Origin of the sequence: Brevibacterium sp. CS2 (assembly GCF_005280295.1) — a bacterium.
GTDB classification, from domain to species: domain Bacteria; phylum Actinomycetota; class Actinomycetes; order Actinomycetales; family Brevibacteriaceae; genus Brevibacterium; species Brevibacterium pityocampae.
This window is the reverse complement of record NZ_CP040020.1, coordinates 2,341,904-2,397,591: the sequence shown is the minus strand read 5'-3', so window position 1 is coordinate 2,397,591 and position 55,688 is coordinate 2,341,904. Positions and strand designations below refer to the sequence as shown.

At 68.1% G+C, this 55,688-nt stretch carries 52 protein-coding genes, 2 tRNA genes, 1 other RNA gene, 4 pseudogenes and 1 other annotated feature (2 of these 60 running past the window's edge); of the genes and pseudogenes, 28 read left to right on the top strand and 31 right to left on the bottom strand.

The window, feature by feature from the left end; genetic code table 11:
- A protein-coding gene (locus tag FDF13_RS10805; RefSeq protein WP_137319636.1) for a hypothetical protein crosses the window boundary here: on the bottom strand, window positions 1-1,694 show its 5' portion. 61 nt of this gene lie to the left of the window's left edge; only the first 1,694 of its 1,755 coding nucleotides appear in the window; its start codon is at window positions 1,692-1,694; the stop codon falls past the left edge of the window.
- 239 nt (window positions 1,695-1,933) lie between these two features.
- Between FDF13_RS10805 and FDF13_RS10800 the strand changes: the two genes are divergently transcribed.
- Window positions 1,934-2,668: a DUF4191 domain-containing protein gene (locus FDF13_RS10800; protein ID WP_137319635.1), complete on the top strand. Its 735-nt coding sequence runs from the start codon at window positions 1,934-1,936 to the stop codon at window positions 2,666-2,668.
- A gap of 162 nt (window positions 2,669-2,830) precedes the next feature.
- On the opposite strand, the gene FDF13_RS10795 is transcribed toward FDF13_RS10800, so the two are convergent.
- Window positions 2,831-3,271: an RDD family protein gene (locus FDF13_RS10795; RefSeq protein ID WP_137319634.1), complete on the bottom strand. Its 441-nt coding sequence runs from the start codon at window positions 3,269-3,271 to the stop codon at window positions 2,831-2,833.
- Between the two features lie 142 nt (window positions 3,272-3,413).
- On the opposite strand from FDF13_RS10795, the gene glnA reads away from it, so the two are divergent.
- Complete coding sequence (gene glnA / locus FDF13_RS10790; protein WP_137319633.1) at window positions 3,414-4,838, top strand: type I glutamate--ammonia ligase; 1,425 nt, start codon at window positions 3,414-3,416, stop codon at window positions 4,836-4,838.
- Between the two features lie 63 nt (window positions 4,839-4,901).
- On the top strand, window positions 4,902-6,362 hold the full coding sequence (locus FDF13_RS10785; protein WP_137319632.1) for a mycothione reductase: 1,461 nt from the start codon (window positions 4,902-4,904) through the stop codon (window positions 6,360-6,362).
- A 5-nt stretch (window positions 6,363-6,367) separates the two neighbouring features.
- On the opposite strand, the gene FDF13_RS10780 is transcribed toward FDF13_RS10785, so the two are convergent.
- The 4 genes from FDF13_RS10780 to glgA form a co-directional block, all read right to left on the bottom strand.
- Window positions 6,368-6,838 carry a hypothetical protein gene (locus FDF13_RS10780; protein WP_137319631.1) on the bottom strand — a complete coding sequence of 157 codons (471 nt, stop codon included), beginning with the start codon at window positions 6,836-6,838 and terminating at the stop codon, window positions 6,368-6,370.
- Window positions 6,839-6,968: 130 nt separating this feature from the next.
- A complete protein-coding gene (locus FDF13_RS10775) occupies window positions 6,969-7,667 on the bottom strand; it encodes a response regulator transcription factor (protein WP_137319630.1) in 699 nt (232 codons plus the stop codon).
- Complete coding sequence (locus tag FDF13_RS10770) at window positions 7,652-9,127, bottom strand: ATP-binding protein (RefSeq protein ID WP_137319629.1); 1,476 nt, start codon at window positions 9,125-9,127, stop codon at window positions 7,652-7,654. The genes FDF13_RS10775 and FDF13_RS10770 overlap by 16 nt, the downstream gene beginning before the upstream one ends.
- 2 nt (window positions 9,128-9,129) lie before the next feature.
- Window positions 9,130-10,314, bottom strand: coding sequence for a glycogen synthase (glgA, locus tag FDF13_RS10765; RefSeq protein ID WP_137319628.1), 1,185 nt, complete (start codon window positions 10,312-10,314; stop codon window positions 9,130-9,132).
- A gap of 172 nt (window positions 10,315-10,486) precedes the next feature.
- On the opposite strand from glgA, the gene glgC reads away from it, so the two are divergent.
- Window positions 10,487-11,761, top strand: coding sequence for a glucose-1-phosphate adenylyltransferase (glgC, locus tag FDF13_RS10760; protein WP_137319627.1), 1,275 nt, complete (start codon window positions 10,487-10,489; stop codon window positions 11,759-11,761).
- 48 nt (window positions 11,762-11,809) lie between these two features.
- Here glgC and FDF13_RS10755 read toward each other — a convergent pair whose 3' ends face one another.
- Genes FDF13_RS10755 through FDF13_RS10745 form a run of 3 tightly spaced genes read right to left on the bottom strand, consistent with a single transcriptional unit; the run spans window position 11,810 to window position 16,385 of the window.
- On the bottom strand, window positions 11,810-14,839 hold the full coding sequence (locus FDF13_RS10755) for a bifunctional [glutamine synthetase] adenylyltransferase/[glutamine synthetase]-adenylyl-L-tyrosine phosphorylase (protein ID WP_137319626.1): 3,030 nt from the start codon (window positions 14,837-14,839) through the stop codon (window positions 11,810-11,812).
- Complete coding sequence (locus tag FDF13_RS10750) at window positions 14,839-16,176, bottom strand: glutamine synthetase family protein (protein WP_137320473.1); 1,338 nt, start codon at window positions 16,174-16,176, stop codon at window positions 14,839-14,841. Before FDF13_RS10750 ends, FDF13_RS10755 begins: the two co-directional genes overlap by 1 nt.
- A gap of 8 nt (window positions 16,177-16,184) precedes the next feature.
- Window positions 16,185-16,385: a hypothetical protein gene (locus FDF13_RS10745; RefSeq protein ID WP_137319625.1), complete on the bottom strand. Its 201-nt coding sequence runs from the start codon at window positions 16,383-16,385 to the stop codon at window positions 16,185-16,187.
- Between the two features lie 210 nt (window positions 16,386-16,595).
- Here FDF13_RS10745 and ald point away from each other — a divergent pair, with 210 nt between their 5' ends.
- Complete coding sequence (ald, locus tag FDF13_RS10740) at window positions 16,596-17,714, top strand: alanine dehydrogenase (protein WP_137319624.1); 1,119 nt, start codon at window positions 16,596-16,598, stop codon at window positions 17,712-17,714.
- Between the two features lie 131 nt (window positions 17,715-17,845).
- On the opposite strand, the gene FDF13_RS10735 is transcribed toward ald, so the two are convergent.
- Complete coding sequence (locus FDF13_RS10735; protein WP_137319623.1) at window positions 17,846-18,559, bottom strand: FadR/GntR family transcriptional regulator; 714 nt, start codon at window positions 18,557-18,559, stop codon at window positions 17,846-17,848.
- Between the two features lie 81 nt (window positions 18,560-18,640).
- Here FDF13_RS10735 and map point away from each other — a divergent pair, with 81 nt between their 5' ends.
- Window positions 18,641-19,546 carry a type I methionyl aminopeptidase gene (map, locus tag FDF13_RS10730; protein ID WP_137319622.1) on the top strand — a complete coding sequence of 302 codons (906 nt, stop codon included), beginning with the start codon at window positions 18,641-18,643 and terminating at the stop codon, window positions 19,544-19,546.
- 41 nt (window positions 19,547-19,587) lie between these two features.
- Complete coding sequence (gene ppgK, locus FDF13_RS10725) at window positions 19,588-20,427, top strand: polyphosphate--glucose phosphotransferase (protein WP_137319621.1); 840 nt, start codon at window positions 19,588-19,590, stop codon at window positions 20,425-20,427.
- Here the strand turns inward: ppgK and rnpB are convergent.
- Window positions 20,426-20,803, bottom strand: an RNA gene (gene rnpB, locus FDF13_RS10720) — RNase P RNA component class A. The two genes, ppgK and rnpB, sit on opposite strands and share 2 nt — an antisense overlap.
- A 109-nt stretch (window positions 20,804-20,912) precedes the next feature.
- Between rnpB and yaaA the strand changes: the two genes are divergently transcribed.
- On the top strand, window positions 20,913-21,665 hold the full coding sequence (gene yaaA / locus FDF13_RS10715) for a YaaA family protein (protein WP_137319620.1): 753 nt from the start codon (window positions 20,913-20,915) through the stop codon (window positions 21,663-21,665).
- A 166-nt stretch (window positions 21,666-21,831) separates the two neighbouring features.
- On the opposite strand, the gene FDF13_RS10710 is transcribed toward yaaA, so the two are convergent.
- Both FDF13_RS10710 and FDF13_RS10705 read right to left on the bottom strand, forming a co-directional pair.
- The gene (locus FDF13_RS10710) at window positions 21,832-22,563 is read right to left on the bottom strand and encodes a hypothetical protein (RefSeq protein ID WP_137319619.1); all 732 of its coding nucleotides are present in this window, start codon (window positions 22,561-22,563) and stop codon (window positions 21,832-21,834) included.
- A gap of 2 nt (window positions 22,564-22,565) precedes the next feature.
- A complete protein-coding gene (locus FDF13_RS10705; RefSeq protein ID WP_175406956.1) occupies window positions 22,566-23,480 on the bottom strand; it encodes a Nif3-like dinuclear metal center hexameric protein in 915 nt (304 codons plus the stop codon).
- Between the two features lie 109 nt (window positions 23,481-23,589).
- Between FDF13_RS10705 and FDF13_RS10700 the strand changes: the two genes are divergently transcribed.
- From FDF13_RS10700 to FDF13_RS14845, 4 genes are all read left to right on the top strand, one after another.
- Complete coding sequence (locus tag FDF13_RS10700; protein WP_137319618.1) at window positions 23,590-25,104, top strand: fatty acyl-CoA synthetase; 1,515 nt, start codon at window positions 23,590-23,592, stop codon at window positions 25,102-25,104.
- Window positions 25,105-25,190: 86 nt separating this feature from the next.
- Entirely contained in the window at window positions 25,191-26,573 is a 1,383-nt protein-coding gene (locus tag FDF13_RS10695) for a uracil-xanthine permease family protein (RefSeq protein WP_137319617.1), read from the top strand.
- A 61-nt stretch (window positions 26,574-26,634) separates the two neighbouring features.
- Window positions 26,635-26,711: transfer RNA gene (locus FDF13_RS10690), tRNA-Val, on the top strand.
- A gap of 223 nt (window positions 26,712-26,934) precedes the next feature.
- Window positions 26,935-27,315 (top strand): hypothetical protein, encoded by a 381-nt coding sequence (locus FDF13_RS14845; protein WP_217494855.1) that lies wholly within the window; start codon window positions 26,935-26,937, stop codon window positions 27,313-27,315.
- 88 nt (window positions 27,316-27,403) lie between these two features.
- Here FDF13_RS14845 and FDF13_RS10680 read toward each other — a convergent pair.
- Window positions 27,404-28,518: pseudogene (locus FDF13_RS10680) on the bottom strand (IS3 family transposase); the annotation flags it as partial.
- A gap of 129 nt (window positions 28,519-28,647) precedes the next feature.
- Window positions 28,648-29,067 (bottom strand): annotated as a pseudogene (locus FDF13_RS10675) (DDE-type integrase/transposase/recombinase); the annotation flags it as partial.
- Between the two features lie 215 nt (window positions 29,068-29,282).
- Here FDF13_RS10675 and FDF13_RS10670 point away from each other — a divergent pair.
- From FDF13_RS10670 to FDF13_RS10660, 3 genes are read left to right on the top strand one after another with little or no spacing between them, the layout of a single operon-like run.
- Window positions 29,283-29,768 carry an SRPBCC family protein gene (locus tag FDF13_RS10670; protein ID WP_217494854.1) on the top strand — a complete coding sequence of 162 codons (486 nt, stop codon included), beginning with the start codon at window positions 29,283-29,285 and terminating at the stop codon, window positions 29,766-29,768.
- A complete protein-coding gene (locus FDF13_RS10665; protein WP_083545934.1) occupies window positions 29,765-30,151 on the top strand; it encodes a helix-turn-helix transcriptional regulator in 387 nt (128 codons plus the stop codon). The genes FDF13_RS10670 and FDF13_RS10665 overlap by 4 nt, the downstream gene beginning before the upstream one ends.
- A gap of 47 nt (window positions 30,152-30,198) precedes the next feature.
- Window positions 30,199-30,651, top strand: coding sequence for an SRPBCC domain-containing protein (locus FDF13_RS10660; protein ID WP_164513548.1), 453 nt, complete (start codon window positions 30,199-30,201; stop codon window positions 30,649-30,651).
- Between the two features lie 197 nt (window positions 30,652-30,848).
- Here FDF13_RS10660 and FDF13_RS10655 read toward each other — a convergent pair whose 3' ends face one another.
- A complete protein-coding gene (locus tag FDF13_RS10655) occupies window positions 30,849-31,451 on the bottom strand; it encodes a cadmium resistance transporter (protein WP_016997609.1) in 603 nt (200 codons plus the stop codon).
- Window positions 31,448-31,807, bottom strand: coding sequence for a helix-turn-helix transcriptional regulator (locus FDF13_RS10650; protein ID WP_006590980.1), 360 nt, complete (start codon window positions 31,805-31,807; stop codon window positions 31,448-31,450). The genes FDF13_RS10655 and FDF13_RS10650 overlap by 4 nt, the downstream gene beginning before the upstream one ends.
- 193 nt (window positions 31,808-32,000) lie before the next feature.
- Between FDF13_RS10650 and FDF13_RS10645 the strand changes: the two genes are divergently transcribed.
- From FDF13_RS10645 to FDF13_RS10635, 3 genes are read left to right on the top strand one after another with little or no spacing between them, the layout of a single operon-like run.
- Complete coding sequence (locus FDF13_RS10645) at window positions 32,001-32,597, top strand: recombinase family protein (protein WP_101652514.1); 597 nt, start codon at window positions 32,001-32,003, stop codon at window positions 32,595-32,597.
- A 10-nt stretch (window positions 32,598-32,607) separates the two neighbouring features.
- Entirely contained in the window at window positions 32,608-34,014 is a 1,407-nt protein-coding gene (locus tag FDF13_RS10640) for a Mu transposase C-terminal domain-containing protein (RefSeq protein ID WP_101652516.1), read from the top strand.
- The gene (locus tag FDF13_RS10635) at window positions 34,011-34,829 is read left to right on the top strand and encodes an AAA family ATPase (protein ID WP_101652518.1); all 819 of its coding nucleotides are present in this window, start codon (window positions 34,011-34,013) and stop codon (window positions 34,827-34,829) included. The genes FDF13_RS10640 and FDF13_RS10635 overlap by 4 nt, the downstream gene beginning before the upstream one ends.
- Window positions 34,830-34,886: 57 nt before the next feature.
- Here FDF13_RS10635 and FDF13_RS10630 read toward each other — a convergent pair.
- Window positions 34,887-35,638 (bottom strand): annotated as a pseudogene (locus tag FDF13_RS10630) (IS3 family transposase); the annotation flags it as partial.
- Window positions 35,205-35,339 (bottom strand) — a sequence feature (AL1L pseudoknot). It overlaps the preceding pseudogene by 135 nt.
- Window positions 35,639-35,679: 41 nt before the next feature.
- Complete coding sequence (locus FDF13_RS10625; protein ID WP_245873472.1) at window positions 35,680-35,844, bottom strand: zinc ribbon domain-containing protein; 165 nt, start codon at window positions 35,842-35,844, stop codon at window positions 35,680-35,682.
- A 258-nt stretch (window positions 35,845-36,102) separates the two neighbouring features.
- Between FDF13_RS10625 and FDF13_RS10620 the strand changes: the two genes are divergently transcribed.
- Window positions 36,103-37,446: an IS256 family transposase gene (locus FDF13_RS10620; RefSeq protein WP_254668976.1), complete on the top strand. Its 1,344-nt coding sequence runs from the start codon at window positions 36,103-36,105 to the stop codon at window positions 37,444-37,446.
- Window positions 37,447-37,490: 44 nt separating this feature from the next.
- Here FDF13_RS10620 and FDF13_RS10615 read toward each other — a convergent pair whose 3' ends face one another.
- A complete protein-coding gene (locus tag FDF13_RS10615; RefSeq protein ID WP_137319614.1) occupies window positions 37,491-37,742 on the bottom strand; it encodes a hypothetical protein in 252 nt (83 codons plus the stop codon).
- A gap of 470 nt (window positions 37,743-38,212) precedes the next feature.
- On the opposite strand from FDF13_RS10615, the gene FDF13_RS10610 reads away from it, so the two are divergent.
- Both FDF13_RS10610 and FDF13_RS10605 read left to right on the top strand, forming a co-directional pair.
- Complete coding sequence (locus FDF13_RS10610; RefSeq protein WP_254668782.1) at window positions 38,213-39,058, top strand: ATP-binding cassette domain-containing protein; 846 nt, start codon at window positions 38,213-38,215, stop codon at window positions 39,056-39,058.
- Window positions 39,059-39,097: 39 nt separating this feature from the next.
- Window positions 39,098-41,275: a YhgE/Pip domain-containing protein gene (locus FDF13_RS10605; protein WP_137319613.1), complete on the top strand. Its 2,178-nt coding sequence runs from the start codon at window positions 39,098-39,100 to the stop codon at window positions 41,273-41,275.
- Window positions 41,276-41,454: 179 nt separating this feature from the next.
- Here the strand turns inward: FDF13_RS10605 and FDF13_RS10600 are convergent, their stop codons facing one another.
- The 7 genes and pseudogenes from FDF13_RS10600 to FDF13_RS10575 form a co-directional block, all read right to left on the bottom strand.
- Window positions 41,455-42,804, bottom strand: coding sequence for an IS256 family transposase (locus FDF13_RS10600; RefSeq protein ID WP_137318492.1), 1,350 nt, complete (start codon window positions 42,802-42,804; stop codon window positions 41,455-41,457).
- Window positions 42,805-42,810: 6 nt separating this feature from the next.
- Window positions 42,811-44,016 (bottom strand): annotated as a pseudogene (locus FDF13_RS10595) (IS3 family transposase).
- Window positions 44,017-44,224: 208 nt separating this feature from the next.
- Window positions 44,225-44,986 carry an ATP-binding protein gene (locus FDF13_RS10590; RefSeq protein ID WP_137319612.1) on the bottom strand — a complete coding sequence of 254 codons (762 nt, stop codon included), beginning with the start codon at window positions 44,984-44,986 and terminating at the stop codon, window positions 44,225-44,227.
- Window positions 44,979-45,839: a hypothetical protein gene (locus FDF13_RS10585; protein ID WP_254668781.1), complete on the bottom strand. Its 861-nt coding sequence runs from the start codon at window positions 45,837-45,839 to the stop codon at window positions 44,979-44,981. Before FDF13_RS10585 ends, FDF13_RS10590 begins: the two co-directional genes overlap by 8 nt.
- Window positions 45,836-46,639 (bottom strand): hypothetical protein, encoded by an 804-nt coding sequence (locus FDF13_RS15340; protein WP_254668780.1) that lies wholly within the window; start codon window positions 46,637-46,639, stop codon window positions 45,836-45,838. The genes FDF13_RS10585 and FDF13_RS15340 overlap by 4 nt, the downstream gene beginning before the upstream one ends.
- A 137-nt stretch (window positions 46,640-46,776) precedes the next feature.
- Window positions 46,777-47,520 carry a hypothetical protein gene (locus tag FDF13_RS10580; RefSeq protein WP_137319611.1) on the bottom strand — a complete coding sequence of 248 codons (744 nt, stop codon included), beginning with the start codon at window positions 47,518-47,520 and terminating at the stop codon, window positions 46,777-46,779.
- A gap of 441 nt (window positions 47,521-47,961) precedes the next feature.
- Window positions 47,962-48,156 carry a hypothetical protein gene (locus FDF13_RS10575; protein WP_254668779.1) on the bottom strand — a complete coding sequence of 65 codons (195 nt, stop codon included), beginning with the start codon at window positions 48,154-48,156 and terminating at the stop codon, window positions 47,962-47,964.
- A 229-nt stretch (window positions 48,157-48,385) separates the two neighbouring features.
- On the opposite strand from FDF13_RS10575, the gene FDF13_RS10570 reads away from it, so the two are divergent.
- The 5 genes from FDF13_RS10570 (at window position 48,386) to FDF13_RS10550 (ending at window position 51,527) form a co-directional block, all read left to right on the top strand.
- Window positions 48,386-49,063, top strand: a complete 678-nt coding sequence (locus FDF13_RS10570; protein WP_137319610.1) for a YoaK family protein — start codon at window positions 48,386-48,388, stop codon at window positions 49,061-49,063.
- Window positions 49,064-49,167: 104 nt separating this feature from the next.
- Window positions 49,168-50,283, top strand: a complete 1,116-nt coding sequence (locus tag FDF13_RS10565) for an alcohol dehydrogenase catalytic domain-containing protein (RefSeq protein ID WP_137319609.1) — start codon at window positions 49,168-49,170, stop codon at window positions 50,281-50,283.
- 11 nt (window positions 50,284-50,294) lie between these two features.
- Window positions 50,295-50,735 (top strand): pyrimidine dimer DNA glycosylase/endonuclease V, encoded by a 441-nt coding sequence (locus FDF13_RS10560; protein ID WP_137320470.1) that lies wholly within the window; start codon window positions 50,295-50,297, stop codon window positions 50,733-50,735.
- A gap of 88 nt (window positions 50,736-50,823) precedes the next feature.
- Window positions 50,824-51,162: a hypothetical protein gene (locus FDF13_RS10555; RefSeq protein WP_137319608.1), complete on the top strand. Its 339-nt coding sequence runs from the start codon at window positions 50,824-50,826 to the stop codon at window positions 51,160-51,162.
- A 14-nt stretch (window positions 51,163-51,176) separates the two neighbouring features.
- Window positions 51,177-51,527: a transcriptional regulator gene (locus FDF13_RS10550; protein WP_101651502.1), complete on the top strand. Its 351-nt coding sequence runs from the start codon at window positions 51,177-51,179 to the stop codon at window positions 51,525-51,527.
- Window positions 51,528-51,612: 85 nt separating this feature from the next.
- On the opposite strand, the gene FDF13_RS10545 is transcribed toward FDF13_RS10550, so the two are convergent.
- A complete protein-coding gene (locus FDF13_RS10545; protein ID WP_101650439.1) occupies window positions 51,613-52,098 on the bottom strand; it encodes a TetR family transcriptional regulator in 486 nt (161 codons plus the stop codon).
- A gap of 89 nt (window positions 52,099-52,187) precedes the next feature.
- Here FDF13_RS10545 and FDF13_RS10540 point away from each other — a divergent pair.
- Window positions 52,188-52,264 (top strand) — tRNA-Pro (locus tag FDF13_RS10540).
- Between the two features lie 200 nt (window positions 52,265-52,464).
- Here FDF13_RS10540 and FDF13_RS10535 read toward each other — a convergent pair.
- The 3 genes from FDF13_RS10535 to FDF13_RS10525 all read right to left on the bottom strand — a co-directional run bounded on the left by FDF13_RS10535 (window position 52,465) and on the right by FDF13_RS10525 (window position 53,931).
- Entirely contained in the window at window positions 52,465-52,857 is a 393-nt protein-coding gene (locus tag FDF13_RS10535) for an HIT family protein (protein WP_137319607.1), read from the bottom strand.
- 153 nt (window positions 52,858-53,010) lie between these two features.
- Window positions 53,011-53,478: a redoxin domain-containing protein gene (locus FDF13_RS10530; RefSeq protein WP_137319606.1), complete on the bottom strand. Its 468-nt coding sequence runs from the start codon at window positions 53,476-53,478 to the stop codon at window positions 53,011-53,013.
- 6 nt (window positions 53,479-53,484) lie between these two features.
- Entirely contained in the window at window positions 53,485-53,931 is a 447-nt protein-coding gene (locus tag FDF13_RS10525; RefSeq protein WP_137319605.1) for a DUF3052 domain-containing protein, read from the bottom strand.
- 338 nt (window positions 53,932-54,269) lie between these two features.
- Between FDF13_RS10525 and aceE the strand changes: the two genes are divergently transcribed.
- Window positions 54,270-55,688: the 5' portion of a pyruvate dehydrogenase (acetyl-transferring), homodimeric type gene (gene aceE, locus FDF13_RS10520; protein ID WP_254668778.1), read on the top strand. It continues 1,341 nt past the right edge of the window; the window shows 1,419 of its 2,760 coding nt (coding positions 1-1,419); it begins with the start codon at window positions 54,270-54,272; the stop codon falls past the right edge of the window.

The window sequence follows — 55,688 nt, the reverse complement described above, 5'->3', positions numbered from 1 at the left end:
TAGCGCAGCTCCACCCGGATGCTCACCCGGCCGTGGTCCTCGGCTGTGCCGTCGGGCGCGCTGGTCGTCGTGTGCATGCGCACCGCGAGCCGTGCCGAATCCCCGTCGGCCTCGGGCTCCCCGAGCAGCTCGAGCATGATGGTCACCGTCGTACCGCTGTTCTCCTCGACGGGCGCACGGGCGTCCGCCCGGGCCGCCGGCGAACCGGGCACCGTGAGGGTGGACAGGGCTTCGGCGTCACCGGCTTCATAGGCTGCGGCCCGGGCCTCGGTGAGGACCCGGAACGCCGTGAACGGGTCGTCCCGGTCGAACAGCTCCGGAGCGGCCGTCGTCGCGGGCCCGGGCGGGGCGGAGGCCGCCGGCGGAGAGGACTCCGGCGTCGCTGCCTCCGCACCGGCGCTGCCGGACGGTCCGGATGCGGTCGGCCCGGGCACAGCGCTCGGCCCCGCGGTCGTCCGCTGCTCGGTCTGGAGAGCGGGCAGGAGAACGAGGACCCCGATGACGACGGCGAGCATCGCACCGACCGCCGCGAGCGGGCGCAGTCCGAGCCGACGCAACCGGGCCGCGACCCGCGCGAGGCGCTCCCCCGGGGCGAGGGCACCGAAGTGCCCCGGCCACCGGCGAGGCCTCCCGCTCCTCCGGTTCCCCGCCGTGCTCCGGTGCCGAGCCCTCCTCCGACGTGTGCTCCCGTCTCGCCCCGCATTCCCGTCTCGACCCGTTGCTCCGCGCCGACCGGCCGCCCGACGGAGTCGACCCACCCCGGACGGGGCCGGTGCCTGCACGGTCCCCGCACTGCCGACTCCCCCGCATCCCGCGGCGCTGCGCGCTCTCCTTGCGCTCCCGGCACCTCCGCGGGTCGGCTCCGCGGTCCCGGTGTCCTCAGCGGCTCCGGGGTCATCAGCGACGCCGCCGTCTGCGGGACCGGTGCGGCCGCGTGCGCCCCGTCCGTTCGCCGCAGCCGCGAGCCGCTCCGCGTACCCGGCATCGATCCGGATCTGAGCGGTCACCGCATCGGCGACCGGAACTGCGGCCTCCGCGGGGAGGAACGGGAACGGCTCAGCGTCGCCGGCGGCGGTGAGTCGAGCGGAGAGCGATCTCGGCAGCCCGTGGATGTCGAGGTCGAGCTCCGCGGCGGCTTCGAGCAGTTCGATGACGATGACCGCGAGCGGCTCCGCCGGCGCGTGGCGCAGCGATCGCACCGGGATCGCGGCCTCGGTCCAGGTCCGTCCGGTCAGGCACAGGTACCCGATCTCCCCGAGCTCGACCTGCGGCTCCACCGCACCGGCCGCCGCCGTGTGGCACGGGACGGTCCGGATCGCCCCCTCGGCATCGAGGGCGAACACGTGCCGGTGCAGGCGGGTCCGGCCCGGCGGCGCTGCAGGGGTCTCCGCCAGGGCGGTCAAGCACTCCTGCAGGACACCGATCGTCTGTGCGCTCGACAAGCCGCCGCAGGAGCGCAGGACATCGACGAGCAGCCCGCCGGCGAACCGCGGGACCCGGACCCCGGTGGCCTCGTCGCCGCCCGGCCCGAGGACCGTGATGTGCCGGATCCCGGTGGCGCCCCCTCGTGCTTCCTGCAGAATCGCCTCGGTTGCCGCCGGTTCGCCTGGGAGGAACCACGCGGTGTCCTCCCCCGCACGGATCCGGGCGATCCCCGGTGCCACCTCGGCCTCGACGTGCCATTGCCGGTCCACGCTCGGCTCCTTCGCTCGCGGTGATGGTGGAGCACCGATCCGGCGCCCGTCAGTATCACTCTGTTGATCTAGCTCAGTGTCGTTTGATGTCCTTTGCGGTCGTTCGCATCATTTCACCAGGTGTCGACGCGGAGCACAAGAGCGTTGTCGGCCCTGTGGACGACGGCGTCCCACGGCGCCGCGCGGGAGAGGGTAAACTTGCTGAGCGAGGAATCATCCGCCATCGATCGAGCGAGAGAATGTCAACAGACTCAGAGAAGCGCCGCGGGCTGTTCAAGCGCAGGCCCAAGGATCCCAACAAGACCGGCCGCCTGGCCCAGATGAAGCAGGTCGTGCAGCTCGCCCGACGCCACAACCCGGCGTCCGTGTGGCTCATGGCTGCGGCGATCGTCGGCTGCATCGGCCTCGGCGTCATCGCCGGGTTCGTGTTCGGTGCGATGTGGCTGTGGGTGATCTTCGGTCTGCTCCTCGGCGTGTTCCTCGCCCTGTTCATGCTCGGTCGCTTCGCGGAGACCGCCGCGTTCGAGGAGATGCGCGGCCAGCCGGGTTCGATCGGCGCGGTCCTCAACACCGCCCGGCGCGGCTGGCTCATGGACGAGCAGCCGATCGCTGTCGACCCGCGGACCCGGGACCTCGTCTACCGCTCGACCGGCAAGGGCGGAGTGATCCTGTTCAGCGAGGGCCCGAAGAACCGCTCGGCCAAGATGCTCGCCAAGGAGAAGAAGCGCCACGAGCGCGTGCTGCCCAATGTGCCGATCCATACCTTCCAGGGCGGCGAGGGCGATGAGCAGATCCCGATGAGCCGCATCGTCAAGACCGTCCACCAGGTGCCGCGGCCGCTCAACAAGGCCGAGGTGCTCGCCGTGCGCAAGCGGCTCACCGCACTCGGCTCGATGACCACGCGCCCGCCGATCCCCAAGGGCATCGACCCGATGCGGGCCCGGCCGGACCGCAAGGCGCTGCGCGGCCGCTGAGGCCGGGCCGCAGGCGCCCACCCGCGCAACGGAGGCCGGGGTACGACGGGGACGTCGGCCCCGGCCTCCGGCGTGGATGCTGCAGGTGAGGGTGAGCCGCGGGGCCACGGATCAGCACCCGGATCGATCGCACCGGCCGCCGGTGGTCGCCGGTGCCACGGCTCAGCGGCGGACGATCACCGTGCGCGCCGCGACGTCGTGGAAGCCGCGGTTGTCGACGTTGCTGATGAGTGCGGGGACGACGGGCAGCAGCAGCGCGGTCCGGATGAGACCGGCGAGCAGTCCAGGTGCGCGGCCGGCGAGATTCATCACGCGCACGCCGAACGCCCAGTGCCCCACCGTCATGCCGAGGGTGGAGACGAGGACGAGGTTCTCGACCGCGAAGATCGCGAGGATCGCCAGCGGGTGCGCGTCGAAGAGGAACGCGGCGATCGCGTAGCACATCGCCCAGTCGAGGAGGACTCCGAGGAGGCGTCGGCCGAGCGGGGCGATGGAGCCCGGGCCCGCTTCCGGCAGGCCGAGATTCTTCCCCGGCCAGTAGTCGGCGGGGGCACTGAACTGGGGGCCGTCGAGCCAGGAGCCGAGGTCGTCGCGATCGATCACACCTACCAGGGTACCGGCCCACGGCGTGTAACACGCCCGAAACACGGGCGATACCGCGGATTCACGCCGCCCACTAGACTGAGGGTATGACGTCGCGGCAATCCTGCCGCAGCGTCCTCCCAGCCCGACACCAGGAGTGAGCTTGTTCTCCACATCTTCCGAACTCGTGTCCTATCTCAAGGACAACGACGTCCAGTTCGTCGACATCCGGTTCTGCGATCTCCCCGGAGTGGTCCAGCACTTCAACCTCCCGGCCTCCGCCTACGGCGAGGACGAGATCAACGACGGCCTGCTGTTCGACGGTTCGTCGATCACCGGATTCCAGGGGATCCACGAGTCGGACATGAAGCTCCTCGCCGACGTCTCCTCGGCCTTCATCGATCCGTACCGCGATGCGAAGACCCTCGTAGTCAACCACTCCATCGTCGACCCGTTCACCGATGAGCCGTACTCGCGCGATCCGCGCCAGGTCGCCGCCAAGGCCGAGGCCTACCTCAAGAGCACCGGCATCGCCGACACCGTCAACGTCGGCGCCGAAGCGGAGTTCTACCTCTTCGACAGCATCCAGTACCAGAACGACCCGGGTCACGGCTTCTTCAAGATCGACTCCGAGGAGGCGGCCTGGAACACCGGTCGCGAGGAGCTCGGGGGCAACCTCGGCTACAAGACCCCCTACAAGGGCGGCTACTTCCCGGTGTCCCCCTCCGACCACTTCGCCGATGTGCGCGACGCCATCTCGCTCACCCTGCAGGAGCTCGGCTTCGAGGTCGAGCGCGCCCACCATGAGGTCGGCACCGCGGGCCAGCAGGAGATCAACTACAAGTTCGACTCCCTCAAGAAGGCCGGCGACCAGCTGCTCGACTTCAAGTACGTCGTGAAGAACACCGCCTGGGAGTTCGGCAAGTCGGCGACCTTCATGCCGAAGCCGCTGTTCGGCGACAACGGCTCGGGCATGCACTGCCACCAGTCGCTGTGGAAGGACGGCGAGCCGCTGTTCTACGACGAGAACGGCTACGCGGGTCTGTCCGACCTCGCCCGCTGGTACATCGGCGGTCTGATCGAGCACGCCGGTGCGGTCCTCGCGTTCACCAACCCGACGATCAACTCCTACCGCCGCCTGGTCCCCGGCTACGAGGCGCCCGTCAACCTCGTGTACTCGGCCCGCAACCGCTCGGCCGCGATCCGCATCCCGGTCACCGGCTCCTCGCCCAAGGCCAAGCGCCTCGAGTTCCGCGTGCCGGACCCGTCGTGCAACCCGTACCTCGCCTTCTCCGCCCAGCTCATGGCCGGACTCGACGGGATCAAGAACCGGATCGAGCCGCCGGAGCCGATCGACAAGGACCTCTACGAGCTGCCGCCGGAGGAGCTCGGCGACATCAAGCTCGTGCCGAACTCGCTCGACGAGGCGCTCGACGAGCTCGAGGCCGATCACGACTTCCTCACCGCCGGGGACGTCTTCACCGATGACCTCATCGAGACCTGGATCCGGATCAAGCGCGAGGAGGAGATCGAGGTCGCCCGCCTCCGTCCGACCCCGACCGAGTTCGAGCTCTACTACTCGATCTGATCGACCGCACCGAGGGGGAGCATCCGCACGGATGCTCCCCTCGGTGCGTCCTAGACTGGGGCCATGACCCACTACGACCTCCTCATCATCGGCACCGGCTCCGGGAGCTCGATCGTCGACGAGCGCTTCGACGGCCTCCGGGTGGCGATCGCAGAGGCCGGCCTGTTCGGCGGCACCTGCCTCAACGTCGGCTGCATCCCGACGAAGATGTTCGTCCACACCGCCGACCTCGCCGCGGCCGCCGCGGACTCCTCGGCCTTCGGGATCCGCACCTCCTTCGACGGTGCCGACTGGCCGGCGATCCGCGACCGCGTCTTCGGCCGGATCGACCCGATCGAGGCCGGCGGCCGGGAGTACCGGACCAACCGGCAGCCGAACGTCACCGTCTACCCCGAACACGTCCGGTTCACCGGCCCGAAGTCCTTCACCACGGCGTCCGGCACGGAGTTCACCGCCGACCGGGTGGTCCTCGCCGCCGGCTCCCGCGCCCAGATCCCGGCGCTACCGGGCATCGACGCGAAGCGCGTCGACACGCCGGGATTCCCCGTCATGACGAACGACACCGTCATGCGGATGCCCCAGCTCCCGGGATCGATGACGATCGTCGGCGGCGGGTTCATCGCCGCCGAGTTCGCCCATGTCTTCGCGGCCCTCGGGGTCGAGGTCACCGTGCTCGTGCGCGGCGAGGGTCTGCTCACCGCCGCCGACGCCACCGTCTCCGAACGCTTCACCCGCGCCTTCTCCGCTCACCACCGCGTGCACCTCGGGACCCAGATCCGGGAGGCCGAGGTCACCGCGGACGGGGTCCGCCTGCGCCTCGAGGCCTCGGGCTGGGTGGCCGGCTCCCCCGTCCCCGACGACCTCACCACGGATGTCGTGCTGCTCGCCACCGGCCGGGTGCCGAACATCGACGGCCTCGGCCTCGATGCGGCCGGCATCGACGTCGTCGCCGGACGCGTGGCCGTCGACGGGCACCAGCGCGTCCTCTCCGGCGGCACTCCCCTGCCCGGCGTGTTCGCACTCGGGGACATCAGCTCCCCGCACCTGCTCAAACACGTCGCCAACCACGAGGCGCGAATCGTGCAGGCGAACCTCCTCGCCGACCTCGCCGCCGGGGCTCCGGGCGCAGCGCCGGATTCCGCGCTGGAGACGACCAGCCACCGCGCGGTGCCCGCCGCGGTGTTCTCCCGCCCGCAGGTCGCCTCCGTGGGCGCGACCGAGGATGCCGTCCGGGCCTCGGGTGCGGAGTACACGGTGAAGATCCAGGAGTACGCCGACGTCGCCTACGGCTGGGCGCTCGAGGACACCACCGGGTTCGTCAAGATCATCGCCGACCGCAGCACCCGACAGATCCTCGGCGCGCACCTCATGGGCGATGAGGCGTCGATGATCGTGCAGCCGCTCATCCAGGCGATGGCCTTCGGCCTGCCGGCGGACCGGATGGCCCGGGAGCAGTACTGGATCCACCCCGCCCTGCCGGAGGCGGTGGAGAACGCCCTGCTCGGCCTCGAGTTCACCGACTGACGGGCTCAGTCGTCGTCATCATCGTCATCGTCGTCGTCATCGTTGTCGTCCCAGTCGTCATCGTCCCAGTCGTCGTCATCGTCATCCCCTCCGCCGCCGGGCGCGCGCGGGGGCGGAGCGACCTCCTGCGGGGCGGATCCGCCTCCGCCGCCGCTGCTCGATCCCCCGCCGGAGCCGCCGCTGCCGGAACCTCCGCCCCCGGAGCTCTCGCGCTCGGGTGCGGGCTGCCTGCGCTCGACCTGGAACTCCGGCCGCTCGGCCTCGCCCGCCGGGGGTGCCGCGGATTCCGAGGGGTCGAGACCGGCCTCCCCCTCCGCGCCCTCGGCGGCCTCGGTCTCCCCTGCACCGGCGTCCTGCGAGTTGCCGACGATCGGTTCGCTCTGGGAATCCGTCGGGGACATCGAATCCGTCACCCACAGCCCGATCCCGGCCATGAGGGCGAGCATCAGGGCGCCGATGGTGATCAGGGTGCGCACGGGTTCCGCCTTCCTCCTACGAATGTCTCCATGGTCCCGGCCGGGGATGAGCCGCGGATGAGTCGCGTATGAGAAATCTCTCATCCGCCCCGGTGCGGCCCGGGGCCGGTGTCCGGGTCACGCGGGCTCCTCAGCCGACCGGCGGATCCTGAAGCATCCGGTAGCCCAGGCCGCGCACCGTCTCGATCGATTCCGCGCCGAACTTCTGGCGCAGGTACCGCACGTAGACCTCGACGACGTTCGACCGGCCGTCGGAGTCGAGCCCCCACACCCGCTCGAGGATCTGGTCGCGCGAGAGCACCGTGCCGGCATGGGTGACGAAGAGCTCCGCGAGCATGAACTCCCGGGCCGACAGGTCCACCCGTCGATCCCCGACCATTGCGGTGCGGGCGTGCGCATCGAGCTCGATCGCCCCGGCACGCAGGGGGAGCGCCTCCGTCGCCGGCGCCGCCTCCGCCCGGTGCTGCTGGTGGTCGCGCAGGCGGAGCTCCACCCGTGCGACGAGCTCGGAGACCTGGAACGGCTTCGCCAGGTAGTCGTCGGCTCCCCCGGTGAGACCGTGCACGGTGTCCTCGCTCGAGGTCCGTGCGGTGCACATGATGACCGGCGTGGTGTTCTTCGACTCCCGCAGCGCGGCGAGGATCGCGAAGCCATCGATCGTCGGCAGCCCGACGTCGAGCACGATGAGATCGTACGCCCCGTGGAGCGCGGACTGGAGGGCGAACATGCCGTCTGCGGCGACGTCGGAGGTGTGCCCGGCCTTCGTCAGGCCCTTGGCGATGAAGCGGGCGATGTTCGCCTCGTCCTCGGCGATCAGGATGTGTGCCATGGTGCCGGCTCCGTTCTCCAGGGGGTGCGGGGGACGACGATGGTGAATGCGGCGCCGTGTCCGGGCCGGGACTCGAGGTCGACCCAGCCGCCGTGCGCGTGGGCGATCGCGGCGACGATCGCGAGCCCGAGGCCGGAGCCTTCGGTGCCGCCGCTGCCGGATCCGCGGCGGAACCGGTCGAAGATGTGCGGCTGCTCCTCGTACGGGATGCCGGGGCCGTCGTCGGCCACGCGGAACAGCACCGCCGGCCCGGCCTCGGGGTGGGTGGCCGGGGACGAGGTGGCCGCAGCCGAGATCACCACGCTCGATTCCGGCGGGGTGTGGTTCACCGCGTTGCGGCACAGCTGGAGCAGGGCCTGCGCGATCCGCTGCCGGTCGATGACCATCTCCTGATCGACGGAGGTGGCGACGGTGAATCGCTGCGGGCCCAGGCTCGAGGCCTTCGCGGCGACCTCGCTGACGATCGATGCCGCGGACTCCGGGCCGATCCGGATGAAGTCGGCGTGCCCGGCTGCGGCGAGGAGCGAGAGGTCGGCGACGATGCGGCTCATCCGGTCGACCTCGTCGAGCACGAGGTCACGGGTCTCGACGACGTCGGCCGGATCGGTCTCGTCGACGACCTCGAGGTTGCCGCGGATGATCGTCAGCGGCGTCTTGAGCTCGTGCCCGGCATCGGAGAGGAAGCGGCGCTGCTCCTCCACCCCGTCCTGGACCCGGTCGAGCATGGAGTTGAAGCTCGCGCCGAGCCGGTCGATCTCGTCGCCGGTGCCGGTCACCGCGACGCGCGCGCTGAGATCGTTCGCGTCGGCCCTCCCGGCGACCTCGTTGATCTCGTGCACCGGACGCAGCATCCGCGCCATCACCCCGGCGCCGAGCACCCCGACGAGGACGAGCGTGAACAGACTGACCCCGGCGTAGATCCAGGCGCCCTGTGCGACCTCGTCGTAGAACCGTCCGAGGTCGTAGGCGATGATGAAGTAGCCCTGCGACTCGTCGCCGGGCACGGTGACCGGGACGATCGCCACCCGCATGAGCTCGGACTCGTAGGACACGTCGGTGGTGACGGTCCGGTCAGGGGTCCTGCGGCTCTCGATCTCTGCCAGCAGCGCCGGATGGGTGATGTCGACGGTGCGTTCGCCGGCCGGCACGTACACGATCTCGCCGTCGATCATCGCGGCGAAGGATTCGTGCGCGCCCGGCACGTCGGCGGTCATCGCGGCGTAGAGCAGCTCGGTGAGCGATTCGAAGGGCACGCCCTCGGCGTCGCCGGCCGCGGAGAGGGTGCGGAGGTCGGCGATCTCGTCGTCGAGCTCGTTGTTCGCCCGGTCGGAGGCGCTCTTGGCCTGGAACGCGAAGCTCAGGCCGCCGGCGATGAGCAGGCCGGCGAAGATCGTGGAGAGCACGACGAGGAGGGTGCGGCCCCGGAACGAGCTCGCCGATTCCCGCAGCCGCGCCCGCATCGTCAGCGCAGCAGGGACTCGTACACCTGCACGGTCTCACGGCCGATCTGCTCCCAGGAGAAGGTGTCGACGGCACGCTGCCGACCCCGCCTGCCCATCTCGCGGGCGCGGTCGGGGTCGGAGACCATGCGGGTGAGGCCCTCGGCGAGGTCCCGGACGAACGCCTCGGGATCCTTCGGGGTGCCGGTCCCGTCGTCGAGCTGATCGATGGGCACGATGATCCCGGTGTCGCCGTCGAGCACGACCTCGGGGATCCCTCCGGTCGCGGTGCCGACGACCGGCGCGCCGCAGGCCATCGCCTCGAGGTTGACGATGCCGAGCGGCTCGTAGACGCTCGGGCACACGAAGGTCGTCGCGTGGGTGAGGAGCTGGGTGAGCTTCTCCCGCGGCAGCACGGTGTCGATGAGGACGACGCCGGAGCGGGTCTCCTGCAGCTCGGCGACGAGCCCGGCCACCTCCTGTGCGATCTCCGGGGTGTCCGGTGCGCCTGCGCAGAGCACCACCTGGACGTCCTCGGGCAGCAGGGCGACGGCGCGCAGCAGGTAGGGCAGACCCTTCTGCCGGGTCACCCGGCCGACGAACACGACGCTCGGACGCCGCGGGTCGATGCCGTACTCGTCGAGCACCGCGGTGTCCTCGTTCGGCTGCCAGGCGCTCGAGTCGATGCCGTTGTAGACGACGCGCACCTTCCCGGGGTCGATCTGCGGGTAGACGCGCAGGATGTCGCGCTTCATGCCCTCGGACACGGCGATGACGCCGGCGGAGTGCTCGTAGGCGGTGCGCTCGGCCCACGAGGAGATCGCGTAGCCGCCGCCGAGCTGCTCGGCCTTCCACGGCCGCAGGGGCTCGAGGGAGTGCGCGGACAGCACGTGCGGGATGTCGTACATGAGGGAGGCGAGGTGGCCGGCCATGTTCGCGTACCAGGTGTGGGAGTGCACGAGGTCGGCCCCGGCGATCCCGGCGATCATCGACAGGTCGACGCCGAGCGTGCGGATCGCGGCATTCTGGTCGGCCAGCGCCGACAGCTCTGGGTAGCCGGTGGCATAAGGGATGTCGCGACGGTCGCCGAAGGCGTGGACGCGCACGTCGATGAGCTTCGCGAGGACGGCGCTGAGCTCGGCGACGTGGACGCCGGCACCGCCGTAGACCTCGGGCGGGAATTCCTTGGACACGATGTCTGTACGCACGCCCCAATCTAATCACGGACCCCCTGCGGGCGTGAGCGGCGCCGGAGCGCAGGGCGTTCGCTGTCGGGTGCGCTTGCGGGCGAACCGCAGGTCACAGGGAGTGTTGGCGTGGGTGGGGCGAGCGAATAGAGTGAGAAGTGCCCCCTCGACCTCCATCGGAGAAGGACTGCGAATGTCGGATCCCCGCGTACTGTCCATCGTCCTCGCCGGTGGCGAGGGCAAGCGACTGCAGCCGCTGACCTATGACCGCGCCAAGCCCGCAGTCCCGTTCGCCGGCAGCTACCGGCTCATCGACTTCGTCCTGTCGAACCTCGTGAACTCCGGCCTGCGCGAGGTCGTCGTGCTCACGCAGTACAAGTCGCACTCGCTCGACCGGCACATCTCCGAGACCTGGCGGTTCTCCTCCCTGCTCGGCAACTACATCGCCTCCGTGCCCGCCCAGCAGCGGGTGGGCAAGCGCTGGTTCCAGGGCAGCGCCGACGCGATCTTCCAGAGCCTCAACCTGATCTTCGACGCCAAGCCCGACATCGTCGCGGTGCTCGGCGCTGACCACGTGTACCGGATGGACTTCCGGCAGATGATCGACGCCCACCTGGAATCCGGCCTGCCCGCGACCGTCGCCGGCGTCCGGCAGCCGGTGGCCCTGTCCAAGCAGTTCGGGGTCATCGAGACCGTCGAGGACGACCCGAGCCGGATCTCCGCCTTCGTCGAGAAGCCGGCCTCGACCCCCGGCCTGCCCGACTCCCCCGGCGAGTTCCTCGCCTCGATGGGCAACTACGTGTTCGATGCGCAGGCGCTCATCGACGCGGTCGTCTCCGATTCCAAGGACGACTCCTCCTCCCACGACATGGGCGGGGACATCATCCCCTCGTTCGTGTCCCGCGGCGAGGCCGGCGTGTACGACTTCGCGAACAACGTCATCCCCGGGTCCGGGAGCAAGGATCACGGCTACTGGCGGGACGTCGGGACGATCGACTCGTTCTACGACGCCCACATGGACCTCATCGCCCCGGTCCCGTCGTTCGACCTGTACAACATGCGCTGGCCGATCTACACCCGCCACACGGTGCTGCCGCCGGCGAAGTTCGTCCACGACATCGACCACCAGCCCGGTCGCGCCGTCGATTCGATCGTCTCCCCCGGCGTCGTGATCTCCGGCGGCTACGTCGAGGGTTCGGTGATCTCCCAGGGGGTGACCGTCGACTCGCTCGCGGCGGTGTCCGCCTCGGTCGCCATGGACAATGTGCGGATCGACCGCGGCGCGCGGGTGCACCGGGCGATCCTCGACAAGAACTCGGTGGTGCCGCCCGGCGAGACCGTGGGGCTGTTCCCCGAGGTCGACCGGCGACGCGGCTTCACCGTCACCGACAGCGGGCTCACGGTCGTGCCGAAGAACCACACCGTCAACGACGACCCGTTCGACGACGCCCCGCGACTCCATCCCTGAGTGCGGCCCTTCCCCTGAGTGTGGTGCGGCCCCACCCCTGAGTGCGGCTCAGTCGAACTCGTAGAACAGCCGCTCCATGACCTTGCGCGCACGCCGGGTCGCCCCGAGGTACTCCTCCGCGAGCCGCTGCGCGCTGCCCGGCCGGTAGCCCATGAGTCGGGCGGCGGCCTCGAGCTCGGTGTGGTCGGCGGGCAGCGCAGCGGCGGTGCGGCCGCGGAACAGCATCACCGCCGACCGCAGCGCGGTCGCCATCGACCAGGCGGTCTCGAGCGTCCGCGCATCGTCCTCCCCCGCGAGCCCGGCCTCCACCGCGGCGTGGAGCGCCCCGAGCGTCGAGGTGGTCCGCAGGCCGGGATGATCCGCCGCATGGCGGAGCTGCAGGAGCTGCACCGTCCATTCGACGTCGGACAGCCCGCCGCGGCCGAGCTTGATGTGCCGCTTGGGGTCCGCCCCGCGCGGCAGCCGCTCGCTCTCCATCCGGGCCTTGAGCCGGCGCATCTGCCGCAGCGATGAGACCGGGACCTCGCCGGGATAGCGCAGGGGGTCGATGAGCGCGTCGAACGCCTCGCGCAGCTCTCCCGAACCGGCGATCGGGCGGGCGCGCAGGAGCGCCTGCGCCTCCCAGGGCTCCGACCACTTGGCATAGTAGCGGCGGTACGACTCGAGTCCGCGGACGAGCGGGCCGGACTTGCCCTCGGGCCGGAGGTCGGCGTCGATGTCGATCTCGAGGCTCGCGGATCCGGTGCCGCCGAGCGCGGAGGTCAGCGCCAGCGCCACCTTCTTCACGTGCGCCGTCAGACGCCCCGAGGCCTCGGAGTCGAGGTCGTCCACCAGCGGACGGTGGACGAACATCACGTCGGCATCGGAGAAGTAGCCGATCTCCGCCCCGCCGAGCCGGCCCATCGCGATCACCGCGAACTCGTAGTCGGGGACATCGGCCTCGGCGTCGAGCCCGGCGCGCACGGCGGACAGCGCGGCGTCGATCGTGATCTCCATGAGCTGGGAGAGGATGCCGGGGATCGCGGGGAGCTCGACGGCGTCGAGCACGTCGCCCAGCGCCGTGCGGAGCACCTCGCGGCTGTAGAGCGCACGGATCGGCTCGACCGCCTCGGCGCCGTGCCGCTCGAGGAGACCGGCGGCCTCCTGGCGCAGCGAGTCCACGCTGCGCGGCTGCAGGCGCTCCTGATCGTCGAGCCAGGCGGCGGCCGCGGGATTGTGGAGCAGGAGGCCGGTGGCGAACTCCGACAGGGAGAGCACCTGTGCCATGGACCGCGCGGCGACCCCGGAGTCGCGGAGCAGCTTGAGGTACCAGTTCGACCCGGACAGGGACTCCGAGAGCCGCCGGAACGCGAGCAGGCCGGCATCGGGGTCGACGCCCTCGGAGAACCAGTCGAGGAGCGCGGGCAGCACCTGGCGGTGCACGACGGCGGCGCGGCTCACCCCGGAGGTCAGGGCGGCGATGTGGCCCATCGCGGCCTTCGTGCCCCGGTACCCGAACGCGGCCAGGCGGGCTCGAGCGGCCTCGGCGGACATCGCGGTGAGCGCGTCCTGCCCCGCGGCGGCCTCGAGGATCGGGCGGTAGAAGATCTGTTCGTGCAGGCCGCGCACCCGCTTGCTGTGGGCGGTGCGGTCGTCGGCCAGACGCCCCTCCGAGCGGTCGCCGAGCGCGTACACGCTGCGCGCGAGCGTGCGCAGCTTCGACTCCTGGTCGGGCAGCAGGGCGGTGCGCTGCATGCGGGGGATCTGCAGCCGGTGCTCGACGACCCGCATGAAGCGGTAGGCCTCGGCGAGATCGGCGGCATCGGCGGAGGCGATGTACCCGGTCTCGCCGAGCGCGGCGAGCACCCGCAGGGTGGTGGGGACGCGGATCCGGTCGTCGGCGAGACCGTGGACGAGCTGGAGGAGCTGGGCGGAGAACTCGACATCGCGCAGCCCGCCGGGGCCGAGCTTGATCTGCCGCTCGGTCTCCTTCTTGGGGATGAGGTCGACGACCCGCACCCGCATCGCGCGGACCTGTTCGATGAACCCATCGCGGCCGGAGGCGGTCCACACGTAGGGGTTGAGGGTGTCGTACCAGGCGGCGCCGAGTGAGGCGTCGCCGGCGATCGGGCGGGCCTTGAGCAGGGCCTGGAACTCCCAGTTGTGGGCGACCTCGGCGTAGTAGTGGTCGAACTCCTCGAGCTTGCGCACGAGCGGTCCGGCCTTGCCCTCCGGGCGGAGCGCGGCATCGAGCTCCCACAGCGCGGGCTCGGCCGCGGAGCCGCTGATGATCTCGACGAGCCGCAGCGCCAGGCGGGTCGCGGCCCGGGCTGCGGTGTCGTCGGGGGCCTCGCCGCGCGCGGCGTAGCAGAACACGACGTCGACGTCGCTGACGTAGTTGAGCTCGCGCGCCCCGCACTTGCCCATCCCGATGACGGCGAGCGAGGCGGTGTCGGCGTCCTCGGTCTCCGCGCGGGCGATCGTCAGACCGGCGTCGATCACCCCGGCGGCGAGGTCGCTCAGCAGCGCCGTGACGGATTCGACGATCGATGTCGGCTCGAGGGCGGCGAGGTCGTCGACAGTGACCTGGACGAGCAGGTCGCGGTAGCGGCGGCGCAGCGCGGCCACGGCCTCCTCCCCCGTCATCGTCGCGGTCGGGAGCTCGGCATCCGGATCAGCGCCGACGGCGGTGAACAGCGTCCGCCGCAGCGCGTCCGGTGCGGCGTCCTCGGAGCCGACGATGAGGTGGGTGTCCTCGCCGTTGAGCACGAACACCGAGTCCGGCCAGCGCACGAGGTGATCGATGCTCGCCTCCGAGGCGCCGGCGAGCAGGATGAGACGGGACAGGAAGGCCGGGGACCCCGCGAGGGCGGCACGCAGCCGATCCCCCTCCCCCTCGCGGGCCACCGCCTCGACGACCCGGAGGACGCCGAGCGCGGCGGCGTCGGGATCCGCCGCCGCACTGAGCAGGCCGGCGACGGCGGGGCCGGCGAGCACCTCGGCCCCGAGGAGCTCGTCCGCCTCGCCCATGAACCGCTGGGCCCGGGCGGACGTCCCCGCCCCGCCCGAGCGCGCCGGGTCGCCGCGTCGCGTGCGCATCAGGGTGCGGTGAAGTGCCGGCCGAGCTCGTACTCGGTGACCTGCGCACGGTAGTCGTTCCACTCCTCGCGCTTGTTGCGGAGGAAGAAGTCGAACACCTCCTCGCCCAGGGTCTCGGCGACGAGTTCGCTGTCCTCCATCCGTGCCAGCGCCTCGTCGAGGCTCGCCGGCAGCGCCTCGATGCCCATGGCGCGGCGCTCGTTGTCGCTGAGCGTCCACACGTTGTCCTCCGCCTCCTCGGGGAGCTCGTAGCCCTCCTCGATCCCCTTGAGCCCGGCGGCGAGCATGACGGAGTAGGCGAGGTACGGGTTGGCGGAGGAGTCGATGCCGCGATACTCGATGCGCGCCGACGAGGACTTCCCGGACTTGTACTGCGGCACCCGGATCAGCGCAGAGCGGTTCCGGTGGCCCCAGCAGATGTAGCTCGGCGCCTCGTGGCCGGTCCAGATCCGCTTGTAGGAGTTGACGTACTGGTTGGTCACGGCACTGATCTCCGCGGCGTGGCGGAGCAGGCCGGCGACGAACCGGCGGCCGGTCTGCGAGAGCTGGTACTCCCCTGCCGGCTCGTAGAAGGCGTTGCTCTCCCCCTCGAACAGCGACATGTGCGTGTGCATGCCGTTGCCGGGCCGGTCGGCGAGCGGCTTGGGCATGAAGGATGCGTAGACGCCCTGCTGCAGCGCCACCTCCTTGACGAGGGCCCGGAAGGTCATGACGTTGTCGGCCATGGTGAGGCCGTCGGCATAGCGCAGATCGATCTCGTTCTGGCCGGGGCCGGCCTCGTGGTGGGAGAACTCGACGGAGATCCCCATCGCCTCGAGCGTCTGCACGGCGGTCCGGCGGAAGTCGTTGGCGGTCCCGCCGTTGACGTGGTCGAAGTAGCCGGCGGTGTCGACGGGCACCGGCGGGCGGCCGCCGAGCTCCCCGGATTCGAAGAGGTAGAACTCGATCTCAGGGTGGACGTAGAAGGTGAAGCCGCGCTCACCCGCCCGATCCATGGTCCGGCGCAGCACGTTGCGGGCATCGGATGCCGCGGGATGGCCGTCGGGCGAGTAGATGTCGCAGAACATGCGGCCGGTGGGCTCCGACTCCCCGCGCCACGGCAGGAGCGAGAAGGTCGAGGGGTCGGGGCGCAGGACCATGTCGGACTCGAACACCCGGGAGAAGCCCTCGACGGAGCTGCCGTCGAACCCGATGCCCTCGCCGAATGCGCCCTCGAGCTCCGCCGGGACGATGGCGACGGACTTGAGCTGGCCGAGCACGTCGGAGAACCACAGCCGGATGAACCGGACGTCGCGGTCCTCGACGGTGCGGAGCACGAACTCCTGCTGGCGGTTCATGGATCCCATCAGGACTTCCAGTCCCGGTCCTCGGACTCCCAGTCCGCGGTGTTCTCCGCGGCCCGGGACAGCGCGTTCTGCGCCTCCTCGGCGGTGTCGTAGGGGCCCATCCGGTTCTCCCACGCGCTCGCGCGCCCCTTCTCCACCTGGTTCGTCTTGGTGTTGTACCAGAACTTCTCTGCACCGGCATCGGTGTTCGCGTCCGACATCTCGGGTCTCCTTCAGCTGCGGGGGTGCGGTGGGGCGGCTGCGCCCCCGGTCCGCACGCGGTTGGCGAGTTCCGCTCCCACCTTACCGCCGTGCCGGGCCGCGTCCCCGTCCCACCGTCTAAAGGTTTGCTCGGCCGACCTTTAGGGGCGTACAGTGTGGTGACCCGATACCCCGGCGGCGTACGCCGCCACCCCCGAGGGAGAGAATCGATGAAGATCGCCGTCCCGACAGAGATCAAGAACAACGAGAACCGCGTGGCCATCACCCCCGCAGGCGTCCACACGCTCGTCGAGGGCGGCAACACCGTCGTCGTCCAGGCCGGCGCCGGCATCGGCTCCTCGATCAGCGACGAGGAGTACCGGGAGGCCGGCGCGGAGATCATCGAGGATCCCGCCGAGGTCTGGCAGGCCGGTGAGATGGTGCTCAAGGTCAAGGAGCCCATCGCCGAGGAGTACGGCCGCCTGCGCGAGGACCTCATCCTCTTCACCTACCTCCACCTCGCCGCCGACGAGCCGCTCACCACTGCTCTGCGCGAGGCCGGCACCACGGCGATCGCCTATGAGACGGTGCAGCCCGAGGGCGGCGGTCTGCCGCTGCTCGCCCCGATGTCGGAGATCGCCGGCCGGCTGTCGACCCAGGTCGGAGCCCACACGCTCCTCAAGGCCAACGGCGGTCGCGGCATCCTGCTCGCCGGCGTGCCCGGGGTCCGCCGCGGCCGCGTCACCGTGATCGGCGCCGGAGTCGCCGGCACGAACGCCGCCCGCATCGCCATGGGGATGGGCGCCGAGGTCGAGATCATCGACATCAACGCCCAGCGGCTGCGTCACCTCGACGAGATCTACGGTGCGAGCCTGCAGACCACGGTGTCGAACCCCTACGAGATCGCCCGTGCCCTCGAGACCTCCGACCTCGTCATCGGCTCCGTGCTCATCCCCGGCAAGCGCGCCCCCAAGCTCGTCACCGATGAGATGGTGCAGGGCATGCGGCGCGGTTCCGTGCTCGTCGACATCGCGATCGACCAGGGCGGCTGCTTCGAGAACTCGAAGCCCACGACCCACGACGATCCGACGTTCCCGGTGCACGACTCGGTCTACTACTGCGTGGCGAACATGCCCGGCGCGGTGCCGAACACCGCGACCAAGGCCCTGACGAACGCGGTCATGCCCTACGCCGCCCGGATCGCGAGGTCCGGCTGGCGCGAGGCGCTGGTGGCCGACCCGGCGCTCGCCCGCGGCCTCAACGTCCAGGCCGGGAAGGTGACGAACGAGAACGTCGCCGAGGCGTTCGGTCTCGAGCACATCACGCCGGCCGAGGCGATCGACGCCTGAGCACGGCCCTCTGGCTGCGCCCAGCGGCGGCCCGGAGAGCTTCGGCTCCCGGGCCGCCGGCGTGCGCGGGCGTCCCCTGTGAGCAGCCGGGAGCGGGCGGGCCGCCGGCGTGCTCGCGCGGGAGCGGGCCGTCAGCCGGCCATCATCGTCGTCGCCCGGAAGTGCTCCTCGCACAGCCGGCCGGCGGCAGGGCCGTCGCCGTCGCGGATCGCCTCGACGATCGCCGAGTGGTCGGCGCAGGCGCGGGCGAAGAGCTCCGGCGAGAACGGATCGTGGCGGAAGCCGGTGTTGATCCGCCGGTCGAGATCGGTGACGATCCGCACGATCTCCGGGTTGTGCCCGGCGAGGGCCACGGCGTGGTGGAAGCGGGCGTCGGCGAGCCGGGCCCCGGCGGCATCGGCCTGGGCGGCGTAGGCCTCGGCGAGCCCGGCGATCTCCTCGGCCTCGGCCGCGGTGCGCCGCTGCGCGGCGAGCAGCGCGGCCCGGTTCTGGACCACGGCGCGCGCATCGAGCAGGTCGATGCGGGTGCGGTGGAACTCCTGCAGGCGGTCCTCGATCCCGGCCAGTGCCCGGGAGTCCCATTCCGCGACGAAGGTGCCGCCGCCCCGCCCGCGCCGGCGCACGATGAAGCCGCCGCGCTCGAGCCGGTCGAGGGCCGCGCGGACGGAGGACCGTGACACCTGCATCGCCGCGGCGAGCTCACGCTCCGGCGGCAGCGCCGAACCCACCGGGAGGGCGCCGACGGCGATCGAGGACATGATGTGGTCGGCGATCTGCTGGGGCGCGCTCGTCATCACGACGACGTCCCCCAGACCGTCGCCCAGACCGGACAGCGGTGTGCTCATGCGACCTCCTCGGGAACCTCCATCCTAGTCCCGCACCGCGGACTGCGGACCGGGCCGGACGCCGATTAGACTGGCCGCATCATGACATCACACGCGCCGCTGGGCACCCTCACACCAGGAACCGTCTCCCCCGTCCGCAGCGTCCCCGCCGACATCCCGCGTCCGGAGTACGTGGGCCGTGCGGTGCCGGACGAGGGACGCGGCGGGGACCACTACACGCCGGAGGAGATCGAGCGCATCCGGGCGGCCGGCCGGATCGCCGGCAACGCGCTCGCCGAAGCCGGTCGCGCCATCGTCCCCGGCGTCACCACCGACGAGCTCGACCGGATCGCCCACGAGTACCTCTGCGACCACGGCGCCTACCCGTCCTGCCTCGACTACCGCGGCTTCCCCAAGTCGATCTGCACCTCGATCAACGAGGTGATCTGCCACGGCATCCCGGATTCCACCGTCCTGCAGGACGGGGACATCATCAATCTCGACATCACCGCGTACAAGGACGGGATGCACGGGGACACGAACTACACCTTCTGCGTCGGCGAGGTCGACGAGGAGTCCCGGCTGCTCGTCGAGCGCACGTACGAGGCCACGATGCGCGGGATCAAGGCGGTGAAGCCGGGACGCGAGATCAACGTCATCGGCCGCGTCATCGAGAAGTACGCCGGACGGTTCGGATACGGCGTCGTGCGCGACTACACCGGGCACGGGGTGGGCCGCGAGTTCCACTCCGGCCTCATCGTCCCCCACTACGACGCCGCGCCGGCCCACAACGAGGTCATGGAGCCGGGCATGGTGTTCACCATCGAGCCGATGCTCAATCTCGGCACCGAGAAGTGGGAGTCCTGGGACGACGACTGGACCATCGTCACCGCCGACCGGAAGCGCTCCGCACAGTTCGAGCACACCCTCGTCGTCACCGAATCCGGTGCCGACATCCTCACCCTGCCCGACGAGTCCACCGGGATCTTCCACGGCCCGGCGGCCTGACGCCGCCCCACGAGCCCGACCCGTTCCCCGAAAGGCGGATCATGACCGACTTCCTCCACTCCGACACCCCCTACGGCATCGGCATCGACATCGGCGGCACCGGGATCAAGGTCGGCCTCGTGTCCCTCGTCGACGGCACCCTGCCGTTCAAGCGCGTGCGCGTGCTCACCCCCAAGCCCGCCACCCCGGAGGCGGTCGTGGGTGCGGTGGCCGATGCCGTCGACCAGGTGGTCGACAAGGCCGTGCGCAAGAAGGTCGTGCCCGACGCCGCGGCGCTCGCCCGGCTGCCGCTCGGCGTCGCCTTCCCCGGCGTCGTCAAGGAGGGCACGGTGCTGTTCTGCCCGAACCTCGACCAGAGCTGGATCGGCGAGCACCTGCCCGAGGCGATCACCCGGGCCACCGGCCGCAGCTGCTTCGTCATGAACGACGCCGATGCCGCCGGATTGGCTGAGATGACCTTCGGCGCCGGGCGGGGCCACCGCAAGCAGACGGTGATCATGACGACGCTCGGCACGGGGATCGGCACCGCGCTGTTCCACGATGCGGTGCTCGTGCCGTTCACCGAGCTCGGTCACCTCGAGATGAACGGGGCGGATGCGGAGACGCAGGCGGCGGAATCCGTCAAGGTCCGCGAGGGGCTCGAGTACGCCGAGTGGGCGCAGCGTCTGCAGCAGTACTACTCGATGCTCGAGATGCTCTTCACCCCGGACCTGTTCATCGTCGGCGGTGGGATCTCGAAGAGCCACGAGCAGTTCCTGCCGCTGCTTCGGCTGCGCGCGGAGATCGTGCCGGCCGAGCTCCGCAACGACGCCGGCACGGTGGGTGCGGCGTATCTCGCGGCCAACGGGGGCCGGGCGAAGGTGCGCAAGCACAAGGGGTGAGGACAGGCCGCCTGTACGCCGGGTTCTGTCCACGGGCCGGTTGCCCGGACACCGTTCGACGGTCATCTGTCTAGGGCCGCCGTCACCGACGGCCTCGAGCGATCCACCCGACAGCTCGGGCGAGCAGCCCTCGGACGCTGTCTGTCTGATCTTGCTCCCAGCGGGGTTTACCCAGCGATTCCGGTCACCCGGAACCCTGGTGGTCTCTTACACCACCGTTTCACCCTTACCGGCCTGCACCAGGCAGGCAGGCGGTCTGCTCTCTGTTGCACGTGCCCGCGGGTCGCCCCGGGTGGGTGTTACCCACCGCTGTGCTCTGCGGAGCCCGGACGTTCCTCGTCAGCGTTCCCGCTGCCGCGACCGTCCGGCGACCTGTCCTCGATCACCCAGTGTAGTCGCAGGCCGCCCGAGCCCGGGCCACGCCGTCCTCGCTGAGCATAACCCCGGGTCAGGGGGCGGTTGGGCGGCCTCTAGGATGGTGGACCGTGATCATCCTCCTCCCACCCTCCGAGGGCAAGACGCCCGCCGCGACCGGACCGCGCCTCGACCTCGACGCGCTCAGCCTGCCGGAGCTCACCGGCGCCCGCGCCGAGGTGCTCGATGCACTCGCCGAGGTGTCCGCCGCCCCGGATGCGCTCGACCGGCTGGGCGTCGGGGCGGGCATCGCCGAGGACGTCGCCCGCAACACGCGGCTCACCGAGATCCCCTGCGCGCCGGCGCTCGACACCTACTCCGGAGTGCTCTACTCGGCGCTCGGCCGGCTCACCCCGACGGCGCGTGCCCGGCTCGAGCACGTCTGGGTGTCCTCGGCGCTGTTCGGGATCGTCGCCGCACTCGACCCGATCCCCGCCTACCGCCTGTCGATGAAGACCCGGCTCTCCGGCCAGGTGCTCTCCACCTGGTGGCGCACCCGCCTCACGCCGGTGTTGGATGACGAGTTCGCCGGGCAGCTCGTCCTCGACTGCCGATCGACGGAGTACCGGAAGTCGTGGCCGGGCCCGCCGGAGCGCACCGCCGTCGTCGACGTGTACACCGAGTCCCGGGGCCGGCGCACCGTGGTCTCGCACAACGCCAAGCACACGCGCGGAGAGCTCGTCGGCCGCCTGCTGCGCTCCCGGGCCACGCTGCCGGAGGACTTCCGCGGCCTCGTCACGGCGGCGAAGCGGTACCACGCGGTCGAGTTCACTCCCCCGCAGGGCCGGCAGCCGGCCCGGCTCGACATCATCCTGCCCGGCTGAGGCGCCGGAGCGGGTCCGGGTTCCAGTCGCCAGCGGGGTTCCGGGTGCAGTCCGGTGCGGATACCAGCGAGTAACCGCACTGCAGTGGCTGTTGAGTGCCAGAACCGCACTGAGGTGGCTCCGGAACCGGCGCTTCGCACCGCGGCCGTCCAGCTGGTCCGTGCCGTCAGCCCAGCGGCGTGACGAGGAGCGTCTCGCAGGAGTCGCATTCGACGACCGTGCCGGGCTCGGAACCGGAGAGCGCATCGCGGGCGACGCCGCTGAGCTCGTCGCCGCAGGCGCCGCAGGTGCCGTGAGCGAGCACTGCGGCACCGATCTGGCCCGCGGTCTCCTTCGCGCTCAGCCGCTGCCGGATGTCGGTCGGGAGCTTCTCCGCCGTGCCGGCGCGCGCGGCTTCGAGCTCCGCGGCCTCGGCGGCGAGCTCCTCGGCGCGTGCCTTGCGCTCGGTCTGGAGGTCCTTGCCGCGGGCGGCGATCGCCGCGCCCTCCTGCCGCAGGTCCCGGATCTCCGCATCCTGCTCCTCGACCGCGCCGAGGCTGGTGAGCTGGTCCTCCTCGACCTTCTCCCGCGCGGTCTTCGCGGTCTCGATGTCGCCCTGGAGCGCCACGAGGTCCCGGGAGGTCAGCCCCTCGCCGGAGGCCAGCCGGGACTCCATCCGCTCGATCGTCGCCCCGCGGGCGGCGACATCGGTCTCGAGCGCGGTGGCGCGCTCGGACTCCGCAGCACGGGTGGCCTCGAGGGCGGCGATGCGTTCGGCGTTGGCCTGGTGCTCGGCGGCGAGTCCGCGCAGCTGCTCGAGGAGCTCGGTCTGCTTGGCGGCGTGGGTGTTCTTCCGCAGCCGGGCGGAGAGGTCGATCCAGTCGAGGAGGGCGCGGTGTGCGGTGTCGGTGAGGTGCATGCTCAGTCCTCGGTCGGTGCGGACGGGTCGGTGAAGACCGGGCCGGCGGGCGCGGGTCCGGAGTGGGAGTCGAGCGGCTGGTCGATCCGCACGGTCCACGGATCGGTGCGGATCCGGGACACGGCGATGTCGATCTCATGGCCGGCGGATTCCGCGGCGGTCGCGAGCTGATCGGCTGCCCGGTCGAGCCACAGCGCCTCGGCGGCCCAGTGGGAGATGTCGATGAGATGGGGCGTGCCGTCGGTCCGGTTCGCGGTGTCGCGGGCCTCGGTCGCGGGGTGGTGGCGCAGGTCCGAGGTGATGTACACCCCGGCGCCGGAGCCGCGCACGGCATCGAACATCGAATCCCCCGCTCCGCCGAGCACGGCCACCCGGGTGACCTCGGCGTCCGGATCGCCGGCAATGCGCACACCGGTCACCGTGGCATCGAGCACCGCGGCGAGGCGGCGGGCGAGCGATTCGACGGTCTGCGGCCCGGACAGGTCGCCGACCCGGCCGATGCCCACCCCGGCGGGCGCCTCGGCGGTGGGGGCGAGCGGCGTCGTCCCGGTGAGGCCGAGCACCTCGGCGAGGACGTCGGTCACCCCGCCGCGGGCGGAGTCGGCGTTCGTGTGGGCGTTGAACTGCGCCACGCCGGCCCGGATGAGGGCGTGGACCGCTCCGCCCTTGAGGGTGCCGGCGTTGACCGAGGTGATCCCGCGCAGGAGGAGCGGGTGGTGGGTGACGAGCATGTCGTACCCGCCGTCGACCGCCTCGGCGACGACGGAGTCGACCGGGTCGAGGGCGAGGAGGAGTCTGCGCACCGGAGCCGCGGGGTCACCGACCGCGAGGCCGACGGTGTCCCAGCTCTCGGCGTAGGAGGCCGGCCACAGCTCCTCGCACAGGTCCATGATCGTCGTCACTGTCGCGGTGCTCATGGGGCCACCGTAGTACACCGCGGTCCCGCGCCCGCAGTGCTGCGCGGCCGTGCGGTTCACGGAGCGGACACGGCTGGGAGTGTGTCCCGGAGCACATTAGGGTGGACCCATGAACTCGATCCCAGCGCTGCGATCCAGCACCATCGCCGACGTCCTCCGCCGCACCGCACGGCGCTCTCCCGACCGGACCGCCATCGTCTTCGGCGACCGGACGTGGACCTACGCCGAGCTCGACGCCGGGGTCACGGCGCTCGCCCGGCACCTCGTGTCCCAGGGCCTCGACCACGGCGACCGGGTGGCCGCCTATGGGAAGAACTCCGACCTCTACGCCCTCGTGTTCCTCGCCACGGTGCGCGCGGGCCTCATCCACGTGCCGGTGAATTATCAGCTCAAGAACGACGAGCTCGAGTACATCCTCGACGACTCCGGCGCTCGCCTTGTGATCTCGGACGCCACGATGGCCGCCGACGTCGACGCCACCGAGGCCGGCCGCGCCGCGCTGCGGGTCGACTTCGAGGACCTCCTCGACACCGCCCGGGCCGCGGACATCGCCCCGGAGGCGATGGGCGAGTTCGACGTCACCGACACCGACGTCGCCCAGCTGCTCTACACCTCGGGCACGACCTCGCTGCCCAAGGGCGCGGTGATGACGCACCGCGCCCTCCTCCACCACTACCTCAGCTGCCTCGATGTCCTCGACTTCGACGAGGGCGACCGACAGGTCCACGCGCTCCCGCTCTACCACTCCGCGCAGATGCACGTGTTCCTCATCCCGGCGCTCATCAAGGGCGCGTACAACATCATCGTCCCCGTCCCGGTGCCCGGCGACCTCCTCGCCCTCATCGAGTCCGAGGGGATCAACACCTTCTTCGCCGCGCCCACCGTGTGGGTCGCGCTCGTCAACCACCCGGACTTCGCCACCCGGGACCTCACGAGCCTGCGCAAGGCGTACTACGGCGCCTCGATCATGCCCGGACCGGTGCTCCACAAGCTCGTCGCACACCTCCCCGAGCTCGGGTTCTACAACTGCTTCGGGCAGTCGGAGATGGGCCCCCTGTGCACCGTGCTCCGGCCCGAGGAGCACAAAGACCGGCTCGGCTCGGCCGGCCGCGCGTGCCTGTTCGTCGAGACCCGGGTCGTCGACCCCTCGGGCGTCGACGTCGAGCCCGGCACCCAGGGCGAGATCCTCTACCGCTCCCCGCAGCTGTGCGAGGGCTACTGGAACAAGCCCGAGGCGACCGAGGAGGCGTTCCGCGACGGCTGGTTCCACTCCGGCGACCTCGTCATCCAGGACGCCGAGGGCTACGTCGAGGTCATCGACCGGGTCAAGGACGTCATCAACACCGGCGGCGTGCTCGTCGCGAGCCGCCAGGTCGAGGACGCGATCTTCGAGCTCGACTCCGTCGCCGAGGTCGCGGTCATCGGCATGCCGGACGAGAAGTGGATCGAGGCGATCACCGCCTATGTCGTCCGCAAGGACGACAGCCTCACCGCGGAGCAGGTCATCGAGCACGTCAAGGGTCGGCTCGCCGGCTTCAAGGTGCCCAAGGCGGTCCACTTCGTCGACGAGCTGCCGAAGAACTCCTCGGGGAAGATCCTCAAGCGCACGCTGCGCTCGCGCTGAGCGGGGCTACCTCCGGTGCGCGGCACCGGACCGGGAGTCCGTAGGATACTCGGTGGCCCGTTCACCCCAACCCCGAGGACACATCGATGAGCAGCACCTCCTCCCCGCGCTCCCGCACCCCGTTCTGGACGCTCCACGGCGACGGGAGGCGGATCGAGCCCGGAGCCGTGGTGCTGCCCGGCGAACGGCTCTCCTGGCCGCGCACCGCCGGGATCGGCGCCCAGCACGTCGTCGCGATGTTCGGCGCGACGTTCCTCGTGCCGCTGCTGAGCGGGTTCCCGCCGGCGACCACCCTGTTCTTCACCGCGGTCGGCACCCTGCTCTTCCTCCTCGTCACCGCCGGGAAGATGCCGTCCTACCTCGGCTCGTCGTTCGCCCTCCTCGCCCCGCTCGCCGCGGTCACCGGATTCGACCCGGAGTCGGGCACCGCGGTCGACCCGGCGAAGATGGCCCTCGCCCAGGGCGGGATCGTCTCCGTCGGCATCCTCCTCGCGCTCATCGGCGTCGTCGTCCATTTCGCCGGCACCCGCTGGATCGAGGTCACCATGCCGCCGATCGTCACCGGGACGATCGTCGCGCTCATCGGCTTCAACCTCGCCCCCGCGGCATGGAACTGGGTGCAGATGGCGCCGCTCACCGCGGTCATCACGATCGCCGCGATCCTCCTCACCACGGTGCTCTTCAAGGGCATCATCGGCCGGCTGTCGATCCTCGTGGGCGTGCTCGTCGGGTATGCCGCCGCCGCGCTCCAGGGCCAGGTCGACTTCGCGGCCATCGGAGAGGCGGGGTGGGTCGGCCTGCCGGAGTTCCACGCGCCCGCGTTCGACCTCGCGCTCCTCGGCCTTTTCCTCCCCGTGGTCCTCGTCCTCGTCGCGGAGAACATCGGCCACGTCAAGTCGGTGTCCGCGATGACCGGGCAGAACCTCGACCCGATCACCGGCCGGGCGCTGCTCGCCGACGGCCTCGCGACGACGCTCGCGGGCTCCGGCGGCGGGTCGGGCACGACGACCTATGCCGAGAACATCGGCGTCATGGCGGCGACCCGCGTGTACTCGACGGCGGCCTATGTCCTCGCAGCCCTCATGGCGCTCGTGCTCAGCATGCTCCCGAAGTTCGGCGAGGCGATCGCGACGATCCCGCCCGGCGTCCTCGGCGGCGCGGCGACCGTGCTGTACGGGATGATCGGCCTCCTCGGCATCCGGATCTGGGTGCAGAACCGCGTCGACTTCTCCGACCCGGTCAACCTCAACACCGCCGCCGTCGCCCTCATCGTCGCGATCGCGAACTACACGATCATGGCCGGGGACCTCACCTTCGAAGGCATCGCGATCGGCAGCGCGTGCGCGATCGGCATCTACCACCTCATGCGCGGGATCTCCCGCTGGCGGGGCACGAGCCTCGAAGCGGCGAGCCCCGCCTCGGTCCCGGGCGGAACCGAGCTCGAGGACGGACGCCGGACGGACGGGTGAGTGTGCCATACTGATTCCGCTGTCACCGTCGTCCGAACCGGGACGACAGGAACGGCGGTCGGGGCCTATAGCTCAGTTGGCTAGAGCATCTCGTTTACACCGAGAGGGTCGGGGGTTCGAGTCCCTCTGGGCCCACCAGAAGGTCGTTGTTCAAACGGACGACATCACCGGTTTGAGTTCCAGATTCCGCCGTCCGTCCCTGTTGGCGGACGGCGAGGGTCTGGACGTCGCGGTCGAGGAACACGTTGAACGGGACGCCGGGTTCGCCGTGGATGGTGTCGTCATCGGTGACGATGAGCTTGTCGAAGAAGGCTTGGTTGGCGATCCGGCGTAGCGAGTCGTCGATGCTCATGTAGATGGCGTGCATGTCCCCAGCGAGGGCGAGGCAGTCGTCCAGGTGTGCTTTGGCTTGTTCGTACTCGATGTCGCCGGCGTTGATCTGGGCGTCGAGGAACGCGAGCCGACGGGCGATGCGGTCCTGCTCCGAGCCGAGCAGGTCGAGGGGCACGGCTCCGGCGTAGTGAGCTTGCATGAGCTTGGTGCGCTCGTCACGGAGCGCGTCGCGTTCGGCTTTGTACCCCTGGGCCTCGTGCTTGGCGACCTGGTGCAGGCGGTCGAACTCGCTGGTGACCAGCTCGCGCAGCGCGGTAACGACGTGTTCGGGTTGAAGCGCCCTGGGTCTGATGGAGACTCGCGCTATTTGATTCCGACCAGGTGTTCGCGGTCGGCTTGGACAGCATAGAACGCGTTCTCGAACTCGGCGGGCGGGACGTCGCCGAGGTAGCCGTGGAGGCGCTGGGGACTGCTGACGGTTTAGTTGACTCCGGGGTTTATGCCGCCAGAGTGACGGCCTTGTGGTGAACAAGCTCGTATTCAACCGGAGTCAGTTTACCCAAACGCCGTTGCCGACGCTTCCGGTGGTAGGTCCGCTCGACCCAGTGGACGATCGATGTCCGCAACCTCGCTCGCGTGTCCCAACGGCCCCGGTCGAGGACGTTCTTCTGCAACACAGCGAAGAACGATTCCATCGCCGCATTATCACCAGCAGCGCCGACCCGACCCATCGATCCGACTAGCCCGTAACGCCGTAGAACCTGCTGGAACTTACGAGAGCGAAATTGCGACCCGCGATCCGAGTGAACGACACACCCTGCCACGGCTCGCGGTCCGCCACGACGAGCCACAGCGTCATCAATCGCCGCCACAGCCAGACGAGATTTCATCCTCGAATCGATGGCATAACCGACGATTCTGTTGCTGAACACATCCTTGACCGCGCACATATACAGCTTGCCCTCACTGGTGTGATGCTCGGTGATATCGGTCAGCCACAACTCGTTGACTGCCTTTGCTGTGAAGTCGCGTTCGACGAGGTCATCACACACTGGCGGGCCGGGCTTCTTACCGTGCTTCCGGGCTCGTTTGATCGTGTGGGAGAACAGCTCCTGCTGCGAGCACAGCCGCCACACACGACGTTCAGAGGCGCTGTATCCGCACGCCTGGAGCTCATCAGCGATGAACCGGTGCCCGAACTCAGGATCGTCCGTATGAACGTCGTAGGCGGCATTGATCAAGTGCGCCTCCTCGAGTTCCCGGTCAGAGACAGGTTTCGCGCACCACTTGTAGAAACCCTGCTTGGTAAAGCCGAGTACCCGGCAGGCCACTGCCACCGGCACCCCGGCGGCAGCAAGGTCGAGGACCAGCGGGTACATCATTTTGGGTGATGACCACCGAGCTTCAAGTTCGCTTGCGAGAGATACGCTGCAGCCTCGCGGAGGATCTTGTTCTCCCGCTCGAGTTCCCTGATCCGCTTCAGTGCTGCTGCCTGGGCGCGAGACTCCTCGACATCACGAGAGGGCTCGAGTCCGTGCTCACGCAGGCGTGAGTCACGCACCCAGGCCTGGAGAGCTGACTTCGAGATGCCGAGGTCGGCGCAGACCTGCTTCTGGGTCATCCCCTCGCCCAGGAGCTCGAGAGCTGATTGCTTGAACTCATCGGTGTAGATCTTTGGCATGACTTCCATCCTTCCTGGAACTTATCCAGTCGTGAAGTCAACTAAACCCTCAGCAGTCCCCTGCGTGTTGTGCCAGTGCACCCAACCGAGGGTGGCGAGCTCGAGATTCTCGACCGTCTTCCACGGCCCGGACCGGGCCGGCCCGCGGACGAGTTCGGCCTTGTAGTACCCGTTCACCGTCTCGGCCAGGGCATTGTCATAGCTGTCACCGACGGTCCCGATCGACGGCGTCGCGCCGATCTCCGCGAGGCGTTCGCCGTAGCGAATGGACGTGAATTGAGACCCCGCGTCGCTGTGACACCGCAGGTCCGCGTGGCGGTGACCTCTGGACCAGCGGGCCATCTCGATGGCGTCGAGGATCATCACGGTGCGCATGTGCGACGCGACCCGCCACCCGACGATCATGCGGGAGAACGCGTCGATGATGAAGCACACGAACGCGACACCGGCCCAGGTCGCCACGAACGTCAGATCCGTCACCTGTGACTTCGTCCGCTAAATGGCGGGGTTCTTCAGACGTTCAGTGGCGGCCTCCGCTCCCTCGCGCGCGATGGGTAGCAGTGATGCTCCGGCGTTCCGTAAGACCATGGGCTTACGGGAAGCCAGCGTCCGGGCGCCGGCGGCTCGATAACGCTTCAAGACGCAACCCAACCGTTGCACGTGGTTCGTCAACGTGCAACTATAGGGTTGCAAGCATGTGGATCAAACGAAGGACGGTCGAAATGAGCAGTGCAGGTGAAAACATGGACCGCATCGAGCGCGAAATCCTGATCGATGCGCCCATCGAGCGGGTGTGGGCGCTGGTGAGTGAACCGGGCTGGTGGGTCGGGGACGGCGACCCCTCTCATCGATCCGTCACCCAGGAAGGTGACCTCGTCGTCGTGGATTATCCGCCGTACGGTCGGTTCCCGGTATTACCCATCTCCAGCGATGCTCCTCGCTACGTCTCCTACCGCGGCGGAGAGGACCCCGGCCAGCAGCTCGTCGAGGGCACTTCCACGCTAGTGGAGTTCTTCTTGACCGAACAGGGCGGCGGCACGCTGTTGCGGGTGGTCGAGAGCGGCTTCACCTCCCTGTATCCCTCGGCCGACGCCCGCGCCACGGCCGTGGAGGACAACGTCGGAGGCTGGGAGATGCAGCTCGACGTCGCCAAGCGGGACGCCGAGCAAATGCAGGCATGACCAACTCCGCTGACACGGGACAGCCCCTCGGTGCTAACGCCGCCGCGAGCAATGGAGGCGATCAGAGCGTCGAGGCCGTCTTAGCGGCGCTGGCCGATCCGACACGTCGGCAACTTCTGAGTGCCCTCGTCGATATAGGTCAGGCCAGCGCGACGCTCCTCGCTGGTCGCCTGCCGGTTTCCCGCCAGGCGGTCGTGAAGCATCTGCACGTCCTTGAGACGGCAGGACTGGTCGAGCGGGTTCGAGCCGGCCGAGAGGTTCTGTACTTCGCGCGCCCCGATCCCCTAGACGCTTCCGCCCGATGGCTGGCCGATCTCTCCGCCACATGGGACACGAGGCTCAAGTCGCTCAAACGCGCGGCTGAGACGACGGCCGACGATTGACTGACTCATCCCAAATGCCGACACCATTGCACCCGTCAGGAGAATCCGTGAGCTATCAACCCGTCGTCGACGTCGACATGCTGATCCGCAAGGCACCCGGTGAGGTGTACCGAACCTTCGCCGACCCTGAGCGAATCTGCCGGTTCTGGCTGGCCGAATCTTCAGGGCCCCTACGCACCGGCGCGCGGGTCACCTGGACGTTCAAGATCGCTGGCGCCGTCGCCAAGGTAGAGGTCGTCGAGGCCCTCCCCAACCGGCTGCTCGACCTTCGCTGGGACGATGGGCGGCCGCTGAGGATCGACTTCGAGGACCGCGGCGACGCCACACTGGTGCACATCCGCGAGACCGACTTCGGGGGCGACACGCCGGCAGCCAACGCCATCGAATCGATGTCCGGTTTCACTCTCGTACTCGCGTCGCTGAAGGCGTGGCTTGAGCACGGCATCGAGGGTGACCTGATGTACGACAAGTTCCCCGATGCGGAGTACTCCGACCGCTGACAAACGTCGGTCGAGGGGTTCCGTCGGACCCGACTCCGACACCAGCGTGTGGCTTCGTTCGCTTGGTGGCGGGGTTTTTGCAGCGCTCCGTGGCGGTCTTGTTGCCGCGATCACGCAGGACTGGCTGCAGGTAGGTGTCGCGGTCTGAACCGAGAGGGGTGCGCCCGGTCGGGGCCGTTTGGATCGCTGCCGCTACGTCAGAGTCCGAAGGCTCCGCCGCTGACGAGGATCACGATGCCGAGGCCGATGAGAACGATGGGGAAGAGGATGTGCTCCCAGCGTTCGAGCACTTCGGCGATCGGGGGGCGGGTGGCGACGAACTTTGCCAGGGCCACCAGGACCGCGACGAGCGCGAGGAAGACGATGCAGTAGGCGACTACTGCGAGAGGTTCCACGCTGAGGAAGACAGGGGTGTAGACGCCGATGTTGTCGCCGCCGTTGGCAAGGGTGACGCCTGCGACTGTCCACACGCCGACCTTCTTGCCGGCAACCTTGGCCTCGTCGTCATCGTCGTCATCGTCTCCGCGCCAGGCCTGCCATGCGGCCCAGAGGCCGAGGCCCAGAGGGATGAGACCGAAGTACGGGATGGCTGCCGAGGGCAGGAATGCTCCGGCACCGATGGTCACCAGGACCGCGGCACCGAGGATGCCGGCGAATCCGAGGTACTGGCCGGCCAGAATGCGGGCGGTAGTGCCGCGCTGGCCTGCCCCTCGCGCGAAGAAGAGGGAGAGCACGATGATGTCGTCGATGTTGGTCGCTGCGAACAGGCCCATCGCCTGCAAGACCGAGGTGAGGATCATGCGCCCTCCCCAGCTGCGTCGCATCCGGGAAGCGAGCAGGCGGGATCGATGCACGGGGCGTCTTCGTCCACTGCCAGGGTGGCATCGACCAGTGCCGTCAGCGCCTGCGCCAGGTGCGAATCGGCGATCTCATATCGTGTCCGACGACCCTCGGGCTCGGAGACGACGATCCCGCAATCGCGCAGGCATGCCAGGTGGTTGGACACGTTCGGGCGTGTCAGGTCCAGATCTCGGGCCAGTTCCGCCGGGTAAGCGGGATGGTCGAGCAGGGTCAAGATGATCCGGGATCGAGTGGGGTCGGCCAGTGCACGACCCAGGCGGTTCATCACGTCGAGACGCGAAGCAATAGTCAGCATGGACTGAACTATACAGCGCGCACTGAACACTCGGTCACAGGCGTCAGCCCAGATCGCATGCCCGTAAGGGGAACCTCGACCGGACACACCCACTCCCGACATGGGAGTCCGATAGCATGCCTGACGAGGTGTCCCGTAAGACCCGTCCGGTGAACTGTTCGGTGACGGGGCCTTATATGACACACTTAGAAGCATGTCCGCTTTGAAGGTCGGGTACGCCCGGGTCTCCACCGATGAACAGGACCTCACCGCCCAGCGCGATGGCCTCAGCGCTCTCGGTGTCGACGCGATGCGCATATACGTCGATCACGGACTGACCGGCCGCAATGCGGATCGCGCCGGGCTGCGGCAGGCGCTGGCGGCATGCCGGGCCGGTGACACGTTCGTGGTCACCAAGCTCGACCGGTTGGCACGTTCGGTGCGCGATGCTCACGAGATTGCCGATGACCTCGCGGCCCGCGAGGTGAAACTCAGCATCGCCGGATCGGTGTATGACCCGACGGACCCGATGGGCAAACTGCTGTTCAACGTGCTGGCGATGGTCGCCGAGTTCGAAGCCGACCTCATTCGCGCCCGCACCCGCGAGGGGATGAAGGTCGCCAAGGCCAAGGGCCGGCTGCGCGGGAAGTCTCCGAAGCTCACCCCACGCCAGGAGGCTCACCTCGTCCAACTGCATGCCGCCAAGGAGCACACCGTGGGCGAGCTGGCCGAGCTGTTCAGCGTCGGCCGCTCCACGGTCTACCGTGCCCTGGAGCGCGCGCAGCGTGGCCGCGAGAGCGTCGTGCAGTAGGTGCGCGGCGATGGACGCTGCGGCGCGGTGGCGCATTCTCCGGCTCCATGTGGAGGACGAGGTTCCGCTCGCGCGTCTGGCCCGCGAGTCCGGCGTCGGGCTGCGGACCCTGGAGCGCTGGCACGCCCGCTACCGGACCGACGGCTACGCGGGCCTGGAGACGGCCTCGCGAATGGACGCCGGCACCCACCGCTTGCCGACCGATCTCGTCCACGTGATCGAGGGTCTGGCGCTGAGCAAGCCGCGGCCGGCTATCGCCACGATCCATCGCAAGGTCACCGGCATCTGCGGCATCCACGGGTGGCCGGTCCCGTCCTATTCGGTGGTGTGGGAGATCGTGCGCGCCCTGGACCTGGGCATGGTCACCCTCGCCCTGGAAGGCGCGGCGTCCTATCGCGACAAGCACGAGCTGGTGCTGCGCCGGCAGGCGGAGTGGCCCAACGCGATGTGGCAGTCCGATCACACGTTGCTCGACATCCTGGTAGTCGGCACCGATGGCAAGCCTGCCCGGCCGTGGTTGACGACCATCCTCGATGACTGCTCCCGAGCGATCTGCGGCTATACCGTCGTCCTGGGCGCACCGTCGGCGATGAACACCGCGCTGGCGCTGCGGCAGGCGATCTGGCACAAGGCCGACCCGGCCTGGCCGATGTGCGGCCTACCGGACGTGCTCTACGTCGATCACGGCAGTGACTTCATCAGCCACCAGCTCGCCGGCACCGCCGTCGACCTCCACATCCGGCTGATCCATTCCACCGTCGCCCGCCCCCAGGGCCGGGGCAAGATCGAGCGGTTCTTCGGCACCGTCAACACCGAGTTGCTGGCCGACCTGCCCGGATACATCGGCGAAGGCCAGCCCTGGCCAACACCGACACTGTCCCTGGCCGAGCTCGATACCGCCGTCGAAAGGTTCGTGGCCACCTACAACGACCGCACGCACAGCGAGATCGGCACCTCCCCGCGCAGCGCGTGGATCGCCGAGGGCTGGCTGCCCCGCATGCCCGAGAGCCTGGAAGCTCTCGACGGACTGTTGCTGACCGTGGCCAAGACCCGCGTCGTGCGCCGCGATGGCATCCGATTCCAGGGCCTGCGCTACGTCTCCCCGACCCTGGCCGGCTACGTCGGACAGTCGGTCGTGATCCGTTACGACCCTCGCGACATCACCGAGATCCGCGTCTTCGACCACGACGAGTTCCTCTGCAAGGCCGTCAACCAGGAGCACCACGACCAGAAGGTCAGCCTCAAAGAGATCCAGGCCGCTCGCAACGCGAGACGCCGGGCACTACGGGCCGGCATCAACGAACGCATCGCTGTCGTGGCCGCACACACCACCGAGACACCACCTCCCGCGGAGGAACCAGCGGCGGCGCAGACGCCGAAACGGAAGTTGAAGGTCTACAAGGAGGACCTGAGGTGAGCCAGCGCTTCATCGTCACCAAAGAACACCGCCGCTTCACCGAGTTCGCCGACGCCGTGCGCCGCGGCCACACCATCGGCCTGTGCTTCGGGCCGGCCGGAGTGGGCAAGACGCTCTCGGCGCGCCGCTACGCGCACTGGGACAAGGCCCACGATCTGCTGACCTACTGGGGGCCGCGCTCCGACGATGACGCCAAGATCTACGCCGCCCTGAACCGGAGCCGCACCGTGCTCTACACCCCCAGCGTGCTGACCACCCCGCGGACCCTGAAGGATGAGCTCAATCAGGCCATCACCCGCACCAACATCTGCATCGAACAGCACCTCGCGCCGCACGGCGACGTCACGCCCGAGACCTGGGGATGGCGCCGCAGCAGGAACTACGTCGAGCTGATCATCGTCGACGAGGCCGAACGGCTCCGCCCCGCCGCCCTGGAACTGCTGCGCGACCGCTACGACCGAGACGACATCGCACTGATCCTGATCGGCATGCCCGGACTGGAGAAGCAGTTCAGCCACTACCCCCAGTTCTACAGCCGGGTCGGGTTCGCCCATCAATACCGACCCCTGGGTCAGGACGAACTGTTGTTCGTCCTGCAACGACACTGGCGCTCCCTCGGCAAGACCCTCGACCCCGAAGACTTCACCGACGCCCAAGCCATCGCCGCCATCGCGCGGGTCACCCGCGGCAACTTCCGGCTGCTCGAACGCCTCATCCCCCAGATCCAGCGCGTGCTGAAGATCAACGAACTCGACACCATCACCAACGACGTCATCGAAGCCGCCCAAAGCACCCTGGTCATCGGCGTCACCTGACCCCGGCCCGCCACGGAACGTCGGAAGAACCCCGCCATTTAAACGCAGAAGTCACACCGTCACCCAGAGCCGGTTCGGAGCGGTCGCGGTGAACTCCCGCTGCACCAGATCCGGGTGTCGCGCGGACGCCGGATCCGGCCTGGTCGTCTTCACCCGTTTCGAGCGCCTCGCGCCCTCGATCCCTGCCACCTTCATCAACCTCGCGGTCTGGTCGCGGCCGATCGCGATCCCCGCCCGCCGGGCCGCCTTCCAGAGCTTGCGGACCCCGTAGACCCGGTAGTTCGCCTCCCACAGCTCGACGAGCCGCGGGATCAGCTCCTCGTCCCGCTGGGCACGGGCGGACGGGGTGCGGGTCTTAGCGGCGTAGTAGCTGCTCGGAGCCACCTGCAACTGTCTGCAGATGAGCTCGACTCCGAGCCGGCGACCGTCGACGAGGTCGTCCTTGTTCGCGTCGATGAACGCGACTACTTCCGGTAGTGGCGGTCGAGCTCCGCCCCGAAGAAAGACGCAGCCCGCTTCAGCACCTCGTTGGCCCGGCGAAGCTCGCGGACTTCTTGCTCGAGCTCTTTCACCCGCTGCGCCTCCGCCGAGCTCACGCCGGAGGTGACACCCTCGTCGATGTCGGCCTGCTTCACCCACATCCGCACGGATTCGACCCCGTACCCGAGCTGCGTCGCGACTCGCTGCACGGTTCCTTGCGTGACCCCGAGCTCGGACCGCAGCGTCCTCACCATCCGCACCGCGGCGGCCTTCTCCTCGTCCGAGTAGCGACGCGTCGTCGGCTTCCCATTCGCCAGTTCCTTCGGCATAACTCCATCCTCGTTTCCAAGGTCAGGAGCCTCCAACAAACTCAGGGCGCTTCAGGTATCTGGACGTGGCGGTAGTAGTCCTCGACCGCGGCTTCGATGTCGGGCACGAACATGGACTTTCGTTCGCAATTGGTGCGGCGGGCGTGCCATCCGGTGCACATGAAGTAGGGGTAGATCACGCCGCGGCGGCTCTTGGCGTTGGTCAGCGTCAGCCGTGACCCGCACTGCCCGCAGTACAGGCTGCCTTTGAGGTAGTGATCATGGGTCTGGGTCTTCTCCCCGGAGGCGCTGTGAACCGTCCTGGGTTAGTTCCTAGACGGCAGTTAAAGTATCGACTTGTCTTGCCACGGTTTCAAAATGCTTAGCTTCGACCTCGGCCGGGGGGCCTGTCAAATGGTGTGTGTAAGGGGTGTGGCACCACCCCCTGAAGGAGACACACTGTGACGATTGACGCCATGCCGAAGATGAGCGCCGAGGAGCGCGCTGAGCGTCGTAGAAAGCAGGCCGAGCTCGCGGCCGAGCTCAAGACCACCGGAGCCCTGGATGAGGTCTTCGCCCGGATCGATGCCGGTGAACCGCTGACCGGAGACGGCGGGGTGCTGGGCGGGATGCTCAAGGCCGCCCTGGAGCGGGGCCTGGAGGCCGAGCTGAGTGAGCACGTGGGCTATGAGAAGGGCGCGGTCGACGCCGCCGACCACCCGAACTCCCGTAACGGGCACTACGCCAAGACCGTGACGAGCGAGGTCGGGGACATCGAGCTCGCGATCCCGCGCGATCGGGCCGGGACCTTCACCCCGATGCTGGTAGGCAAGGGTCAGCGCCGCCTGGACGGGGTCGACGGGATGATCATCTCGCTGTACGCCGGCGGGATGACGCTGCGCGACATCTCCCACCACCTAGCCTCCACGGTCGGGGTGGACGTGAGTCACGAGACGATCGGCAAGGTCGTGGACTCCATCGCCGAGGAGGTCCTCGCGTGGCAGCGCCGTCCGCTGGAGTCGCTGTACCCGGTGATCTACCTCGACGCGATCATGGTCAAGGTCAAGGACGGCTCTCACGTGGTCAACAAGGCCGCCCACATCGCCGTCGGCGTGGACATGGACGGCATCAAGCACGTCCTGGGGATCTGGGTCCAGACCCACGAGGGCGCGAAGTTCTGGGCCCAGGTCTGCACGGACCTCGCCAACCGCGGGGTGCGCGACGTGCTGATCGTGTGCTGCGACGGGCTGACCGGCTTCCCCGAGGCGATCGAGGCGACCTGGCCGCTGGCCACCGTGCAGACCTGCGTGGTCCACCTGATCCGCGCCGCGATGCGGTTCGTGTCCTACGGGGACCGCAAGGCCGTCGCCACGGCGCTGAAGCCGATCTACACCGCCGCCAGCGAGGACGCGGCTCTGGAGGCGCTGGAGGCATTCGAGGCCGGCCCCTGGGGCACGAAGTACCCCGCCGCGGCGCGGACGTTCCGGGCGGCCTGGGAGCGGTTCATCCCGTTCCTGGCCCTCCCGCCCGAGCTACGCCGCGTCATCTACACGACGAACGCGATTGAGTCGCTGAACTACCAGCTGCGCAAGGTCACCAAGAACCGCGGCCACTTCCTCAACGACGCCGCCGTGGTCAAGCTGCTGTGGCTGGCGATCTGCAACATCGAGGACAAGCGAGCCCGGGAGCGCGAGAAGGAACGCGGCCTACCCGCCGCTGAACGCCGAGCCCCCGGACGCCTCATCGAAGGATCGGTAACCACGAACTGGAAGGCCGCCCTCGGCCAACTCGCCCTCGTCTACCCCGAACGAATCGAACCCTACTTGTAACCCCCGTCACACCCCTTACACACAGGGATTGACAAGCCCACCGATCAGCGACTGCGGAGGGCTCTGACGAATGAGGTGACCATGGTGTCGAAGACCATCGCCCAGACCGCTGGTCCGATCCAGAACCAGTGCTGGCCGACCAGTTCGATCGCCGGCACACGACCCGGGCGGCCCAGATGCATGCTCGCCGCCGTTCGCATGCCCAGCAGGAAGACCATGCTCCACAGTCCGGCCGAAAAGGTCATCGGCAGCGTGTGGACGGCATGTCGCCAGATTCCCTCGGCGCCGATCGACATGACGCCGGTCGCCATCACCGAGGCCCAGCGTCGACGGGCTCAGCCCCCACCGTCTGTGCATTCCGGTGGGATTGCGATCGGCCGTGCTCATTCGCTTCTCATTCTCGTCGCCGTGTGTCAAGGGACATCGACGTCTTCGGTAGTGCGACCCTACCCCTGAAATCGCCTTACGGTCCCGGCCATCTAGAGGGCGCCGCGGTCCCATCGAAAGACCGCACGGACTCTGTGCAGGAAACCGATGTGCAATTCGTGACAACTGGGTCTTCTCGGGTCACTCTCCCACTATTTTCATGAGAGAATTCATTGGAGTTACCAATGGGTAATTTCGCATGGAGTCGCCCGTTGCGCACCCCCCCCCCACGTGCCGGTAGTGGCGTATTCTGCAGTCACCTGCGCGGTGCAGAATTCTTCGGCACTGACCGGAGCGACGAAGGCACAGACGATTGGGAGCGATGGCTATGGAGAGCACGATGAACACTCTCGCCGAGGACACCGACATCGACGCGCCAGCGGTCGCGGTGCGCGGTTGGTCGCTGTCCGGCAAACAGGGCGATGTGTTCACCGATATCGACCTCGAGGTGCCGACCGGTGCCATCGCTGTCGTACGTGGTCCCGCTGGCAGCGGGAAGACCTCTCTCCTCCTGTCCTTGGCAGGAAGGATGCGGGTCTCCGAGGGGGAGGGCCGCCTCGGCGATATCGATATCCGCAAGCAGGCCCGCACCGTGCGCGGGCAGGTTGCGGTCGGACATATCGGCGGGCTGACGGACCTTGAGGACGATTTCACGGTTGCACAGCACGTCGCAGAACGACAGATCATGCTCCAGCCCTGGTACAAGCCGTGGGCGTCGAAATCGACCCTGCGTGAGGTCATCGGTCTCATTCGGGACACCTTCACCACGGCCACGGAGATCATTGACGAACTCCCGCCGGGGACGTTCTCGAAGCAGGACGCCCAGCGCGCGGACTTCCTCATCGACGATGACGGAGAGGTATTCGTCTCTGAGCTGAGTGAGCTGCAGAAATTCTTCCTCGAACTCGGGCTGGCGAGTCTCAGCCGCCAACCCGTCGTCGTCATCGACAACATCGACTACCTGCGCGAATCCGCCGACCGAGCCCGTGCTTGGGCCGGGATCCTCATCTACCAGCAGCTGCGCAGATCACGGGATCCCGAGGACCTGCTCACGGTCATCGTCTCCTGCGAGGACTCGAGCGAACTCGACATCGCCACCAGGTCGCTCGACTCCCGCGCGGAGCCGTCGATTGTCGAACTCGAACTGCCGCCCCACCCTCCCGCTCATCGCGGGTCCAAACACTGAACTTCCTGCCCACGTATACGAATCCGAGGAGATTCCCGAATGTTCTCCCTGCCCTGGTTAGAACTCTCACGATTCAAACGCCACACGATCACGCGCTTGGCGATGATCGTCATCATCGTCATCCCGTCGATCTACGGTGGGCTCTACCTGGCCTCGAATTGGGACCCGGCCGGGCACCTCGACAAGCTGCAGGCAGCGATCGTCAACGAGGATACCGGCGCCGAGAAGCCCGAGTCGGACGGAGAGAAGCTCGACGCCGGTCAGGAACTCGTTGACGAGATCACGCGGAAGGGCGAAGGCGGATTCGACTGGCAGGAGACCAGCCAGAAAGAAGCCGACGAGGGGCTGGCTGAAGGGAAGTACTTCGCGGTCCTCGAGATCCCCTCGGACTTCTCCGAGATGCTCGTGTCGACCGGCGGTGACCATCCGGAGCAGGCAGGGCTGCGGCTGCGCACCGACGACGCCCACAACTTCATCGTCGGGCAGATGGCCGGGACCATCCTCTCCGAGATCAAGGACGGACTGAGTAAGACGACGACCGCCGAGTACGTCAACCAGGTGTATCTCGGATTCAACGATATCCACTCCGAGACGGAGAAGGCTGCAGACGGTGCGGCCGAACTGCACGACGGAGCAGACCAACTCCACGACGGTACCAGCGAACTCGTCGGTGGGACGACGAAGCTCGACAAGGGCATCGGAACCCTGCAGACCGGGCTCAACGACCTCGATAAGGGCGCAGGTGAACTGAAGAAAGGCAGCGGCGACCTTGCCGACGGTGCCGACACCCTGGCGAAATCCACCACAGAGGCGAAGAACGGTTCGAAGAAACTCGCCGACGGCGCAGGACAGGTCGCCGACGGCACCTCGGAGCTGCGTGATACCGCCGACGAGGCCACGAGGAAGGCCGAGGACGTCAAACGAAAGGCCGATGACGTCGTCGATGGGGCCCGCCCCAAGCTCGAGCGCGCCGAAGGGGACTTCGACGATGCTCGAACCACCGTGCGAGGGGATATGGACGACCGGATCAAGCAGCTGCAGGAGGACTATCCGGACGACCCGAACGTCAAGAAACTCGCCGAGGAGGCCGACGGCCTCGGCGAGGACCTCGATTCCGCGCACCAGCGCGCCTCCGATGCCAAGGATAAGGCCAAGAACCTCGAGGACAAGCTGACCGACGCGGTCGACGGGGTGATGGACGAGATCCGCACGGCGGATAAGAAGATCGGTCAGCTCGACGACGGAGCGCAGAAGGTCGCGACCGGTGCCGACGACCTCCACTCCGGGCTGATCAAGCTCGACGCAGGTGCGGGAAAGCTCGCCAAAGGTGTCGGGGACCTCCATGACGGTGCCGTCCAGCTCAAGGACGGCACGGCGAAGGCCAAGGACGGAGCCGGTGATCTCAAGGACGGTTCGGAACAGCTCGTTGACGGGTCGACCGAACTCGACAAGGGCGCGGGCAAACTCGATGACGGCTCCGGCGAACTCGCCGATGGTCTGCAGAAGGGACTTGAGCAGATCCCGACCTATGACAAGAAGGACCGGGAGAACCGTTCGGATGTCGTGGCTGTTCCCGTCGATGCAGACAAAGTCAAGGACAACGCGGTCGACGCCTATGGCGAGGGACTGTCCGCGTTCTTCGTCTCCTTGGCCCTGTGGATCGGCGGAATGATCACCTATATGGTCATCAACGCCATTCCATATCGGGCGCTGTTCTCATCGGCGACTTCGTCGCGCATCGCCTGGGCCGGCTACGTTCCCGGGCTGCTCTTCGGTATCGCTCAAGTCGCAGTTCTCTATGCGATCCTCGCATTCACCTTGGACTTCTCGGCCGGAGCGTGGCTGTGGACGCTGCTGTTCTCGATGCTCGCGGCGGCGTGTTTCCACTCCGTGCACCAGTTGTGTGTCGCGGCCTTGGGCGGTGTCGGCAGACTGATCGCCCTGGTCCTGCTGATGCTGCAGATCGCTTCGGCAGGCGGAACCTATCCGGTGGAGACGGCACCGAAGATCTTCCAGATCATCTCGCCGTTCCTGCCGATGACGCACGCGGTCAAGGGCCTGCGGACCCTGGTCGCCGGCGGCGACATGTTCATCGCCGCGCAGGCGGCAGTGGTGCTGCTGCTGATGACTGCAATCCCCCTGGTCGCCACAACCGTGGTCTGCAGTCGCAAGCGTATGGTCACTCTCACTCAGCTCCACCCGAGCCTGCAGCTGTAGGCCGGGCCGGGTGCGGGGTCGTGCCTTGGGGTTCGGGCTGCAGAGTTGTCGCGGGACTGAACCGTCCTGGGTTTCATTCCTAGACGGCAGTTAAAGTATCGACTTGTCTTGCCACGGTTTCAAAATGCTTAGCTTCGACCTCGGCCGGGGGGCTTGTCAAGTGAATTGTGTGCGGGGTTTTACAGGTATCGGTTGATTCGGTCGGGGTAGGCCACGGCCAGCTGGGCCAGGGCTTGTTTCCAGTTCGTCGTGACTTGGCCCTCGACGAGCCGGCCGGAAGCTCTTCGTGTGCCGGCCTTGCCGCGCTCCTTCTCGCGTTCACGGGCGCGCTTGTCCTCGATGTTGCAGATCGCCAGCCACAGCAGCTTGACCACGGAGTCGTCGGTGGGGAACTGGGAGCGGTTCTTCGTGACCTTGCGCAGCTGGTAGTTCAGCGACTCGATCGCGTTGGTCGTGTAGATCACCCGGCGCAGGTCGGGTGGGAACTGCAGGAAAGGGGTGAATCGGTCCCAGGCGTTCTCCCATACCGCCACGGCTGAGGGGTACTTCTGGCCCAATGGTGATTCGGCGAACTCCGTGAGCGCTTGCAGGGCCGTCTCCTCGTTCGCAGCGGCGTAGATCGTCTTGAGCTCCTTCGACACGGCCTTGCGGTCGCCGTAAGCGACGAACCGATTCGCTGCCCGGATCAGGTGGACGACACAGGTCTGGACCATGGAATCCGGCCAGGTCGCCTCGATCGCCTCAGCCAGGCCGGTCAGTCCGTCGCAGCACACGATGAGCACGTCGCGGACGCCGCGGTTGGCCAGCTCCGCGCACACGTGGGCCCAGAACGAGGCGCCTTCGGTGTTCTGCACCCAGATGCCGAGCACGTGCTTGATGCCGTCCATGTCGACACCGACGGCGATGTGAGCGGCCTTGGATCTGACGTGGCCGTTGTCGCGGACCTTGACCCGGATCGCGTCGAGGTAGATGACCGGGTAGAACTCCTCCAAGGGTCGATTCTGCCACTCCATCACCGCCTCCAGCACCGCATCGGTGATATTGGCGATCGTCTCGTGCGACAACTCGGTGCCGATCGTCGACAGCAGGTGGTGCTGGATATCCCGGATCGTCATCCCGCCGGCGTAGAGGCTGATGATCATGTCATCGAGTCCACCCAACCGCCGGGAGCCCTTCGGCACCAGCCTGGGGGTGAACGACCCGTCCCGGTCCCGGGGCACGGCGATCTCGATATCGCCGGCCTCCGACGCGACGGTCTTGGCATAGGAGCCGTTGCGGGAATTGGCCGTCACCTTGTCGTCGCGGTCGCCCTTGGCGTAGCCCAGGTGCGAGGTCATCTCCGCCTGCAGGCCTCGCTCGAGTGTCTCCTTGATCAGCGCCGGCACCAGACCACCGTCGCCGGTCAGCTCGACCTCACCGGAATCGATCTTGGAAAACAGCTCATCCAGAGCCCCGGACGCCTTGAGCTGCTCAATCAGCTCGGATGCCTGATTCGGGTTCGATTGTGCATCGGTCACAGTCACCATCATGTCCTCTCATGAGTGAACCGGTACACAATTCATTTGACACCCCCCGGCCGGGGTCCGATGTCCGAGTCCTTCATGCAGCCGGCCGGTGTTCCACCAGTGCACCCAGTTCATCGTCGCGAACTCCACCTCGGTCAGCCCAGCCCACGCCGGCTGCGAGTAGATCAGCTCAGTCTTGTACAGCCCGTTGACCGTCTCAGCCAGTGCATTGTCATAGCTGTCTCCTACACTCCCCACAGACGGCCGGATACTCGCGTCAGCGGGTCGCTCGGTGTAGGCCACGGCAACGTACTGCGAGCCTCTGTCAGAGTGGTGGACGAGCTGCTCAGCACCACCGCGGGCAGTTCAGCGCATGCTCCAAAGCCTCCAGCGACAGCGCCTCAGTCGTCATCGACGACCGCGTCGCCCACCCGACGATGCGGCGGCTATACGCGTCGATGACGAATGCCGTGTAGACGAATCCGCACGAGGTCCGCACGTAGGTGATGTCAGCGACCCACAGACGGTTCGGCGCCGGCGCTTTGAAGTCCCGCATCACCAAATCCGGACGCTGATCCGGCACACGGGCCAGCACCGTCGTACGCGGCTTCCGACCGCGCACGACCCCTGTCACGCCGGCCACGCGCATGAGCCTCGCTGTCTGGTCCCGGCCGATATCCCATCCGGCTCGGCGCATCGCGTGCCACATCTTCCGCACCCCGTAGACGCCGTAGTTCGCAGCATGGAGCCGCTTGACCTCCTCGACGAGAAGACCATCGCGAATGGCGCGAGCTGCGGGCGTCCGGGATTTCGCTGCCCGGTAGCCACGGGAGGTGATGAACCCGCACGCCGTCGCGCCCAGGACGCGACAGATGAACTCGACCCCGAAACGATCCCGGAACGTGTCGATGAACCGGATCATTTCGTCGTGGGACGGTCGAGTTCCGCGGCGAAAAACGCTGACGCGGTCTTGAGGATCTCGTTCGCGCGTTTGAGCTCCTTGACCTCGCGGCGCAACCGCTTGAGTTCCTCGAGGTCCGCGCTCGTAGGACCTTCTTCGACACCGGCGTCACGGCGGGCCTGCTTCGACCATCCCCGCAAAGTATGCGGCGAGACGCCCAGCTTCTCCCCGACGGCAGTCGCCGCTGTCCATTCCGAGGTCTCCTCAATGCGGCGATGGTCCTGCATCACCCGCAGCGCCCGCTCCTTGAACTGCGGGGTATACGACTTGGCCATGTTCCAATCCTCCTCGATCACGTAGATCGGAACGAAACCCAGGACGGTTCACTGCGACTGTGCCTTGCTGGCCAGAACCGACCCCAGTCTGCGCGCTTGGGGCGGGTGCAGAAAGGCTGTTTAGCAGCGTCTTTCGGTAGCGTGTGTGTGGCGAACCGGTAGCGCGGGCGGGACGGCCGGGTAGCGGCGATCCCGCCCGCGGTGGTGTTCAGTCGGCGGCGTCGAGTTTGGTGTGGCGACGCATGTTCGGGCCGGCGAGTTGGACCAGTTCGGCGTTGGACACGATCCGGTTGAGGATCGATTCCGCGATCACGGCGTCATGGAGTGATTTGTACCAGTCGGTGGGGTCGAACTGTGATGTGACGGCTGTCGAGCCTCGTCCCTCACGTGCGGCGAGAATGTTGAGGAGCTCGGCTGCGATCTCGGGGCTGATGGGCGTGGTGAGGAAGTCATCCAATACGAGCAGGTCGCACTCGTGCAGATTCTGGAGGAAGCGGAGCCGTCCTGGGTCGGAGTGGTGCTGGACGGCGAGTTGGTTGGCGAGGTCGTCAAGCCGATAGTATCTGGCTGTGTAGTCGCGTCTGCAGGCGGCGTTGACGAGGGCTTGAGCAAGATATGACTTCCCCACGCTCGAGGAACCCAAGATCACGAGGTTGGTGCAGCGATCGATCCAGCCGCACGATGCAAGCCTGGCGACGACGTCACGGTTCAGTGAGCGCCCATCGAGGTAGTGGATGTCCTCAACGCAGGCAGCCGGGTTCGGGGTGTGCGAGGCTTTCAAGAGCTTGAGCATCCGCCGTTCGCCGCGGGCCGTGCTCTCTCGTTCGAGGGCGTGTCTGATCTTCTGGGAGAAGGTCCACTCATCACAGTCGGGGTCGTTGGCGATCTCGATGACCGCTTCGCCGAAGGCGGTCATGCGTAGCTTCGTGAACAGGGGCATGTCATCAACACTCAGGTGCATGTCAAGCATCGTCAGCCTCCCGCGTGTTCTGCGCCGTGAGGGTTTCGAGGCTGAATGCAGAGATCCCTGCCAGGTGGGCCCCACTGGTGTCTCGACCTGCCGATGATGCCCGAGCAGCGGCGGTGCCAGGCGGTGCGGCCGGCAGCGTGCGAGGTCTTTCGTCCTGCTGAGCCTGCAGCGCGCTCGTGGTGTTCTTGACCGCGGTGTAGGTGATCTGGCGGTGCTCATCACTGTCGATGAGGTGTTGACATGCCTGTTCCAGCAGCACTCGGCCACGACGTTTGCCCAGGTCGAGGATGTTCATACACGAACGGAACCCCTGCGCCTCGATCTTCTTGCGATCGAGCAGGCGCTCCAGGGCTGCGACGGTGGCCGGGCCGACTTTCGCCGCCTGGCGGAGGAAGTAGGTGCGCGTCCACAGTCCCGCCGTCTCTGCCAGGTAGGCAGGTGCATGATCCGGGTCGGTGACGTAGCCGTTGCGATGCCTGCCTCGCCGGTGCCTGGCGACCACGTCCCCGCCGGCGAGGACCTCGACCTGGCTGCCGACGATGCGCACATCCACACTGACTCCCGCGAACTCGTACGGCACGGAATACTTGATCGTGTCGATCTGGATATGCCAGTCCCGATGCACCTTCGCTTTCCTCCAGACGACTGGCTCCCATCTGTGCTCGGGCAGTTCGAGCAGTTCCGGCTTCTCCGCCTCCGTGAACCAGGCGTGGCGGCTGCGTTCCTCACCGCGGAACGGGGTTCTGTGGTTGATCCACTCCACCCGTTCAGCGAGGGCTTCGTTGAGGTCATCGAGAGAGGCGAAGACCTGATCGGCGAGGTAGTGGATGGCCCAGTTCGTCACGACTTTCACACCGGCTTCGACATTGCCCTTATCCCGCGGAGCAGCTGAACGTGTGGGGACTGCAGCGCTGCGGTGATGCTCGAGGAACTGTGCGTAGGCTGCGTTGACGTCGCGTGTGCGTTCGGTCTTGCTGATCTGGTTCGACGCCGTCGAAGCATTGTCCGGGACGACCATGAGGGGCACACCGCCGATGAACTCGAATGCCCGCTGATGAACTCGAATGCCCGCTGATGACCATCACACCAGGCAGACAGTTTCTCGTCGAGGTAGCCGCGGGCGTAGACGAATCCGGAGTAGGGCAGCGTCGCGACGAACACCGATACCCGGGTGCTCTCTCGTGTGATCGGGTCGAGCAGCTGCATCGGGGACCCGGCCCAATCGACTTGCATCGTGTGCCCGGGCACATGCCGGATGGGGGCGGTGAGATCATGCACGCGCACGTGCTCGGCGACGAGCTCGCAGAACCGGTCGTACCCGTAGTGACGCACGCCCGCGGGCGCATCGGTGTTGACGTACTTCGCCCAGAGCACTTTCAGTGGAGGCTTCTTCCGGCCCACTCTGGCTTGCACGATGGAGTCGAAGTCGATCGGGGCGAATTCGCCGGCGCTGCTCTTGCGGCCGTCGGAGAACAACCGGTCAAGATCCTCGGCGCTGAGCCCCTCGACGTCAGCAACGGTGCTCAAGCGGTGCTCGTCGAGGACGCGGCGAGCTCTGGCGATCGCGCGATGCGAACAGCTGGCCATCACCTCGATCTGCCGGTAGGAACGCTGCTGGATCAGCAACATCATGATGCGTCGGTAGTCGGCCATAGTCGGGGTCCTTCCATCCAGTGCAGCCTCCGTTGGCTGCAGGTGAAAGCAATCCTGGAACACAACACCCGCAAGCGCTACCGATTCCACCCGCCAGTGCTACCGGACCGTCCCACGAACGCTACCGAACCCCGCGGCTAAACAAAGGCCTCTGGCTCGTCAATCAGAAGAACTTGATGACGGCCAGCAGCGAGATGCAGGACCAGACCCAGATAACTACGAACGCCATCTCCCTGTTCTTCCAGCCGCGGGAGCGCCTTGAGCGCAGAAATATACCCGTCCGTTGGACGGCCGTCGTCGTGCTCAAAGAGCGGACGGTCACCAAGTCTCAGGCTGATCACTGAGCCGCCATAGCGGTCGACCGTGACACCGAGCCCGAACGCCGCTCTGCTCTCCCGATCAATCTCACCCTCAATATCAGAATCTAAGTATGCGCGCTGAACCGGATGCGTAGGAATCTGCGTAGAAAAGTCCAAGCTCTGTTGTGAGTCACCAGCTGAGAGGCGCGAGGTGCCATCCGCATGGAAGATAAACAGTGAAGTTAAAAGGTTTAGGTTCTGCTGGTCCCACTGGTTCGCGATGTCCTGACTGGTAACTTCACCCCAGTTCTCGATCTGAAAGCGATTCACACCTTCGCGGTTGATCTGTGGAACATTGCGGGATGCCCACTCTCTTATGTCGCCATCGACACTCTTCTCGTAGTCGACGGACAGGATCGCGCGGCCAACATACCGGGCCTCTCGCGCCAACCCTGCGAGGTCCTTGAGGACCTGGCTTTTCCCGGCATTATTTGGCCCCACAAGCAGCACCATGCCCTCGGCAGGAATGCTAACGTCGCTGTCATCGCTAAATTGGGCCTTCGTGGCTCGTACTCGCACCATTTGCATCTCCTTTGCCGTGCCGCTTCTACTCCCAGATACTCGCGGCGCATGGACCGACAAGCCGTTTACTCATGCTTGCGCGGCGTTCGTCGCTGCCGACGGCCCCCCAGTCCACAGTTCGAGGAGAGTGCGCGATGGCCAACATGCTCTAACGATAGCTAGAGCCCGTCGCGACGGTGTTTGTTTCCTCGGCTGCAGGCGGCTCGCCGGGCCACGCACTCCCGCGATGCGCGCCGAGGTGGCGGTCGCGCGCCTCTCCGCAGGTGCCCAGCCCTGTGAGTGCGTCTCTGTACGTGCTCGGCCGCGAGACCGTGAGCAACCTACATCCTGAGGTGTCGACACTACGGCGACCGCCAGGACGGACCGTGCCACCGCACGCCACCACCGCCGACCGAACAGCCTCGATGCTAATTCCGAGCTGCGTCGCGACGTGAGCGAGAGTCAGGCCGTCGGCGTAGAGCCGGGCGCGTCCTGGCGGATCGTGTCCGGCAGTTCCGGCTGGCGTGCGGCCAGTCCCGCCTGCCGGGCTATCTCCCGCACCGTGCCGCGGTGCACCTTGAACTGTGCTGCCAGCTCCCGTACCGGCACACCCGACGCATACCCGGCGAGCAGTTCCGCCCGACTGGAGACGCTCAAACGGGTTTGAGACTGACGCGAACTCTCGCGCACCGGCCCCCGCTGATCGGTGATCCGACCATCCCGCGTGCGCGGATCGTGAGCACGCGATCCCCGTAGAACGCGGGAAATCAACGATCCGAGCGACTTACGGGGGTTTGAGAAGCTGCTACGGAGGTCCACCGGATCAGACGCCGTCGGCAGTTCCGTGCCGACCCGATCGCCGTCGGCAGGAGGAGGGCACCCGCCGTTGGAAGGCTACCGGCTCGGTGAGCGGATGCTCGCCTGGTACCTGTCGTCGATCACCGGCTTCATCGACGCCCTCGGGTTTCTCTACCTCGGCGGGTTCTTCCTCTCCTTCATGTCCGGCAACACCACCCGGATGACCGCCGCGGCGGTCGAGGGCGGATGGGACGTCGTCGCACGCGCCGCCGGGGTCATGGCGCTGTTCCTCCTCGGGGTGATGATCGGCTCACTCGTCAGCCGCCTCGCGCACCGCCGCCTCCCGCCCACGAGACCGCGCGAGGTGGTGCTGCTCTTCGTCTGCCTCACCGTGACGATCGCCTCGGCCCTCGTCCTCGCCGGCCACGAGCTCGCGGCCGTCCTCAGCCTGTCCTTCACCGTCGGCGCAATGAACAGCATCTTCGAGCGCGACGGCGAGGTCGCGATCTCCCTGACCTACATGACCGGAACCCTCGTCAAGATGTCCCAGCGCTTCGTTGGCGCCTTCTTCGGCGGGACGCACGCGGCGTGGTTCGGGTATTTCTTCCTCTGGCTGTCGCTGGCGATGGGCGCCGTCCTCGGCGGCCTGTCCTACCTCGCGCTCGGCATCCGCGCCGTCTGGGTCGTCGCGGCCCTCGTCCTGCTCGGCACCGCCGCCGCGCTCGTCAACCGCAGCCGCCGACGCCGACGGGGCCTCCCGGTCTGAGCACCGCCGTCGCCTCCTCGGCGGCAGTTCCCCGGCGGGCACGGAGCGGGTACCGTCGAGCACAGCACGCACCCGCAGCCCGCACCTCGCGAGAAGGAGCCACCATGAAGATCACCGGAGCCGTCCTCGAGGAGATCGGCGCCCCGCGTCCCTATGCGGACTCGCAGCCGCTGCGGACCCAGGAGCTCGAGCTCGATCCGCCGGGGCCCGACGAGGTCCTCGTGCGGATCCGCGCGGCCGGACTGTGCCACTCGGACCTCTCCGTCGTCGACGGGAACCGCGTCCGGCCGGTGCCCATGCTCCTCGGCCACGAGGCCTCCGGCATCGTCGAGGAGGTCGGGGCGGACGTCACCGACCTCTCCCCCGGCCAGCAGGTGAGCACGGTCTTCCTCCCCCGCTGCGGGGAGTGCGCGAACTGCCGCACCGACGGCAAGCTCCCCTGCACCCCCGGCACCGAGGCGAACAACGCCGGCCACCTCGTGGGCGGCCGCATCCGCCTCCACCGGGGGGACGAGGACGTCCTCCACCACCTCGGCGTCTCCGGGTTCGCCACCCATGCGGTCCTCCACCGCACCTCGGTCGTCCCGGTCGGGGACGACGTGCCGGCCGACATCGCCGCGGTCCTCGGCTGCGCGGTGCTCACCGGCGGCGGGGCGGTGATCAACGCCGGCGACCCGGGCGAGGGCGAGGACGTCATCGTCGTCGGGCTCGGCGGGGTCGGGATGGCCGCCCTCATCACCGCGGTCTCGCTCGGGAAGGGACGGGTCATCGGCGTCGATGCCAACCGGGACAAGCTCGACCGGGCGACCGAGCTCGGGGCCGATGCCGTGTACACCCCGGACGAAGCCGAGGACGCCGAGGTGCGCGCACCGGTCGTCATCGAGGCGGCCGGGCACCCGCGGGCTTTCGAGACCGCCGTGCGGCTCACCGGGGTCGGCGGCACGACGGTGACGGTCGGACTCCCCGCGCCCGATGCCCGCTCGTCGATCTCGCCGCTCACCCTCACCGCCGAGGCGCGCACGATCATCGGCTCCTACCTCGGCTCCGCCGTGCCCGCCCGGGACATCCCCGTCTACGAGAAGCTCTGGCGGGAGGGTCGCCTCCCGGTGGGCGAGCTGATCTCCGGTCACATCGCACTCGCGGACATCAACGCCGCCCTCGACACCCTCGCCGACGGCCGCGCGGTCCGGCAGGTCATCCTGTTCGACGACGCGGATTGAGCGCGGACTCCGTGCGCATCTGGTCGCTCCATCCTGCCTCTCTCGACCGGCAGGGCCTCATCGCCTGCTGGCGCGAGACCCTGCTCGCGCAGAAGGTGCTGCGCGGTGGGACGCGCGGCTATCGATCCCATCCCCAGCTCCTCCGATTCCGGGAGCAGGCGGACCCCGTGGCAGCGATCGGAGCGTACCTGACGGGACTCGCCGACGAGGCCGATGTGCGGGGATACCGGTTCGACCGCGGCCGCATCATCAGTCCGGGCGACCATGATCCGCTGCCGGTGACCGCCGGGCAGGTCGACGTCGAATGGTCGCACCTCCTGCGCAAGCTCGATGCGCGCACCCCTGAGCAGGCGGAGGTCTGCCGACGCGCGCTGGGGAGCACGGGGCGACCGCGGCTCCATGGACTGTTCCACGAGGTTCCCGGCCCGCGGGAGTCGTGGGAGCGCGTTTGAATGGAAGATTCTTCGGAAACTACTTTCCATTGTAGAAAGTAGTTGCTAGTGTGGTGATCACAGCACACCCCGATCAGGAGGAATCCCCATGAACACCCGGAACCAGAACCTCACCGCCGCCGAGGCCGAGGCCCTCCTCGCCCAGGCGTTCCTCGGCGGCACTCCCGCCGGAGTCGTCATGATCCTCGCCGGCCTCGCGTGGATGGTGCCCGGGTTCGCGATCTACGGGCCTCACGCACGGGGCTGGCAGCGCGGCTCGACGGAACGCTTCGCCACGTTCCTCGCCGTCGTGATCGTGTGCCTCGTCCTCGGCACCCTGCTCTTCGATCGCCTCGCCCTCGCCTGGATCCCGATCCTCGGTGCCGCGGTGATCTGGATCGTCACCCCGATCGCCGCGCTCCTCGAGCTGCGCGGTTCGAGCCGGTGAAGGGGGCGGACGCGATGAGCACGACACGAGACGACGCTCCGAGCCAGGACTTCGCGGAATCCCTCGACGCCCTCCATCCGGACCTCAACCACCCCACCCGACTGGCGATCCTCGCCGGCCTGCAGAACCGGGACCGGGCAGAGTTCCGACTGGTCCGTGATTCGCTGGGGATCTCCGATTCGGTGCTCTCCCGACAGATGTCCGGGCTCGAGAAATCCGGTCTCCTCACCGTCGCGAAGGGGTTCGTCGGCAAGCGTCCGCGCACGTGGCTGTCCATCACCGAGGCCGGCCGGACCGCGCTGCGATCCCACCTCGCCGCACTGAGGACCATCGCGGAGTCCCGGTTCGACGCTCCGGACGAGTGAGCACTCCCCCGACCCCCGGATGATCCCCTGAGGACAGGCCGCCCGCACCGGGCGGCCTGTCCTCGTCACGGGGCGAGGAGCGCGGTCACGGGGCGAGGAGCGCCCGCAGACCGTGGGCGAACGCCTCGTCCGCTCCGGGGTCGGGGACGCCGAGCAGCGCACGGTTCTGCTCGACGGCGACCTGCCCGAGGACGAAGCCCATGACCGCCGCGAGGTGCGGGCCGTCGAGGTCCGCGGCCAGCGCCTCGGGAACGACGGTCTCCGGTTCGAGCGCGTAGGCGAGCAGATGGATCTCCGCCCCGTCGCGGTAGTCGAGGAGAACTGCCCGGAGGGTGAGAGCGACCGTCGCGGGCGCGGGGTGGGCGGACCGCGGACACCGAGCGTCCACCTGTGCGGTGAACCTGCGGGCGATGAGGACGAAGAGCTCCTGCTTGTTCCTCACGTGCCAGTAGAGCGCCGACGGCTGCACCTCGAGCTCACGGGCGAGGCGACGCATCGAGAGGTCGCCCATCCCGAACTGCGAGAGCACCGTGAGCGCGGTGTCGGTGATCGACTCCGGGGTCAGCGCCATGGTCGCCCTCTCTTCGGCTCGGTTCCCGGTCCGCGACCGAATTGGTCGAATCCCCCGGGTGTGGTTATAGTTGTTCTTGCTTCGCGCATCGGGATATAGCGCAGCTTGGTAGCGCGCCTCGTTCGGGACGAGGAGGTCGTGGGTTCGAATCCCGCTATCCCGACCACCGGAAACCGGCTCTGATCAGCACTGACACTGATCCGGGCCGGTTTTCTCCTCCCCCGGACTGCAATTTCCGAAGGTTCCTGAGAACCGATCCGCCGGAAATTGCGATCTCACCGCCGGGTCGAGACCTCACCCGCCGCGTTGAGATTGCGAAAAAGTGCGGAATCGCTCTCAGGAACCTTCGGAAATTGAGGTCTCGGTTCAGAGGGCGGCGATGATCTTCTCGGCGTTGGCCTTGAGTACCTCGGGCTCGGCCATCGGGCCCTTGTTCGCGGGATCGAAGTCCTTGATCGCATTCGTCGGCCAGACGTGGATGTGGACGTGGGGCACCTCGTAGCCCTGGATCATCACACCGATCCGCTCGCAGCCGAACGCCGTCCTCTGCGCCACGCCGATCTTCTGCGCCACCGCGAACAGATGCGCGGCGAGGTCCTCGGGCAGGTCGATCCAGTGGTCGATCTCCTCGCGCGGGACCACGAGCACGTGCCCATCGGTCATCGGGGCGACGTCGAGGAACGCCGCACACTTCTCGTCCTCGTAGACGAAGGCGCCGGGGATCTCCCCTGCCATGATCTTCGTGAAGATGCTTGCCATGATCAGTCCTTCCGGTTGCGGATTGCGGTTCGTGGGCGGCGCAGCGTGGAGATCGACCGGGCTCAGTGCCGCAGACGGCGGCGACTGCTGCCGGCGATGCCGACTGCACCGGGTACGGGACCCGCGGCACGACGATCACCCCGGCAGGGGCGATCAGCTCGGTGGGGCCTGCCCGGCGGGCAGGAACACGGTGAAATCGCGCGCCTCGGCCACCGGGCCCGTGAGCACCTGCTCCACCGTGCCGTCCGTGCCGATGAGGAAGGTGCCGCGCGTCGCCATGCCGCGCTCCTCGTCGAACACGCCGTAGGCGCGGGCGACCTCACCGTGGGGCCAGAAGTCCGCCGCGAGGGAGAACGGGATGCCCATGTCCAGAGACCACGCCTGCAGGGCGTACTTCGAGTCGACGGACACGCCGATCACGGTGATGCCGGCGGCGGTGAAGTGTTCGTGGAGCTCCCGGAGCACATGCATCTCGCCCCCGCACACTGCGGAGAACGCGAAGGGGTAGAACACGAGGAGCACCGGCCCCTCGCGTCGCAGCGCGGCGAGCTCGAGCGGCTCGCCGTACTGCGATCGCAGCGCGAACTCCGGCGCGATCGATCCGACGGCGAGGGCGGGCACCGGCGCTCAGCTGTAGTTCTTCTTGCCCACCAGCCGGAACCCGGACCAGTCCGGTCCGGCGCTGATGGTCTTCGTCAGGTGCATGCCCGCCGTCGGCGCCGCATGGGAGATGTCGGCCGGCGGGATGTGGCCGGGACGACCGGCCTTCGGGGTGAACAGCCACACGAAGCCGCCCTGGCCGAGCATGGTCTGCGCGTCGACGATCGCGTCGGTGAGGTCCGGGTCGTCCGAGCGCCACCACATCACGACGACATCGAACACGTCGTCGACATCGTCGTCGGCCATCTCCTCGCCGGTGATCGCCTCGATGACCTCGCGGAGGTCGAAGTCGACGTCGTCGTCGTACCCGAGCTCCTGGATGTACTGCCCGGCCTTGAGGCCCAGGCTGTCCTTGAGTTCCCCGAGGTCAGCCTCGGATGTGTGCAGTGTCCTCTCGGAAGGCGTAGTGCTCATGCGCACATTGTCCACGCCCGACTGCTGTGGGGGCAAATACATCGCTCGGACACCGGTCAGAATTCACACAATCGATACTCAGGGACGCCGCCCCGGCCCGCCGCTCGCCCGCCGCGCACCGTCCACACGCCCGGTGCGTGCCCGCCGCGGGACAGAGAGGATGCTCCGCGGGAGGGAGACCGCCGCCACACGCGCACCCTTACGCACGGCGGCGAAACCGGACTAGGCTGGGAGGAGCCCCTGAGGCGGAGATGGCCGACGGCGCTCATCCAGCACCGGCGCCCACGTTCCCGCCCGTCCGCCGACGGCACCCCGTCGAACCGAGAGGACTCCACGAAGTGGTCAACAAGAGCAGCGGACCGATTCTCAACGGTCTCCCGAGCCACGTTCCCGATATCGACCCCGAAGAGACCCAGGAATGGCTCGAGTCCCTCGACTCCCTGGTCGATGACGGCGGCCGGACCCGGGCCCGCTACGTCATGCTCCGGCTGATCCAGCGCGCCCGCCAGAAGAGCCTCGGCGTGCCCAGCCTCACGGCGACCGACTACGTCAACACCATCGGGCCCGACGACGAGCCCTGGTTCCCCGGCGACGAGGACGTCGAGCGCCGCTTCCGCCGCTGGATCCGCTGGAACGCCGCTGTCATGGTCCACCGCGCCCAGCGACCCGGGATCGAGGTCGGCGGCCACATCTCGACCTACGCCTCCGCCGCCACCCTCTACGAGGTCGGCCTCAACCACTTCTTCCGCGGCAAGGACCACCCCGGCGGCGGCGACCACATCTTCTACCAGGGACACGCGTCCCCCGGCATGTACGCCCGCGCCTACCTCGAGTGCCGGCTGAGCGAGGACCAGCTCGACGGCTTCCGCCAGCAGGTCTCCCACCGCATCGGCGACAAGCCCGGCGGCATCCCGTCCTACCCGCACCCGCGGCACATGCCCGAGTTCTGGGAGCACCCCACGGTGTCGATGGGCCTGGGCCCGATGAACGCGATCGCGCAGGCGCAGTTCGACAAGTACCTCCACAACCGCGGCATCAAGGACACCTCCCAGCAGCACACCTGGGCATTCCTCGGCGACGGCGAGATGGACGAGCCGGAGAGCCGCGGCATGCTCCAGACCGCCGCCTACGAGGAGCTCGACAACCTCACCTTCGTCGTCAACTGCAACCTCCAGCGCCTCGATGGCCCGGTGCGTGGCAACGGCAAGATCATCCAGGAGCTCGAGGCGTTCTTCCGCGGTGCCGGCTGGAACGTCATCAAGGTGATCTGGGGTCGCGAATGGGACGCCCTGCTCGCCAAGGACCGCGACGGCGCGCTCGTCAACCTCATGAACGCCACCCCCGACGGCGACTACCAGACGTACAAGGGCGAGTCCGGCGGATTCGTGCGCGACAACTTCTTCGGCCGCGACCCGCGCACCAAGGCGATGGTCGAGGACTACTCCGACGAGCAGATCTGGCAGCTCAAGCGCGGCGGCCACGACTACCGCAAGGTGTTCGCCGCGTACCAGCAGGCGATGAACCACACCGGTCAGCCGACCGCGATCCTCGTCAAGACGGTCAAGGGCTATTCGCTCGGCCCGCACTTCGAGGCGCGCAACGCCACCCACCAGATGAAGAAGATGGCCCTCGAGGACCTCAAGATGGCCCGCGACCACTTCTCCATCCCGATCTCCGACAAGGACCTCGAGGAGAACCCGAAGATCCCGCCGTACTACCACCCCGGTGAGGACGCACCGGAGATCAAGTACCTGCTC

Excerpts from the sequence above, each read along its gene's own strand:
- FDF13_RS10800 (WP_137319635.1), top strand. The coding sequence starts at position 1,934 with ATGTCAACAGACTCAGAGAAGCGCCGCGGGCTGTTCAAGCGCAGGCCC.
- FDF13_RS10785 (WP_137319632.1), top strand. The coding sequence starts at position 4,902 with ATGACCCACTACGACCTCCTCATCATCGGCACCGGCTCCGGGAGCTCG.
- FDF13_RS10775 (WP_137319630.1), bottom strand. The coding sequence starts at position 7,667 with ATGGCACACATCCTGATCGCCGAGGACGAGGCGAACATCGCCCGCTTC.
- FDF13_RS10770 (WP_137319629.1), bottom strand. The coding sequence starts at position 9,127 with ATGCGGGCGCGGCTGCGGGAATCGGCGAGCTCGTTCCGGGGCCGCACC.
- glgC (WP_137319627.1), top strand. The coding sequence starts at position 10,487 with ATGTCGGATCCCCGCGTACTGTCCATCGTCCTCGCCGGTGGCGAGGGC.
- FDF13_RS10755 (WP_137319626.1), bottom strand. The coding sequence starts at position 14,839 with ATGCGCACGCGACGCGGCGACCCGGCGCGCTCGGGCGGGGCGGGGACG.
- FDF13_RS10750 (WP_137320473.1), bottom strand. The coding sequence starts at position 16,176 with ATGAACCGCCAGCAGGAGTTCGTGCTCCGCACCGTCGAGGACCGCGAC.
- FDF13_RS10745 (WP_137319625.1), bottom strand. The coding sequence starts at position 16,385 with ATGTCGGACGCGAACACCGATGCCGGTGCAGAGAAGTTCTGGTACAAC.
- ald (WP_137319624.1), top strand. The coding sequence starts at position 16,596 with ATGAAGATCGCCGTCCCGACAGAGATCAAGAACAACGAGAACCGCGTG.
- FDF13_RS10735 (WP_137319623.1), bottom strand. The coding sequence starts at position 18,559 with ATGAGCACACCGCTGTCCGGTCTGGGCGACGGTCTGGGGGACGTCGTC.
- map (WP_137319622.1), top strand. The coding sequence starts at position 18,641 with ATGACATCACACGCGCCGCTGGGCACCCTCACACCAGGAACCGTCTCC.
- ppgK (WP_137319621.1), top strand. The coding sequence starts at position 19,588 with ATGACCGACTTCCTCCACTCCGACACCCCCTACGGCATCGGCATCGAC.
- FDF13_RS10710 (WP_137319619.1), bottom strand. The coding sequence starts at position 22,563 with ATGCACCTCACCGACACCGCACACCGCGCCCTCCTCGACTGGATCGAC.
- FDF13_RS10705 (WP_175406956.1), bottom strand. The coding sequence starts at position 23,480 with ATGAGCACCGCGACAGTGACGACGATCATGGACCTGTGCGAGGAGCTG.
- FDF13_RS10700 (WP_137319618.1), top strand. The coding sequence starts at position 23,590 with ATGAACTCGATCCCAGCGCTGCGATCCAGCACCATCGCCGACGTCCTC.
- FDF13_RS10695 (WP_137319617.1), top strand. The coding sequence starts at position 25,191 with ATGAGCAGCACCTCCTCCCCGCGCTCCCGCACCCCGTTCTGGACGCTC.
- FDF13_RS10670 (WP_217494854.1), top strand. The coding sequence starts at position 29,283 with ATGTGGATCAAACGAAGGACGGTCGAAATGAGCAGTGCAGGTGAAAAC.
- FDF13_RS10665 (WP_083545934.1), top strand. The coding sequence starts at position 29,765 with ATGACCAACTCCGCTGACACGGGACAGCCCCTCGGTGCTAACGCCGCC.
- FDF13_RS10655 (WP_016997609.1), bottom strand. The coding sequence starts at position 31,451 with ATGATCCTCACCTCGGTCTTGCAGGCGATGGGCCTGTTCGCAGCGACC.
- FDF13_RS10650 (WP_006590980.1), bottom strand. The coding sequence starts at position 31,807 with ATGCTGACTATTGCTTCGCGTCTCGACGTGATGAACCGCCTGGGTCGT.
- FDF13_RS10645 (WP_101652514.1), top strand. The coding sequence starts at position 32,001 with ATGTCCGCTTTGAAGGTCGGGTACGCCCGGGTCTCCACCGATGAACAG.
- FDF13_RS10640 (WP_101652516.1), top strand. The coding sequence starts at position 32,608 with ATGGACGCTGCGGCGCGGTGGCGCATTCTCCGGCTCCATGTGGAGGAC.
- FDF13_RS10620 (WP_254668976.1), top strand. The coding sequence starts at position 36,103 with ATGAGCGCCGAGGAGCGCGCTGAGCGTCGTAGAAAGCAGGCCGAGCTC.
- FDF13_RS10615 (WP_137319614.1), bottom strand. The coding sequence starts at position 37,742 with ATGTCGATCGGCGCCGAGGGAATCTGGCGACATGCCGTCCACACGCTG.
- FDF13_RS10610 (WP_254668782.1), top strand. The coding sequence starts at position 38,213 with ATGAACACTCTCGCCGAGGACACCGACATCGACGCGCCAGCGGTCGCG.
- FDF13_RS10605 (WP_137319613.1), top strand. The coding sequence starts at position 39,098 with ATGTTCTCCCTGCCCTGGTTAGAACTCTCACGATTCAAACGCCACACG.
- FDF13_RS10600 (WP_137318492.1), bottom strand. The coding sequence starts at position 42,804 with ATGATGGTGACTGTGACCGATGCACAATCGAACCCGAATCAGGCATCC.
- FDF13_RS10590 (WP_137319612.1), bottom strand. The coding sequence starts at position 44,986 with ATGCTTGACATGCACCTGAGTGTTGATGACATGCCCCTGTTCACGAAG.
- FDF13_RS15340 (WP_254668780.1), bottom strand. The coding sequence starts at position 46,639 with ATGGCCGACTACCGACGCATCATGATGTTGCTGATCCAGCAGCGTTCC.
- FDF13_RS10580 (WP_137319611.1), bottom strand. The coding sequence starts at position 47,520 with ATGGTGCGAGTACGAGCCACGAAGGCCCAATTTAGCGATGACAGCGAC.
- FDF13_RS10565 (WP_137319609.1), top strand. The coding sequence starts at position 49,168 with ATGAAGATCACCGGAGCCGTCCTCGAGGAGATCGGCGCCCCGCGTCCC.
- FDF13_RS10555 (WP_137319608.1), top strand. The coding sequence starts at position 50,824 with ATGAACACCCGGAACCAGAACCTCACCGCCGCCGAGGCCGAGGCCCTC.
- FDF13_RS10550 (WP_101651502.1), top strand. The coding sequence starts at position 51,177 with ATGAGCACGACACGAGACGACGCTCCGAGCCAGGACTTCGCGGAATCC.
- FDF13_RS10545 (WP_101650439.1), bottom strand. The coding sequence starts at position 52,098 with ATGGCGCTGACCCCGGAGTCGATCACCGACACCGCGCTCACGGTGCTC.
- FDF13_RS10535 (WP_137319607.1), bottom strand. The coding sequence starts at position 52,857 with ATGGCAAGCATCTTCACGAAGATCATGGCAGGGGAGATCCCCGGCGCC.
- FDF13_RS10525 (WP_137319605.1), bottom strand. The coding sequence starts at position 53,931 with ATGAGCACTACGCCTTCCGAGAGGACACTGCACACATCCGAGGCTGAC.